The 57,113-nt window shown below is 66.6% G+C and carries 50 protein-coding genes and 5 tRNA genes (2 of these 55 running past the window's edge); 11 read left to right on the top strand and 44 right to left on the bottom strand.

All coding sequences use genetic code 11. The features are described 5' to 3' along the window. Positions 1 to 301: the 3' portion of a DUF1810 domain-containing protein gene (locus RZE79_RS03150; protein ID WP_319358976.1), read on the top strand. The gene continues 125 nt to the left of window position 1, outside the view; only the last 301 of its 426 coding nucleotides appear in the window; its start codon lies off the left edge, out of view; its stop codon occupies positions 299 to 301. Positions 302 to 322: 21 nt separating this feature from the next. On the opposite strand, the gene RZE79_RS03145 is transcribed toward RZE79_RS03150, so the two are convergent. Further along, entirely contained in the window at positions 323 to 649 is a 327-nt protein-coding gene (locus RZE79_RS03145; protein WP_228121885.1) for a hypothetical protein, read from the bottom strand. A gap of 31 nt (positions 650 to 680) precedes the next feature. After that, positions 681 to 1,232: a PA2169 family four-helix-bundle protein gene (locus tag RZE79_RS03140; RefSeq protein ID WP_319358975.1), complete on the bottom strand. Its 552-nt coding sequence runs from the start codon at positions 1,230 to 1,232 to the stop codon at positions 681 to 683. A 201-nt stretch (positions 1,233 to 1,433) separates the two neighbouring features. On the opposite strand from RZE79_RS03140, the gene RZE79_RS03135 reads away from it, so the two are divergent. After that, positions 1,434 to 1,862 (top strand): low affinity iron permease family protein, encoded by a 429-nt coding sequence (locus RZE79_RS03135; protein WP_319358974.1) that lies wholly within the window; start codon positions 1,434 to 1,436, stop codon positions 1,860 to 1,862. Positions 1,863 to 1,949: 87 nt separating this feature from the next. On the opposite strand, the gene RZE79_RS03130 is transcribed toward RZE79_RS03135, so the two are convergent. The 26 genes from RZE79_RS03130 to trpE all read right to left on the bottom strand — a co-directional run bounded on the left by RZE79_RS03130 (position 1,950) and on the right by trpE (position 28,187). Continuing rightward, positions 1,950 to 2,025: transfer RNA gene (locus RZE79_RS03130), tRNA-Phe, on the bottom strand. 18 nt (positions 2,026 to 2,043) lie between these two features. Then, on the bottom strand, positions 2,044 to 2,745 hold the full coding sequence (locus tag RZE79_RS03125) for a response regulator (RefSeq protein WP_153280864.1): 702 nt from the start codon (positions 2,743 to 2,745) through the stop codon (positions 2,044 to 2,046). A gap of 75 nt (positions 2,746 to 2,820) precedes the next feature. Next, entirely contained in the window at positions 2,821 to 5,151 is a 2,331-nt protein-coding gene (locus tag RZE79_RS03120; protein WP_319358973.1) for an ATP-binding protein, read from the bottom strand. Then, entirely contained in the window at positions 5,148 to 5,795 is a 648-nt protein-coding gene (locus tag RZE79_RS03115; RefSeq protein ID WP_373696531.1) for a DUF4390 domain-containing protein, read from the bottom strand. The genes RZE79_RS03120 and RZE79_RS03115 overlap by 4 nt, the downstream gene beginning before the upstream one ends. Further along, entirely contained in the window at positions 5,773 to 7,161 is a 1,389-nt protein-coding gene (rsmB, locus tag RZE79_RS03110; RefSeq protein ID WP_319358972.1) for a 16S rRNA (cytosine(967)-C(5))-methyltransferase RsmB, read from the bottom strand. Before rsmB ends, RZE79_RS03115 begins: the two co-directional genes overlap by 23 nt. 94 nt (positions 7,162 to 7,255) lie before the next feature. Next, positions 7,256 to 7,855, bottom strand: a complete 600-nt coding sequence (locus RZE79_RS03105) for a lema family protein (protein WP_319358971.1) — start codon at positions 7,853 to 7,855, stop codon at positions 7,256 to 7,258. A 115-nt stretch (positions 7,856 to 7,970) separates the two neighbouring features. Then, positions 7,971 to 12,206, bottom strand: coding sequence for a DNA-directed RNA polymerase subunit beta' (gene rpoC, locus RZE79_RS03100; RefSeq protein WP_319358970.1), 4,236 nt, complete (start codon positions 12,204 to 12,206; stop codon positions 7,971 to 7,973). A 21-nt stretch (positions 12,207 to 12,227) separates the two neighbouring features. Continuing rightward, the gene (rpoB, locus tag RZE79_RS03095) at positions 12,228 to 16,352 is read right to left on the bottom strand and encodes a DNA-directed RNA polymerase subunit beta (RefSeq protein ID WP_319358969.1); all 4,125 of its coding nucleotides are present in this window, start codon (positions 16,350 to 16,352) and stop codon (positions 12,228 to 12,230) included. Between the two features lie 301 nt (positions 16,353 to 16,653). Beyond that, positions 16,654 to 17,025 carry a 50S ribosomal protein L7/L12 gene (rplL, locus tag RZE79_RS03090; RefSeq protein ID WP_153280871.1) on the bottom strand — a complete coding sequence of 124 codons (372 nt, stop codon included), beginning with the start codon at positions 17,023 to 17,025 and terminating at the stop codon, positions 16,654 to 16,656. A gap of 45 nt (positions 17,026 to 17,070) precedes the next feature. Beyond that, complete coding sequence (gene rplJ, locus RZE79_RS03085; protein WP_099794853.1) at positions 17,071 to 17,613, bottom strand: 50S ribosomal protein L10; 543 nt, start codon at positions 17,611 to 17,613, stop codon at positions 17,071 to 17,073. A 246-nt stretch (positions 17,614 to 17,859) separates the two neighbouring features. Next, on the bottom strand, positions 17,860 to 18,558 hold the full coding sequence (rplA, locus tag RZE79_RS03080) for a 50S ribosomal protein L1 (protein ID WP_101488432.1): 699 nt from the start codon (positions 18,556 to 18,558) through the stop codon (positions 17,860 to 17,862). After that, positions 18,559 to 18,990: a 50S ribosomal protein L11 gene (gene rplK, locus RZE79_RS03075; protein WP_056584627.1), complete on the bottom strand. Its 432-nt coding sequence runs from the start codon at positions 18,988 to 18,990 to the stop codon at positions 18,559 to 18,561. 141 nt (positions 18,991 to 19,131) lie between these two features. Next, positions 19,132 to 19,743, bottom strand: a complete 612-nt coding sequence (gene nusG, locus RZE79_RS03070) for a transcription termination/antitermination protein NusG (protein ID WP_373696530.1) — start codon at positions 19,741 to 19,743, stop codon at positions 19,132 to 19,134. Beyond that, positions 19,743 to 20,126 carry a preprotein translocase subunit SecE gene (gene secE / locus RZE79_RS03065; RefSeq protein WP_319358968.1) on the bottom strand — a complete coding sequence of 128 codons (384 nt, stop codon included), beginning with the start codon at positions 20,124 to 20,126 and terminating at the stop codon, positions 19,743 to 19,745. The genes nusG and secE overlap by 1 nt, the downstream gene beginning before the upstream one ends. Positions 20,127 to 20,228: 102 nt before the next feature. Beyond that, a tRNA-Trp gene (locus RZE79_RS03060) sits at positions 20,229 to 20,304 on the bottom strand. 21 nt (positions 20,305 to 20,325) lie between these two features. After that, entirely contained in the window at positions 20,326 to 21,519 is a 1,194-nt protein-coding gene (gene tuf, locus RZE79_RS03055; protein WP_099793527.1) for an elongation factor Tu, read from the bottom strand. A 73-nt stretch (positions 21,520 to 21,592) separates the two neighbouring features. Next, positions 21,593 to 21,667: transfer RNA gene (locus RZE79_RS03050), tRNA-Thr, on the bottom strand. Positions 21,668 to 21,709: 42 nt separating this feature from the next. Next, a tRNA-Gly gene (locus RZE79_RS03045) sits at positions 21,710 to 21,783 on the bottom strand. A 65-nt stretch (positions 21,784 to 21,848) separates the two neighbouring features. Beyond that, positions 21,849 to 21,934, bottom strand: a tRNA-Tyr gene (locus tag RZE79_RS03040). Between the two features lie 94 nt (positions 21,935 to 22,028). Beyond that, positions 22,029 to 22,751, bottom strand: coding sequence for a uracil-DNA glycosylase (locus RZE79_RS03035; protein WP_319358967.1), 723 nt, complete (start codon positions 22,749 to 22,751; stop codon positions 22,029 to 22,031). Beyond that, positions 22,748 to 23,548, bottom strand: coding sequence for an indole-3-glycerol phosphate synthase TrpC (gene trpC / locus RZE79_RS03030; protein WP_319358966.1), 801 nt, complete (start codon positions 23,546 to 23,548; stop codon positions 22,748 to 22,750). Before trpC ends, RZE79_RS03035 begins: the two co-directional genes overlap by 4 nt. A gap of 37 nt (positions 23,549 to 23,585) precedes the next feature. Continuing rightward, positions 23,586 to 24,608 (bottom strand): anthranilate phosphoribosyltransferase, encoded by a 1,023-nt coding sequence (trpD, locus tag RZE79_RS03025; protein ID WP_319358965.1) that lies wholly within the window; start codon positions 24,606 to 24,608, stop codon positions 23,586 to 23,588. Positions 24,609 to 24,650: 42 nt separating this feature from the next. After that, positions 24,651 to 25,709 carry a low-specificity L-threonine aldolase gene (ltaE, locus tag RZE79_RS03020; RefSeq protein WP_319358964.1) on the bottom strand — a complete coding sequence of 353 codons (1,059 nt, stop codon included), beginning with the start codon at positions 25,707 to 25,709 and terminating at the stop codon, positions 24,651 to 24,653. Between the two features lie 5 nt (positions 25,710 to 25,714). Further along, positions 25,715 to 26,299, bottom strand: coding sequence for an aminodeoxychorismate/anthranilate synthase component II (locus tag RZE79_RS03015; RefSeq protein ID WP_319358963.1), 585 nt, complete (start codon positions 26,297 to 26,299; stop codon positions 25,715 to 25,717). Then, complete coding sequence (locus tag RZE79_RS03010; RefSeq protein ID WP_319358962.1) at positions 26,296 to 26,688, bottom strand: GxxExxY protein; 393 nt, start codon at positions 26,686 to 26,688, stop codon at positions 26,296 to 26,298. The genes RZE79_RS03015 and RZE79_RS03010 overlap by 4 nt, the downstream gene beginning before the upstream one ends. Further along, positions 26,685 to 28,187, bottom strand: a complete 1,503-nt coding sequence (gene trpE / locus RZE79_RS03005; RefSeq protein ID WP_099794846.1) for an anthranilate synthase component I — start codon at positions 28,185 to 28,187, stop codon at positions 26,685 to 26,687. Before trpE ends, RZE79_RS03010 begins: the two co-directional genes overlap by 4 nt. Positions 28,188 to 28,517: 330 nt before the next feature. On the opposite strand from trpE, the gene RZE79_RS03000 reads away from it, so the two are divergent. Further along, complete coding sequence (locus RZE79_RS03000; RefSeq protein WP_373696529.1) at positions 28,518 to 29,123, top strand: chalcone isomerase family protein; 606 nt, start codon at positions 28,518 to 28,520, stop codon at positions 29,121 to 29,123. A gap of 16 nt (positions 29,124 to 29,139) precedes the next feature. On the opposite strand, the gene RZE79_RS02995 is transcribed toward RZE79_RS03000, so the two are convergent. From RZE79_RS02995 to RZE79_RS02970, 6 genes are all read right to left on the bottom strand, one after another. Further along, positions 29,140 to 29,817, bottom strand: a complete 678-nt coding sequence (locus RZE79_RS02995) for a phosphoglycolate phosphatase (protein ID WP_319358961.1) — start codon at positions 29,815 to 29,817, stop codon at positions 29,140 to 29,142. Between the two features lie 154 nt (positions 29,818 to 29,971). Further along, positions 29,972 to 30,904: a LysR family transcriptional regulator gene (locus RZE79_RS02990; RefSeq protein ID WP_319358960.1), complete on the bottom strand. Its 933-nt coding sequence runs from the start codon at positions 30,902 to 30,904 to the stop codon at positions 29,972 to 29,974. 57 nt (positions 30,905 to 30,961) lie between these two features. Beyond that, complete coding sequence (locus tag RZE79_RS02985) at positions 30,962 to 31,768, bottom strand: oxidoreductase (protein ID WP_319358959.1); 807 nt, start codon at positions 31,766 to 31,768, stop codon at positions 30,962 to 30,964. A 40-nt stretch (positions 31,769 to 31,808) separates the two neighbouring features. Continuing rightward, complete coding sequence (locus tag RZE79_RS02980) at positions 31,809 to 34,886, bottom strand: efflux RND transporter permease subunit (RefSeq protein WP_319358958.1); 3,078 nt, start codon at positions 34,884 to 34,886, stop codon at positions 31,809 to 31,811. Then, positions 34,883 to 35,998: an efflux RND transporter periplasmic adaptor subunit gene (locus tag RZE79_RS02975; protein WP_319358957.1), complete on the bottom strand. Its 1,116-nt coding sequence runs from the start codon at positions 35,996 to 35,998 to the stop codon at positions 34,883 to 34,885. The genes RZE79_RS02980 and RZE79_RS02975 overlap by 4 nt, the downstream gene beginning before the upstream one ends. Positions 35,999 to 36,082: 84 nt before the next feature. Next, positions 36,083 to 36,700 (bottom strand): TetR/AcrR family transcriptional regulator, encoded by a 618-nt coding sequence (locus RZE79_RS02970; protein WP_319358956.1) that lies wholly within the window; start codon positions 36,698 to 36,700, stop codon positions 36,083 to 36,085. 105 nt (positions 36,701 to 36,805) lie between these two features. On the opposite strand from RZE79_RS02970, the gene RZE79_RS02965 reads away from it, so the two are divergent. Beyond that, positions 36,806 to 38,269: an efflux transporter outer membrane subunit gene (locus RZE79_RS02965; RefSeq protein WP_319358955.1), complete on the top strand. Its 1,464-nt coding sequence runs from the start codon at positions 36,806 to 36,808 to the stop codon at positions 38,267 to 38,269. Positions 38,270 to 38,416: 147 nt separating this feature from the next. On the opposite strand, the gene RZE79_RS02960 is transcribed toward RZE79_RS02965, so the two are convergent. Then, positions 38,417 to 38,770 carry a DUF4148 domain-containing protein gene (locus RZE79_RS02960; RefSeq protein WP_319358954.1) on the bottom strand — a complete coding sequence of 118 codons (354 nt, stop codon included), beginning with the start codon at positions 38,768 to 38,770 and terminating at the stop codon, positions 38,417 to 38,419. A 163-nt stretch (positions 38,771 to 38,933) separates the two neighbouring features. On the opposite strand from RZE79_RS02960, the gene RZE79_RS02955 reads away from it, so the two are divergent. Further along, the gene (locus tag RZE79_RS02955; RefSeq protein WP_319358953.1) at positions 38,934 to 40,175 is read left to right on the top strand and encodes an NUDIX domain-containing protein; all 1,242 of its coding nucleotides are present in this window, start codon (positions 38,934 to 38,936) and stop codon (positions 40,173 to 40,175) included. A gap of 6 nt (positions 40,176 to 40,181) precedes the next feature. On the opposite strand, the gene RZE79_RS02950 is transcribed toward RZE79_RS02955, so the two are convergent. Continuing rightward, a complete protein-coding gene (locus tag RZE79_RS02950) occupies positions 40,182 to 40,886 on the bottom strand; it encodes a response regulator transcription factor (RefSeq protein ID WP_153280888.1) in 705 nt (234 codons plus the stop codon). Positions 40,887 to 41,139: 253 nt separating this feature from the next. Between RZE79_RS02950 and RZE79_RS02945 the strand changes: the two genes are divergently transcribed. Continuing rightward, positions 41,140 to 42,483 carry a DotU family type IV/VI secretion system protein gene (locus RZE79_RS02945; RefSeq protein WP_319358952.1) on the top strand — a complete coding sequence of 448 codons (1,344 nt, stop codon included), beginning with the start codon at positions 41,140 to 41,142 and terminating at the stop codon, positions 42,481 to 42,483. Positions 42,484 to 42,510: 27 nt separating this feature from the next. Here the strand turns inward: RZE79_RS02945 and tssJ are convergent, their stop codons facing one another. Beyond that, entirely contained in the window at positions 42,511 to 42,900 is a 390-nt protein-coding gene (tssJ, locus tag RZE79_RS02940; protein ID WP_319358951.1) for a type VI secretion system lipoprotein TssJ, read from the bottom strand. A 197-nt stretch (positions 42,901 to 43,097) separates the two neighbouring features. On the opposite strand from tssJ, the gene tssA reads away from it, so the two are divergent. The 5 genes from tssA to RZE79_RS02915 all read left to right on the top strand — a co-directional run bounded on the left by tssA (position 43,098) and on the right by RZE79_RS02915 (position 47,503). Next, entirely contained in the window at positions 43,098 to 44,129 is a 1,032-nt protein-coding gene (tssA, locus tag RZE79_RS02935; protein ID WP_319358950.1) for a type VI secretion system protein TssA, read from the top strand. A 49-nt stretch (positions 44,130 to 44,178) separates the two neighbouring features. After that, a complete protein-coding gene (gene tssB, locus RZE79_RS02930) occupies positions 44,179 to 44,691 on the top strand; it encodes a type VI secretion system contractile sheath small subunit (RefSeq protein WP_319358949.1) in 513 nt (170 codons plus the stop codon). 52 nt (positions 44,692 to 44,743) lie between these two features. Next, the gene (gene tssC / locus RZE79_RS02925; protein ID WP_192194731.1) at positions 44,744 to 46,237 is read left to right on the top strand and encodes a type VI secretion system contractile sheath large subunit; all 1,494 of its coding nucleotides are present in this window, start codon (positions 44,744 to 44,746) and stop codon (positions 46,235 to 46,237) included. A 153-nt stretch (positions 46,238 to 46,390) separates the two neighbouring features. Then, positions 46,391 to 46,870, top strand: coding sequence for a type VI secretion system tube protein Hcp (locus RZE79_RS02920; protein ID WP_153280893.1), 480 nt, complete (start codon positions 46,391 to 46,393; stop codon positions 46,868 to 46,870). Between the two features lie 96 nt (positions 46,871 to 46,966). Further along, positions 46,967 to 47,503 (top strand): peptidoglycan-binding domain-containing protein, encoded by a 537-nt coding sequence (locus tag RZE79_RS02915; RefSeq protein WP_153280894.1) that lies wholly within the window; start codon positions 46,967 to 46,969, stop codon positions 47,501 to 47,503. A gap of 94 nt (positions 47,504 to 47,597) precedes the next feature. Here RZE79_RS02915 and RZE79_RS02910 read toward each other — a convergent pair whose 3' ends face one another. The 7 genes from RZE79_RS02910 to RZE79_RS02880 all read right to left on the bottom strand — a co-directional run. Then, on the bottom strand, positions 47,598 to 48,392 hold the full coding sequence (locus RZE79_RS02910; RefSeq protein WP_319358948.1) for a PP2C family serine/threonine-protein phosphatase: 795 nt from the start codon (positions 48,390 to 48,392) through the stop codon (positions 47,598 to 47,600). Positions 48,393 to 48,432: 40 nt separating this feature from the next. Continuing rightward, entirely contained in the window at positions 48,433 to 50,106 is a 1,674-nt protein-coding gene (gene tagH / locus RZE79_RS02905) for a type VI secretion system-associated FHA domain protein TagH (protein WP_319358947.1), read from the bottom strand. 114 nt (positions 50,107 to 50,220) lie between these two features. Continuing rightward, positions 50,221 to 50,616, bottom strand: coding sequence for a DUF4150 domain-containing protein (locus RZE79_RS02900; RefSeq protein ID WP_153280896.1), 396 nt, complete (start codon positions 50,614 to 50,616; stop codon positions 50,221 to 50,223). Between the two features lie 21 nt (positions 50,617 to 50,637). Further along, positions 50,638 to 51,333 (bottom strand): DUF3540 domain-containing protein, encoded by a 696-nt coding sequence (locus tag RZE79_RS02895; RefSeq protein WP_319358946.1) that lies wholly within the window; start codon positions 51,331 to 51,333, stop codon positions 50,638 to 50,640. A gap of 47 nt (positions 51,334 to 51,380) precedes the next feature. Beyond that, positions 51,381 to 52,433, bottom strand: a complete 1,053-nt coding sequence (locus RZE79_RS02890; protein ID WP_153280898.1) for a pentapeptide repeat-containing protein — start codon at positions 52,431 to 52,433, stop codon at positions 51,381 to 51,383. After that, complete coding sequence (locus tag RZE79_RS02885; protein WP_319358945.1) at positions 52,430 to 55,024, bottom strand: DUF2169 domain-containing protein; 2,595 nt, start codon at positions 55,022 to 55,024, stop codon at positions 52,430 to 52,432. The genes RZE79_RS02890 and RZE79_RS02885 overlap by 4 nt, the downstream gene beginning before the upstream one ends. Before the next feature lie 22 nt (positions 55,025 to 55,046). Then, positions 55,047 to 57,113: the 3' portion of a type VI secretion system tip protein TssI/VgrG gene (locus RZE79_RS02880; protein ID WP_319358944.1), read on the bottom strand. The gene runs 1,011 nt beyond the window's last position; 2,067 of the gene's 3,078 nt are visible here — the last part of the coding sequence; the start codon falls outside the window, past its right edge; the stop codon is at positions 55,047 to 55,049.

Raw genomic sequence — 57,113 nt, 5'->3', positions numbered from 1 at the left:
GAAGGCGCTGGGCCGCAGTGCGACCGCGCAGTTCTTCGGCCTTGACGGGGCCGACGAGGCGGCGGCGTATTGGCAGCACCCGTTGCTCGGCGCGCGGCTGCGTCAGTGCGCGGAACTGGTGCTCCGGGTTCCCGGCACGGACGCGCATGCCATCTTCGGCTCGCCGGACACCCTCAAGCTGCGCTCCTGCATGACGCTGTTCGAGATCGTGGCACCCGAAGCGCCGGTCTTCGGCGACGTGCTGGTGCGGTACTTCGGAGGGATGCGGGACGACGCGACAATCGCGTTCATCCGAGCCTGACAGCGCACCCCGACCGGGGAATCAGAACTGCCCCTGCCCGTCGCCCGATCGGTCGTGCGCCCAGCGAATGGCCTGCTGCTCCGCGTGCCGCAGCGCCTCGGCTTCGCTGCCGTACGCGACGTTGTCGGTGTCGGGCGGCAACCGATGCTCGGGGCCTTCGACGTCGCCGCCGCCATAGGCGCGGCAGAAGACCACCGGTCGGAAGGTATGGTCGTCGACTTGCTGCGCAGCGCACGAAAACCACCAGCCGAGGTAGCTGAAGGTGAGAAGGCGATCGCCGACGCCGTCCGCAGTCTCGGTCGCGGACGGCGCACTGGGCATGGCGGGCACGTGGCTGTCACCGGTCATGGTGAAAGACAAGCTCGCGGGTGCAAACCGGTCAGCCCTTGGCGGCGCGGAACTGGTCGCGCAGACCCTTGATCTGGTCGTGGTTGGCCTGGGCGCCGTCGGCCTGGCGTTGCACCACCATGCGCACCTCAGGCGGCAGGTTTTCCTTCAGTGCCTTGCGGTAGCGTGCCACCGCTGCGTCTTCGCCGCGCTCGCATTCCTCGAGCATCGACAGTGGGCTGTTGGCGCCGACCGTGCCCTTTACGTGCACCCAGCCGCGGTGCATTGCACCGCTGACCGTGCCGCCCTCGTCGGCCTTGCCGCCGAGCTGGCGGATGAGCGAGACGAGTTCAGATGCCGCGCTCGCGCACTGCGACGCGCGGCTTTCGAATACCGGCTTCAACTGTGCCGAATCCACTTCCTTCGCGCAGGCGCGGAAACCGTATTCGCCGTCACGTGTGTTCTCCAGAAGATCGTTCAGGACGTCGATCACCTGATCGTTCGAAACCGCGTCCGCGGTGGTTGCCTGGATATCATTGGCCATGTGTGGTTGCTCCTTGAAGGGCCGATCGCCGGGGCGAGGACCGGGTTGAGAAAACTGCAATGAGCCTTCATGGTCGGCACGGTGCGGCGCGCGTCCTGTCGTCTCTGCCCGACGACCCGTGTAAGCCTTGTCCGAGGCCGACGACGTCGCTGATTTCCACCGACAGCGTCAGGGGAATTGCGATGCCACGCGCGGCGGGCCTTCGCTGACGCGCTCGCGCGCGCCGCCGCGCCAGCATCGCCTCCGACTGGGGGACACGCCATGGAACGACTCTTTGACTCCTTTGCCAACACCGTCGCCCGCTGGACAGGCAGCCCGCCGGCCTTCCTGATTTGCGTGGTCGTGGTCGTAAGCTGGGCCGCTGCGGGTCCGTTCTTCGGTTTTTCCGAAACGTGGCAGCTGGTGATCAACACGGGCACCACCATCGTCACCTTCCTCATGGTGTTCCTGATCCAGAACACGCAGAACCGCGACAGCACCGCCCTGCAGACCAAGATCGACGAACTCATCCGCACCTCCGACGCAGAGGACGAATTCATCGGCATCGAGAAACTCACCGACAAGGAGCTGATCGCGCTGCATGCACGCTGCGAGGCCGCGGCGAAACAAAGCCAGGCGACGCTGAAGAGGATGCAGACCGAGCGCAAGCGCCGGGGGCATGAGGACATCGACGGGGAGCGGGCCGAATAACAGGGAACGGAATTCCCTCGGCATGGCGCCTGTGCGGCGCCAGAAAGCAAAAAGCCCAACCTCGGAAGGTTGGGCTTTTGCTGAATTTGGTGGCCTGGGGCGGAATCGAACCACCGACACGCGGATTTTCAATCCGCTGCTCTACCAACTGAGCTACCGGGCCTTGGTGTGCAGCCTCAAATTATACAGCGCTTCTGCGGCCCCGCGAAAGGTCCACGCCAAGTTGTTTGAGTTTTCTATAAAGATGGGTGCGCTCGAGGCCGGTTTTCTCGGCCACGCGGGTCATCGAGCCGTTCTCCATCGCGAGGTGGAATTCGAAGTAGGCCTTCTCGAAACCGTCGCGCGCATCGCGCAGCGGGCGGTCGAGGTCGAAGCTCTGGGTCGACTGAGGGCCTGCGTCGGGCACCGGCACGGCCGCGAGCGACGCCATCAACAGGCTGTCGCCCGTGGTCGTGATGGCGGCGGCCTGGTGGGCGCCCGTGGGCGGCGGCACCACGCCGGCGGCGGTGCGGCGGGCGTTCTCGCGCGCCAGCCCCTGCTCCACCGCCTTGAGCAGCTTCTGCAGCGTGATGGGTTTTTCGAGGAACGCGAAGGCGCCGATGCGCGTGGCATCGACCGCGGTGTCGATGGTGGCGTGCCCGCTCATCATGATGACGGGCATGCTCAGCAGACCCGCGGTGGACCACTCCTTGAGCAGCGTGACGCCGTCAGTGTCCGGCATCCAGATGTCGAGCAGCACGAGATCGGGCCGGGCGCGTTGTCGGGCCGCGCGGGCTTCGGCGGCGTTTTCCGCGAGCTCCACGTTGTGGCCTTCGTCATTGAGAATTTCGAAGAGCAGGTCCCTGATGCCCAGCTCGTCATCGACCACGAGAATGTTTGCCATGAGTGCTGCTTGTTGTATGCGCTGTGTGTATTGATCCGCTCCCGATCCAGCCGCGTGCGCTGGATTCACCGGTACTCAGGCGGACGAAGACTTCGAATCTTCGGTGTGAGCGACCGCTGCCCGCGGTTCGCCTGCCAGCGCGAATGATAGCGAGACTTGCGCCCCTGCCACAGCCCCGTCCACGACACGGTTGGAAAGCTCGATGCGCGCGCCGTGTTCGTCGGCGATCTTCTTGACGACGGCCAGGCCCAAACCGGTACCTTTTGTTTTCGTCGTGACGTAGGGCTCGAAGGCGCGCTTGAGAATATTTTCGGCAAAGCCGGGCCCGCTGTCCTGCACCGTGAGACGCACGCGCTGGCCCGAATCGCCCAGCCGGGTGCGAATGACGACCTCGCCCACCCGGCCCGTGCCGCTGGCGGCGGCCTCGGCGGCGTCCTGTGCGTTCTGCAGCAGGTTGTGCACGACCTGTCGGATCTGCTGTTCGTCGCCGCGCACGGGCGGGCAGCGCTCGTCGAGCTCCGAACGCAGCGTGATGGGCAGGTTCTCGGTGTGGTACAGCTGCAGCACGTCGGCCAGCAGCGCATTGAGGTCGACCGGCTTGAGATCGGCCGCGGGCAGGCGCGCGTAGTCGCGGAATTCGTTCACCAGCCGCTTCATCGCATCGACCTGGTCGACGATGGTCTTGACCGACTTCACCAGGATGGCCTGCTCGGGCGGCTGGACCTTGCCCGAAAGCTTCATCTCGAGCCGCTCGGCCGACAGCTGGATCGGCGTGAGCGGGTTCTTGATTTCATGCGCGAGCCGACGCGCCACTTCGCCCCAGGCCTGCGCGCGCTGGGCCGAGACGATTTCCGAGATGTCGTCGAACACCAGCAGCCGCGCCTCGCCCGGGAGTTCGGCGCCGCGCGCGACGATGTTGATGGCGTCGTCCTGCTGCGGCAGGTCGTTGCCGGTGGCGTGCAGCTCGAAGGCGTGCTGCCAGTGATCGAGCCCGTGCTGCATGCGCTCGACCAGGAACTCGTCGAACTGCTGCTGCACCTTGGCACCGAAGTCGGCCAGCCCCGGCACATCGACCAGCGCCTTGCCTTCGTAGGCGGCAAGCGGCGCGCGCAGCACGCGGGTGGCGCCCGGGTTGGTGGACAGCACGGTGCCCTTGGCGTCGAGGACGATCACGCCCGAGGTCAGGTTGTCGAGGATGGTCTGCAGGTTGCCGCGGGCGGCGTCGAGCTGGTCCATGGTTTTTTCGACCGCACCGCGCGCATCGGCCAGCTGCTGGGTCATGACGGCGAACGAACGCGTGAGGCCGCCCAGCTCGTCCTTGCCCTGCAGCACGGCGGTGGGCCGCAGGTCGCCGGCGGCCACCTGGCGCACGCCGTCGGCCAGCACGAGCAGCGGGCGCGCCAGCTGGTTGCCGAAGAGCACGGCCAGCAGCACCGCGCCGAACACGGCGAGGAACAGGCTCAGCGTGAGCGTGCCGATGTACATGCGGCGCAGCCCCTCGCGCGCGAGCGCGCGCTCCTGGTATTCGCGGTTGGCCTCCTGCACGGCCAATGCATTGGCGACCACGGCGGGCGGCAACGGCCGCGTGACCTGCAGGTAACGTGGTGCCGTATCGAAATCGAAACCCGGCCGCTGCACCATGGCGAGCGCGCGCACGCTGGCGGTCGGCGGCGTGGCGCTGGGCAGCGCGGTTTCTTCCAGGCCCTCGATGTGCGCGACGGCGCGGTCGGGGCGCACCTGGCGGAACTGCTGCACGGTCGGCCGCTCGGGGTTCAGTTGGAAACGCGACGCGCCGGCGCTGGCCACCAGCTGGCCCGAGCCGGTCCAGAGGATCACGTCGCTGGCTTCGAGCTGGTCCCGGATGCGCTCCAGCAGCAGCCCCGCGCTCGCATCGGGCACCTGCGCCAGCTGGGCGCTGGCGGTGCGGGTTTTCGCGGCGAGGTCGTCGGAGAGCGAATCGAGCGTGGCGCGGCCCAGGTTCAGGCCGGCATCGAGCGCGCCTTCGACCTTGACGTCGAACCAGCTCTCGATCGAGCGCGCGACGAACTGGTAGGACACCACGTAGACCAGCGCCCCAGGCACCACGCCCACAAGCGCGAAGATCGCCGCGAGCTTGATCAGCAGCCGGCTGCCGAACTTGCCCTGCCGCAGCCGGCGCAGGAGGCGAAACGCGACCCAGCCGATCACCAGCACCAGCAGCACGGCCACCACCACGTTGATGCCGAACAGGCGCACGTAGTAGCGCTCGTACAGCGCGCGGTTGTTGGTGGCCTGCGCGAGCAGGAACATCAGCACCAGGCCGATGGCCGTGACCATCGCGGCGCCGACGCCCACCGCCCAGCGCAGCGCGCGCGAGCGGCGGGCGGCCGGCGTGGCCGCGGCGCCGCTGCGCGGCTTGCTGCTCACCGCTGTTTCTCCAGCGGCAGCCGGGCGGTGCGCTCGGCCGCGATGTTCCATTCGGCCTGCCCGACCATGCCGATCTGGAAGGGGCGCGGCAGCTGCGAAGTGTCGAGCCGGAAGCGGAAGGTGACCTGGTGCAGCGGCTCGTCGCCGATCTCGGCGGCATCGCCCAGGCGCAACCGGCCGATGCGCTTGATGGCCTCGAGCGCGTCGCCGAGGCTGTCGAAGTTCTGGTTCAGCGAGATGCCGAAGCCGGCGGCGCCGGTGATCGGCACCGGCGACACATTGAGCCGCCAGCGGCGCGTGAGGGGCTGGTAGGCCAGCCGCATGTGGCGCGCCACCTGGGCGACCTTGCGGTCGGTCCAGTACCAGCGCTCCTGGAAGACCTCGGCCTCGGCCACGAAGTAGATGGCGATGCCCTTGTCGAGCACGTCTTCCACCAGTGTGGGCAGCTCGAACTGCACGGCCGCGCTGAGGTACACGCCGTCGTCGGCCTGTTCCAGGCGCATCTGGGTGATGGTGGCGCCACCGGCGGCCCGGGCCTGGGCGGTGGCGGCGGCAGGGAACAGGGCCATCCACAGGGCCCAGACCAGCAGCAGGCCGGCCAGCAGGAACGACCGGCGGCCGTCAGTGCGGCGCGGGTTTTTCAAGCAGGGCGTAGAAGAAGCCGTCGTGGTCACCAGAGGGATTGTCCGGGACGCCACGGGCATTCGCCCCACTTTGAGGCAGCAAGTGTCCCGGGGACGGCAGCAATCGGGCGTCGGTGTTGCGTACAAGAAACGCATCAATTTGTTGCGAGCCTTCTTCGCGGAACACGGAACAGGTGCAGTAAAGCAGCCGGCCGCCGGGCCGCACCAGCGGCCAGAGCGCGGCCAGCAGCGTCGCCTGCTGGGTCGCCAACTGGGCGGTGTCGCTCTCGCGGCGCAGCCAGCGCACGTCGGGATGGCGCCGCACGATGCCCGAGGCAGTGCACGGCGCGTCCAGCAGGATGGCGTCGAACAGCACGCCGTCCCACCAGTCGGCGGGGCGGCCGGCATCGGCCACCACAACCTTGGCCTTCAGGCCGAGGCGGGCGAGCGTTTCGTCGATGCGGCGGCTGCGCACGCCATCGACCTCCAGCGCCGTCACTTCGATGGCGTGGGTGCCGGCCCGTTCAATCAGGTGCGCGGTCTTGCCACCGGGGGCGGCGCAGGCATCCAGCACACGCAGCGGCGCGGCGCCGGGCGTGGCCGGCAGCAGGCCGTCGAGCAGCAAGGGCGCGGCGAGTTGCGCGGCGGCGTCCTGTACGGAGCAGGCGCCGTCGGCGAAACCGGGCAGCTGCAGCACCGGCCGGGCCCGCGTGAGCTGCAAGCCATCGGCGCCGACGCGCGTGGCGCCGAGGCCTACAGCCTCGAGTTCCAGCAGGTAGGCCGCCGGCGTCGATTGCAGCGCGTTGACGCGCAGGGTCATCGGCGCCTGGGCGTTGTCTGCCGACAGCACACGCTGCCAGTCGCGCGGATGGTCGCGCTTCAAGCGTTCGATCCACCAGCGCGGGTGGTTCCACTGCGCGACCGGTTCGCTGTCGGTGGCCGCCACGAGTTCGTCGCGCTCGCGCAGGAAGCGGCGCAGGCAGGCGTTGATGAAGCTGGCCTGCGCCCGCGTCGCCGGGTTGCGCTTGGCAGCCTCAACAGCCTGGTCGACCAGCGTGAAGGGCTCGTAGGGCGCGTGGTCGCTGTGCCAGGCCAGCGCGAGCGCGGTGCACAGCAAGGCGTCGGGCAACGGCGGCGGCGTGCGCTTGGCCAGGTGGCGGCGCAGCGCCTCGGCGCGGCCAAGCCAGCGCAGCACCTGGAAGCCCAGGGCCTGCACGCCGGGGCGCAGCGCAGGCTCGACGGCCTCGAACGCGACGGTGCCCGAGGTGCCGGCGCGAATCGACGCCAGCGCCCCCGCGGTCAGTTGCAGTTGGCGCCAGAGCGGCGGTTGTTGCGGCGCCGAGGAGGCGCTGCCCGAAGAGGGGTCGGAGGAAAGATCTGCTGGCAAGTTGGAGCCGATGGTAACGGGCGAGAAAGACAGCACGCCGCGCGGTGGGAATGGAAACGAAGGCGTTACCCGCCTGTCGTCGGATCGGGTCAGGTCAAAGCAGCGGGGCCGCGGGCCGCAGTCGCACGATCCAGGCCACCAGCAACGCCGGGAACTGGGCAATGCCTGCGTTGTACTGCGCCACGGCCTGGTTGAACTGGCCCCGCGCAATTTCCGCTGCCGCCGACGGCTCGGGCCAGGCGATGGGCGCGGCCGGATCGGACGCGCCCCCCATGCCAGGCATCAACGGCGCCGGCCGCGACAGCGTGCCGTCTGCGTCGAACACGGTGACGGCGCCCGGGTACTGGCGCCGCCATGCAGCAATGAGCACCTGCAGCGCGGTGGCCAGCGCCGCCATGCTGCCCGGGTCGAGCGGGCGCACGCGCGTCGCGCCGAGCAGGGTCGCGAGCTGCGTGGTGGCGGCCTGCAGCGGTGCGACGGTGGGCGCGCCTTCGGGCGGCGTCTCGGGCCGGGGCGCGGCGGTGATGCTGGCCTGGACGAAATCGAGCTGCTTGCGCAGTGCCACGTCGAGCACGGCATAAGCCTGGAGCACGGCGGCGCGCAGGCGCACGAGCCGGTTGTACGCACCCACGAACCAGAACAGCAGCAGCGCGACAACGAGCCATCCGGCCAGCGAATCGGGCAGGACGCTCATCGGAAACAGAACCTCTTGGTCATCGGTCGGAACCCAGGAAACACAAAGAAAAACGCCCCCCGACCGGAGCGGTCGGAGGGCGTGGGCAACCGGTCATGCCGGTGATGCTAACCAGTTATTCGGTCGCGGCGCCTTCGTTGGCGTCCACCGTGCTGGTCGTCGCTTCGCTGTCGCTGGAGCCGGCCAGATCGGCGGCTTCCGACTCGGCGATGGCGCGGCGCTCGGCCTCGTCCATGGCGTCCTTGACCTTGCGGGCCTGGTGGTACGCCATGCCGGTGCCTGCGGGAATCAGGCGACCGACGATGACGTTTTCCTTCAGACCGCGCAGCTCGTCGCGCTTGCCCATGATCGCGGCTTCGGTCAGCACGCGCGTCGTTTCCTGGAACGAAGCCGCCGAGATGAACGAGTCGGTCGACAGCGACGCCTTCGTGATACCCAGCAGCAGGTTGGTGAACGTCGCGGGGATCTTGCCGTCGGCGCGCAGGGCGTCGTTGGTGTTGAGCATTTCGCTGCGTTCGACCTGTTCGCCGGAGATGTAGCTCGTGTCGCCGATGTTGTCGACCACGACGCGACGCAGCATCTGGCGAACGATCACCTCGATGTGCTTGTCGTTGATCTTCACACCCTGCAAACGGTACACGTCCTGCACTTCGTCCACGATGTAGCGCGCGAGTTCTTCCGAACCCAGCAAGCGCAGGATGTCCTGCGGGTCCGCCGGGCCGTCGACCACGCTTTCGCCCTTGTTCACCACCTGGCCTTCGTGCACCAGGATGTTCTTTTCCTTCGGCACGAGGTCTTCGTAGACGCCGCCTTCGGGATCGGTGATCTGCAGGCGGATCTTGCCCTTGGTCTCTTTACCGAACGACACGGTACCGGTCATTTCGGCCAGCATGCCCTTGTCCTTCGGCGAACGGGCTTCGAACAGCTCGGCCACGCGCGGCAGACCGCCGGTGATGTCTCGGGTCTTCTGACCTTCGACCGGGATGCGTGCCAGCACTTCGCCTGGGCCCACGTCCTGACCGTCGCGGATCTGCACCAGCGAGCCGATCGGGAAGCCGATCGTCACCGAGTGGTCGGTGCCGGGGATCTTCACCTCGAGGCCTTGGGCGTCGATCAGCTTGACCTGCGGACGCACGACCTTGGCAGCGCCGCGGCGCTTCGGGTCGATCACGACCAGGGTCGACAGACCGGTCACTTCGTCCACCTGCTTGGCGACCGTCAGGCCTTCCTCGACGTTCTCGAACTGCGCCTTGCCGGCGAACTCGGTAATGATCGGGCGGGTCAGCGGGTCCCAGTTGGCGAGCACGTGGCCGGCCTTGATCTGCTGGTCGGCCTTGACGGCCAGGATCGCGCCGTACGGCACCTTGTGACGCTCGCGCTCACGGCCGTGCTCGTCATGGATGACGATCTCGCCCGAACGCGAAATCACGACCAGCTCGCTCTTGCTGTTGGTCACGTAGCGCATCGTGGCGTTGAAGCCGATCGAGCCGTTCGACTTGGCTTCCACGCTCGAAGCGATGGCAGCGCGCGACGCGGCACCACCGATGTGGAAGGTACGCATCGTCAGCTGCGTGCCGGGCTCACCGATGGACTGGGCAGCGATCACACCGACGGCTTCGCCGATGTTGATCAGGCCGCCGCGGCCCAGGTCGCGGCCGTAGCAGGTCGCGCAGATGCCGAAACGCGTTTCGCAGGTCAGCGCGGTGCGGACCTTGACTTCGTCGACGCCCTGGGCTTCCAGTGCTTCGATGTTGTCTTCGTCGAACATCTCGCCGGCCTTCAGCAGCACCGAACGGTTTTCCGGGTGCAGCACGTCGTCCGCAGCCGAGCGGCCGAGGATTCGGTCGCGCAGCGATTCGATGACTTCACCGCCTTCGACGATGGCGCGCATCAGGTAGCCGCCGTGCGTGCCGCAGTCCTGCTCGGTCACGACCAGGTCTTGCGTCACGTCGACCAGACGACGGGTCAGGTAACCCGAGTTCGCCGTCTTCAGCGCCGTGTCGGCCAGACCCTTACGGGCACCGTGGGTGGAGATGAAGTACTCCAGCACGTTCAGGCCTTCGCGGAAGTTCGCGGTAATGGGCGTCTCGATGATCGAGCCGTCCGGCTTGGCCATCAGGCCCCGCATACCGGCCACCTGGCGAATCTGCGCTGCGGAACCGCGGGCGCCGGAGTCGGCCATCATGTAGATGGAATTGAACGACTCCTGCTCGACTTCCTTGCCGTGGCGGTCGATGACGCGCTGCTTGGACAGCTTGGCCATCATGACCTTCGACACTTCGTCGCCGGCCTTGCCCCAGATGTCCACCACCTTGTTGTAGCGCTCGCCGGAGGTCACGAGACCGGAGACGTACTGCTGTTCGATCTCCTTCACTTCCTTGGCCGAGCGCTCGATGATGCCGTGCTTTTCAGCCGGCACCAGCATGTCGTCGATCGCGATCGAGATGCCGGCCTTGGTCGCCAGACGGAAGCCGTTTTGCAGCAGCTTGTCGGCGAACACGACGGTCTCTTTCAGGCCGCACTTGCGGAACGAGACGTTGATGAGCTTGGAGATTTCCTTCTTCTTCAGCGCCTTGTTGATGTTCGAGAACGGCAGGCCCTTGGGCAGGATCTCGGACAGCAGGGCACGGCCCACGGTGGTGTCCACGAGCGAGGTCGACGGCGTGAAGACGCCGGTGTCCTTGTCCTTGGTGTACTCCGTGATACGCACCGCGACCTTGGCGGTGAGTTCGACTTCGTTGGCGTCCAGAGCGCGCTGCACTTCACCGATGTCGGAGAAGATCAGGCCCTCGCCCTTGCCGTTGATGCGGTCGCGGGTCGTGTAGTACAGACCCAGCACCACGTCCTGCGAAGGAACGATCGACGGTTCGCCCGAGGCCGGGAACAGCACGTTGTTGGAGGCCAACATCAGCGTGCGGGCTTCCATCTGTGCTTCCACCGACAACGGCACGTGAACGGCCATCTGGTCGCCGTCGAAGTCGGCGTTGAAGGCCGCGCAAACCAGCGGGTGCAGCTGGATGGCCTTGCCTTCGATCAGGATCGGCTCGAACGCCTGGATGCCCAAACGGTGCAGCGTAGGCGCACGGTTCAGCATGACCGGGTGTTCCTTGATCACTTCTTCCAGGATGTCCCAGACCACCGGCGTGCCCGATTCGACTTCCTTCTTGGCAGCCTTGATCGTCGTCGCGATGCCCATGGCTTCGAGGCGCGAGAAGATGAAGGGCTTGAACAGCTCGAGCGCCATCAGCTTGGGCAGGCCGCACTGGTGCAGCTTGAGCGTCGGGCCCACCACGATGACCGAACGGCCCGAGTAGTCCACGCGCTTGCCCAGCAAGTTCTGGCGGAAACGACCGCTCTTGCCCTTGATCATGTCGGCCAGCGACTTCAGTGCGCGCTTGTTGGCGCCCGTCATGGCCTTGCCGCGACGGCCGTTGTCCAGCAGCGAGTCGACCGCCTCTTGCAGCATCCGCTTTTCATTGCGAGCAATGATTTCCGGAGCCTTCAGCTCCAGCAGGCGGCGCAGACGCGAGTTGCGGTTGATGACGCGGCGATACAGGTCGTTCAGGTCGGAGGTCGCAAAGCGGCCGCCGTCCAGCGGCACCAGCGGACGCAGGTCCGGCGGCAGCACGGGCAGCACTTCGAGCACCATCCAGTTGGGCTTGATGCCCGACTTGCGGAAGGCCTCGAGCACCTTCAGGCGCTTGGAGTTCTTCTTGACCTTGACTTCGGAGCCGGTCAGGTCGCCGCGCAGGCGTTCGATCTCGCTGTCGAGTTCGATGCCTTCGAGCAGGTCCTTGATGCCTTCGGCGCCCATCTTGGCGATGAACTCGTCACCGTATTCCTTGCGCTTGGCGTCGTAGTCGTCCTCGGACATGATGCCGAACTTCTTCAGCGGGGTCATGCCGGGGTCGGTGATCACGTACGCTTCGAAGTACAGCACGCGTTCGATGTCGCGCAGCGTCATGTCGAGCACGAGGCCCAGACGCGACGGCAGCGACTTCAGGAACCAGATGTGGGCGCAGGGCGCGGCCAGGTCGATGTGACCCATGCGCTCGCGACGCACCTTGGTCTGCGTGACTTCAACGCCGCACTTCTCGCAGATCACACCGCGGTGCTTCAGGCGCTTGTACTTGCCGCACAGGCACTCGTAGTCCTTGATGGGGCCGAAGATCTTGGCGCAGAACAGACCGTCGCGCTCGGGCTTGAACGTGCGGTAGTTGATCGTCTCAGGCTTCTTCACCTCGCCGAAAGACCACGAACGGATCTTCTCGGGCGAAGCCATGCCGATCTTGATGGCATCGAAATGCTCATCGGGCGTGAATTGCTTGAACAGGTCGAGTAGCGATTTCATAAGACTCTTTCCCTTTTCAACTTAGGAACGCTCGAGCTCGATGTCGAGACCCAGCGAACGAATTTCCTTGACCAGCACGTTGAACGATTCCGGCATGCCGGCTTCGATCGAGTGCTCGCCCTTGACGATGCTTTCGTACACCTTGGTACGGCCTTGCACGTCGTCGGACTTCACGGTCAGCATTTCCTGCAGGACGTAGGCGGCGCCGTAGGCTTCCAGCGCCCACACTTCCATTTCACCGAAACGCTGGCCGCCGAACTGCGCCTTGCCGCCCAGCGGTTGCTGCGTGACGAGCGAGTACGGGCCGGTCGAACGCGCGTGCATCTTGTCGTCCACCAGGTGATGCAGCTTCAAGAAGTGCATGTAGCCGACGGTGACGGGACGCTCGAACTGGTCGCCGGTGCGGCCGTCGTACAGGTACGCCTGCGTGCGCGTATCGGTCAGGCCCTTGAGCTTGGCGATGTCGTCCGGGTAGGCGAGCTTCAGCATGCCGCGGATTTCTTCTTCCGAGGCGCCGTCGAACACCGGCGTCGCGAAGGTCGCGCCGCTTTGCAGGTTGGCGGCCATGGCGAGCAGTTCGGTGTCGCTCAGCTGGTCGAGCTCTTCCTTGCGGCCCGAGCCGTTGTACAGCTGCTCCATGAACTTGCGCAGCTCGGCCACCTTGGCCTCTTGCTGCAGCATGTCGCCGATGCGCTGGCCGATGCCCTTGCCGGCCCAGCCCAAGTGCACTTCGAGCACCTGGCCCACGTTCATCCGCGAAGGCACGCCCAGCGGGTTCAGGCAGATGTCGCACGGCGTGCCGTCGGCCATGTGGGGCATGTCTTCGACCGGAACGATCTTGGACACCACACCCTTGTTGCCGTGACGGCCGGCCATCTTGTCGCCGGGTTGCAGGCGGCGCTTGACGGCCAGGTAGACCTTGACCATCTTGAGCACGCCCGCGGGCAGCTCGTCGCCCTGCGTGAGCTTCTTGCGCTTTTCTTCGAACGCGAGGTCGAAGCTGTGGCGCGTCTGCTCGAGCGAGTTCTTGATCGACTCGAGCTGCGAAGCCACCTCGTCTTCCGCCGGGCGGATGTCGAACCAGTGGAACTTCTCGACCGACGACAGGTAGGCCTTGTCGAGCTTGGTGCCCTTGGCCAGCTTGTTCGGGCCGCCGTTGGCGACCTTGCCGGTCAAGAGCTTCTCGATACGGTCGAACGCGTCGGCTTCGACGATGCGCAGCTGGTCGTTCAGGTCGAGGCGGAAGCGCTTCAGTTCGTCGTCGATGATCTGCTGGGCGCGCTTGTCGCGCTGGATGCCTTCGCGGGTGAACACCTGCACGTCGATCACTGTGCCTTGCGAGCCCTGGTCCACACGCAGCGAGGTGTCCTTCACGTCGGAAGCCTTCTCGCCGAAGATGGCGCGAAGCAGCTTCTCTTCCGGCGTCAGCGTGGTCTCGCCCTTCGGCGTGACCTTGCCCACCAGCGTGTCGCCCGGCTGCACTTCGGCGCCGACATAAATGATGCCGGATTCGTCGAGGCGGTTGAGCTGCTGCTCGGCCAGGTTCGGGATGTCGCGCGTGATTTCTTCGGCGCCCAGCTTCGTGTCGCGCGCCATCACCACCAGTTCCTCGATGTGGATCGAGGTGTAGCGGTCTTCGGCGACGACGCGTTCCGAGATCAGGATCGAGTCTTCGAAGTTGTAGCCGTTCCAGGGCATGAACGCGATCAGCATGTTCTGGCCGAGGGCCAGTTCGCCGAGGTCGGTCGATGCACCGTCGGCCACCACGTCGCCCTTGGCGATCTTGTCGCCGCGCTTGACGATGGGGCGCTGGTGGATGTTGGTGTTCTGATTCGAACGCTGATACTTGATCAGGTTGTAGATGTCCACACCGACTTCACCGGCGGCCGCTTCGGCGTCGTTCACGCGCACCACGACACGGGTCGCATCGACGTAGTCGACGATACCGCCGCGGGTGGCCGTGACCACGGTGCCCGAGTCGACCGCGGAAACGCGCTCGATACCGGTACCGACCATCGGCTTTTCGGGGCGCAGCACAGGCACGGCCTGACGCTGCATGTTGGCGCCCATCAACGCGCGGTTCGCATCGTCGTGCTCGAGGAACGGCACGAGCGAGGCAGCCACCGACACGATCTGAGCGGGCGACACGTCCATGTACTGGATGCGTTCGGCACCGACCAGGATCGATTCGCCGGCTTCACGCGCCGAGACCAGGTCGCCGGTCAGCTTGCCGTCCTTGTCCAGGACCGCGTTGGCCTGGGCGATGACGTACTTGCCTTCTTCGATGGCCGACAGGTAGTCGATGTCCATCGTGACCTTGCTGTCGACCACGCGGCGGTACGGCGTCTCGATGAAGCCGTATTCGTTCAGGCGGGCGTACAGGGCCAGCGAGTTGATCAGACCGATGTTCGGGCCTTCAGGCGTTTCGATCGGGCACACGCGGCCGTAATGGGTCACGTGCACGTCGCGCACTTCGAAGCCTGCACGTTCACGCGTCAGACCACCCGGGCCAAGGGCCGACACGCGGCGCTTGTGGGTGATTTCGGACAGCGGGTTCGTCTGGTCCATGAACTGCGACAGCTGCGACGCACCGAAGAATTCCTTCAGCGCGGCCGAGATCGGCTTGCTGTTGATCAGGTCGTGCGGCATCAGCGGCTCTTGCTCGGCCTGACCCAGACGTTCCTTCACGGCCTTCTCGATACGTGCCAGGCCGGTGCGGTACTGGTTTTCGGCCAGTTCGCCGACGCAACGCACGCGGCGGTTGCCCAGGTGGTCGATGTCGTCGACTTCGCCGTTGCCGTTGCGCAGGTCCACGAGGATCTTGACGACAGCCAGGATGTCTTCGTTGGTCAGCACCATCGGGCCGGTCGATTCGTCGCGGCCGACCTTGGCGTTGAACTTCATGCGGCCCACGCGCGACAGGTCGTACGTGTCCGGGTTGTAGAACAGGCGCTGGAACAGGGCCTGCACGGCGTCTTCCGTCGGCGGCTCGCCGGGGCGCATCATGCGGTAGATGGCCACGCGCGCGGCGAACTCGTCGACGGTTTCATCGATGCGCAGCGTTTGCGAGATGTACGCGCCCTGGTCCAGTTCGTTCGTGTAGATGACCTGGATGTCCTGCACGCCCGAGGTACGCAGCTTCTTCAGCAGCGCTTCGGTCAGTTCGTCGTTGGCCTTGGCCAGGATTTCGCCGGAGTCGGCGTCGACGATGTTGCGGGCGATCACGCGGCCGATCAGGAAGTCTTCCGGCACGCTGATGTGCGTGGTGCCGCCCTGCTCGAGCTCACGCGTGTGGCGCGCGGTGACGCGCTTGTCCTTGGCGACCACGACCTTACCCGACTTGTCGGTGATGTCGAAGCGCGCGACTTCGCCGCGCAGGCGCTCGGAGACGAACTCCATCTGCGCGCCGCTGTCCATCAGGCGGAAGTTGTCGTTCACGAAGAAGTTCGCGAGGATCGATTCCGGGTTCAGGCCGATGGCCTTCAGCAGGATCGTGACCGGCATCTTGCGGCGACGGTCCACGCGGAAGTACAGCATGTCCTTCGGGTCGAACTCGAAGTCGAGCCACGAACCGCGGTAAGGAATCACGCGGGCCGAGAACAGCAGCTTGCCCGAGCTGTGCGTCTTGCCCTTGTCGTGTTCGAAGAACACGCCGGGCGAACGGTGCAGCTGCGAGACGATCACGCGCTCGGTGCCGTTGATGATGAACGAACCCTTGTCGGTCATGAGCGGCACTTCACCCATGTAGACCTCTTGTTCCTTCACTTCCTTGACCACCTTCGACTGCGAGGTCGACGACTCGCGGTCATAGATGATGAGCTGCACCTTGGCGCGCACGGCCGAGGCGAAGGTCAGACCACGGGTCTGGCACTCACGCACATCGAACGCCGGCTTCGCCAGGTTGTACTCGAGGAACTTCATCTCGACGAAACCGTTGTGCGAGACGATCGGGAAGGCGGCGTCGAATGCGGCCTGCAGGCCTTCGACGGTGCGTTGTTTGGGGGCGATGCCGGCTTGCAGGAACGCGGTGTACGCGTCTTTCTGCATCTGCAGCAGGTAAGGGATTTCGACGACGCTGTCGCGGTTACCGAAACTTTTTCGGATGCGCTTGCGTTCGGTGTAACTGTACGCGGACGATTGGGCCATGAGAGCTCCGGTGCTTGAGATCTTCAGCGACTTGTCAGCGGTGCCGGGCGAACGGCATCACTGCTTGGCGGCTGGCCACTACCAGCCGTTGGCGGACGGCGATGCATTGCACATCGCCCGAACCAAGGGGTCTTCTGCAGTCGGGTTCAGAAGACACTCAAAAATCGTCTTGGCTTTTGCTTTTCCGTCGACCTTTCGGTCTTCGGGAAAGCCGGAACCAAGCCGGCTTTTGGGTGCGCTCTGAAAGCGGCAAAGGCTGGAGGGCCTTTTCAGGCACCTCCAGCCCTCTAGGGGGTCTGAATTACTTCAGTTCCACCTTGGCGCCGGCATCTTCCAGCTTCTTCTTGGCGGCTTCAGCGTCAGCCTTCGACAGGCCTTCCTTGACAGCCTTGGGAGCGGCTTCCACCAGGTCCTTGGCTTCCTTGAGGCCCAGGCCGGTGATTTCGCGCACGGCCTTGATCGCCGACACCTTGTTCGCGCCAGCATCCATCAGCATGACGTTGAATTCGGTTTGTTCTTCAGCGACTGCAGCGGCGGGGCCGGCAGCTGCGGGGCCTGCCATGGCGGCAGCGCTCACGCCAAACTTCTCTTCGATGGCTTTCACCAGGTCGTTGAGTTCCAGGACCGTCATGCCGTCAAGCGCGGTCAGAAATGCGTCTTTATCGAATGCCATTTTTGTTTCCTAACAATTGGGTTGAATATTTCGAACGCGGGCCGCTTACGCGGGCTGCGCTTCGGCTTCCGCCGGTGCATCGGTTGCGGGTGCTGCTTCGCCTTCGCCACGCTTCGCGGCCAGCGCCGCGAGAACGCGTGCCGTACGGGAAATCGGGGATTGCATCAAGCCCAGCAACTGCGCCAACAGCACTTCCTTCGAAGGGATGCTTGCGAGCTGCTTCACGCCGTTCACGTCCAGGGCCTTGCCGCCAAACGCACCACCGCGAATCACCAACTTGTCGTTGGTCTTCGCGAAGTCGGCCACCACCTTGGCGGCGGCCACTGCGTCTTCGGAAAAGCCGTAGATCAGCGGACCGGTCATCTGGTCGCCAATGACTTCAAATGCGCTACCAGCCACAGCACGGCGTGCCAGGGTGTTCTTCAGAACACTCAGGGTCACACCCTTGCTGCGAGCTTCGGCACGCAGTTTGGTCATGTCGGCAACCGAAATACCACGGTATTCCGCCATCACGAGCGTTTGAGCTTTTGCGGCGAGGCTGGTCACATCACTGATGACCGCTTCTTTCTCACTGCGATTCAGACTCAAGGTCTACTCCTTTTAATGCGACCTTCGGCCGGGGCCTCGGATCGCGCTTCATGCAGCGACCAACTGTTTCGGAACAAAATCAAATTCCTTGCAGTGGGGTCGCCATCTGCGCTGGATACCGGAAGGATCGATCCGGCCATTAAGTGCAGCGCCCTGCACACCAGCGGTCTTGGATGGCTCGCGGCAACCGAAGCTGCCGCGACCCACCACATTCGCCCTGCTCCTTTCGGAGCCGGGCCAATCTCTTCAGCTCGCCGAGATGGTTTGCGTGTCCACGCGGACACCCAGACCCATGGTCGACGACACAGCCACCTTGCGCAGGTACACACCCTTGCTGGTCGCGGGCTTGGCCTTGACCAGAGCGTCGATCAGCGCAGCGAGGTTGCCTTGCAGCTTGTCGTTGTCGAACGAGCGACGGCCGATCGTGCCGTGGATGATGCCGGCCTTGTCGACGCGGAACTGGACCTGGCCAGCCTTGGCGTTCTTGACAGCGGTTGCGACGTCAGGCGTCACGGTGCCAACCTTGGGGTTGGGCATCAGGCCCCGCGGGCCGAGGATCTGACCGAGCGTACCGACGACGCGCATGGCATCGGGGGCAGCGATCACGACGTCGAAAGGCATGTCGCCAGCCTTGACCATCGCAGCCAGGTCGTCCATGCCGACGATGTCGGCGCCGGCGGCCTTGGCTTCTTCAGCCTTGGCGCCTTGGGCGAACACGGCGACGCGCTTGGTCTTGCCGGTGCCGTTCGGCAGCACGACAGCACCGCGGACCACCTGGTCCGACTTCTTCGCGTCGATGCCGAGCTGCACAGCCACGTCGATCGATTCGTCGAACTTGGCGGTGGCGGCGTCCTTGACGATGACGATGGCGTCAGCCAGGGCGTACAGCTTGTTGCTGTCGACCTTGCCTTCGAGCGACTTTTGCTTCTTGGTGATCTTGGACATTTACACGCCCTCCACATTCACGCCCATCGAGCGGGCCGAGCCGGCGATGGTGCGAACTGCTGCGTCGAGGTCGGCGGCAGTCAGGTCCTTCATCTTGGCCTTGGCAATTTCTTCGAGCTGAGCGCGCGTGATCTTGCCGACCTTGTCGGTGTGCGGACGGGCCGAGCCCTTGTCCAGCTTGATGGCCTTCTTGATCAAGGTGATCGCCGGGGGCGTCTTGATGATGAAGGTGAAGCTCTTGTCAGCGAACGCGGTGATGACCACCGGCAGCGGCAGACCCGGCTCGACGCCTTGGGTTTGCGCGTTGAACGCCTTGCAGAACTCCATGATGTTCAAACCACGCTGGCCCAGTGCGGGACCGATGGGTGGTGACGGGTTGGCCTTACCAGCTGGTACTTGCAGCTTGATGAAGCCGACGATTTTTTTCGCCATGCTTTGCTCCTTGCGGGTGATATCGCCTGGGCTTTCGCCGCGGCTCCCCGGGGTTAAACGACTCTTCGATCAAGGCCGCGCGCCGAGTCGGACAACGCGCAGCCGGAAACTGGCAGGCCCACCCGAAGGCAGGCCAGGGGATCAGGTCTTCTCGACCTGACCGAATTCGAGCTCCACAGGGGTGGCGCGGCCAAAAATCATGACCGACACGCTGACCTTGCTCTTCTCGTAGTTGACGTCTTCCACCGTGCCATTGAAGTCGGTGAACGGGCCTTCCTTGACGCGCACGAACTCACCCACCGTGAACTCGACCTTGTGGCGCGGCTTCTCGGTGCCCTGCTGCATCTGGTTGACGATGTCCTCGACTTCCTTCTGCGAGATCGGGGCCGGACGGTTCTTGGCGCCGCCCACGAAACCCGTCACCTTGTTGGTGTGCTTCACCAGGTGCCAGCTCTCGTCGTCCATGATCATTTCGACCAGCACGTAGCCCGGGAAGAAACGGCGCTCGGTGGTGCGCTTCTGGCCGTTCTTGATCTCGACCACTTCTTCGGTCGGAACCAGGATGCGGCCGAACTTGTCCTGCATGCCGGCGCGGGTGATGCGCTCGATGATGTTGCGCTCGACAGCCTTCTCCATGCCCGAATAGGCATGCACCACGTACCACCGCAGATCAGGGTTGGCAGCAGGCATCAGAAGGGGGTTTTTCTCCTCTTCCGGCGTGCTCGGCGTGGTTTCAACTGCGTCGTCGGTCATTATTTTCTCCAGCCCAGAATGAGGTCAAAGAACACCCATTCGAGCGTCTTGTCGGTGAGCCAGAGGAAGACGGACATGATCGCCACGAAGGCGAACACATAGGCCGTCATCTGCTTCGATTCCTTGCGGGTCGGCCAGACGACCTTCTTGACCTCGCGCCACGAGTCACGGCCGAAAGCCCACAGCTGACGGCCGTTCTCGGAGCTGCCGAAGGCGCCCACGGCCGCAGCCAGGCCGACCAGCAGTGCAGCCCACTGCACCAGCGAGCCTTGGCGCGACAGCAGGTAGAACGCCACGATGGCGCCCACTGCCAGCACCACCGCCGCAGCCAGCTTGGCCTTGTCAGCACCCGTGCTCACGGTTTCGATTTGAGAAGTGGCCATGTCGGCTGATTTCCTGTGACCTTGCGGCCTTCAATTCAATGCGTCCCTTGAGACGCCGAAGCCCACCGGATCGCGATGGGCTTGTCGGGGGTGCCACCTAGGTGGCAGGGGCAGTAGGAATCGAACCTACAACCTTCGGTTTTGGAGACCGACGCTCTGCCAATTGAGCTATACCCCTCCGGTACTCTTTACGCTTGGCTTAGATGTCGAGGATCTTGGCCACGACGCCCGAACCCACGGTACGGCCGCCTTCACGGATGGCGAAGCGCAGGCCTTCTTCCATCGCGATCGGGTTGATCAGCTTGACGGTGATGCTGACGTTGTCGCCGGGCATGACCATTTCCTTGTCCGCGGGCAGCTCGATCGCGCCGGTCACGTCCGTCGTGCGGAAGTAGAACTGCGGACGGTAGTTGTTGAAGAACGGCGTGTGACGGCCGCCTTCGTCCTTGGACAGGACATACACCTCGGCGGTGAAGTGCACGTGCGGCTTGATCGAGCCGGGCTTGCACAGCACTTGGCCGCGCTCGACTTCTTCGCGCTTCGTGCCGCGCAGCAGCACGCCGACGTTGTCGCCGGCTTGACCCTGGTCCAGCAGCTTGCGGAACATTTCCACGCCGGTGCAGGTGGTCTTGACGGTCGGGCGGATGCCGACGATTTCGATTTCTTCGCCGACCTTGATCACGCCGCGCTCGACAGCGCCGGTCACCACGGTGCCGCGACCCGAGATCGAGAACACATCTTCGACGGGCATCAGGAACGTGCCGTCCACAGCGCGCTCAGGCGTGGGGATGTACGTGTCCAGCGCTTCGGCCAGCTTCAGGATGGCTTCTTCACCCAGCTTGCCCTTGTCGCCTTCGAGGGCGAGCTTGGCCGAACCGTGGATGATGGGGGTGTCGTCGCCAGGGAACTCGTACTTGTCGAGCAGCTCGCGCACTTCCATTTCGACCAGCTCGAGCAGCTCGGCGTCGTCGACCATGTCGCACTTGTTCAGGAAAACGATGATGTAGCCCACACCCACCTGGCGAGCCAGCAGGATGTGTTCACGGGTCTGGGGCATCGGGCCGTCAGCGGCCGAGCACACCAGGATGGCGCCGTCCATCTGAGCGGCGCCCGTGATCATGTTCTTCACGTAGTCGGCGTGACCAGGGCAGTCGACGTGTGCGTAGTGGCGGTTGGCCGTTTCGTACTCGACGTGCGCGGTGTTGATCGTGATGCCGCGGGCCTTTTCTTCGGGCGCTGCGTCGATCTGGTCGTAAGCCTTGGCTTCGCCGCCGAACTTGGACGACAGAACGGTTGCGATCGCAGCCGTCAGCGTGGTCTTGCCGTGGTCAACGTGACCGATCGTGCCCACGTTCACGTGCGGCTTGGTGCGGGTGAATTTACCTTTTGCCATTTTTCGACTCCGAAAAAAACGATTTCAACGCATGCAGATGGGTCGCAAGCCTGTCGTTGCAACCCCAGAAAACTGGTGCCCTTTGCGGGAATCGGACCCGCGACCTCTCCCTTACCAAGGGAGTGCTCTACCACTGAGCCAAAAGGGCTTTTGTTCTAACCAAATCGCTTCCGGCGCCGAACCGGGTCTCTGGAGCGGGAGACGGGAATCGAACCCGCGTCATCAGCTTGGAAGGCTGGGGTTCTACCATTGAACTACTCCCGCATCGGGGGCACTTCAAGGCACCCAAAGCGCTAGATCCAATCGCTCTTAGAAACCAAATTCATCGCTGGTGGAGAGGGCTGGATTCGAACCAGCGTACTCGTAAGAGGGCAGATTTACAGTCTGCTGCCATTAACCACTCGGCCACCTCTCCGGCGAACCTCGAAATATAGCACGATTTTGTGACTACACAGGATTCCCAGCAAAAGATGAAGCCTGGAAACCTGCTCGAGGTGTGTAGCCTCCGATTATGAGCGAAGTTCGGAGCCTCCCGGCTGCTGCGCCTCGCGCCATGCACGGGCTTGGCCAAAATGACCGCAGCCGATGAATGGAACCGGCGGCCGAAGCGCAGAAAGCGGCGAGGGATGATTCGACATCAGCACCTTATGGCGCCCAACGTCAATCAACGCGCGCTTACTTTGCGCGTGCGAGCCCCATAGCATAAAAACAACAGGTCGATCGCCCTGCGCCACATGGCGAATCACGGCGTCGGTGAGCACCTCCCAGCCGCGGCCTGCATGGCTGGCCGGCTGGGCTTCTTCGACGGTGAGACAGGTGTTGAGCAGCAGCACGCCGTGCGTCGCCCACTTCACGAGACTGCCGCCCGGGTCCGGAAACGCCGGCGGCGGCGTGCCCAGGTCGCGCTGGAGCTCCTTGAAGATGTTGCGCAGCGACGGTGGCAGGGCCACGCCCGATGCCACCGAGAAGGCCAGCCCCTCGGCTTGTCCGCGCCCGTGGTACGGGTCCTGGCCCAGGATCACGACCCGCACGTCTTCCGGCGGCGTGAGTTCCAGCGCCCGCAACGGCTGCGGCGGAAAGATCACCGCCCCGGCGTCGAGCCGCTCGCGCAGAAAACCCTGCAGCTTCTGGCCGACTGCGCCCGCAAAGAAATCGTCGACCAGCGGCTGCCAGCCCGTCGCCACCGGCCAGTCGGCAGGATCGCTGCTCGACAGCTGATCCGGCCGGGTCATTTGAACAACGCAGCGAGGGCCTCGCCGGGTTCCTTGGCGCGCATGAACGCTTCGCCGACCAGGAAGGCGTTGACGCCCGCGGCGCGCAGCGTGGCGACGTCCTCGCGCGTGGCAATGCCCGACTCGGTCACCGGCAGGCGGTCCGCCGGCAGCCTGGGCAACAAATCGATCGTCGCCTGGATCGACACCTCGAAGTTGCGCAGGTTGCGGTTGTTCACGCCGATGAGCGCCGTCTTGAGCTTCAGCGCGCGCTCCAACTCGGCCGCGTCGTGCACCTCGACCAGCACCGCCATGCCCAATCCACGCGCGATGGCTTCGTAGTCCTTCATCTGCGCGTCGTCGAGGCAGGCGGCGATCAGCAGGATCGCGTCGGCGCCCATCGCGCGCGACTCGTACACCTGGTAGGCGTCGATGATGAAGTCCTTGCGCAGTACGGGCAGGTCGCACGAGGCGCGCGCCTGTTTGAGGTAGTCGACGCCGCCCTGGAAGAACTGCTTGTCGGTCAGCACCGAGAGGCAGGCCGCGCTGACCACGCCGTCGCCCTCGGCATAGCTTTGCGCGATGTCGGCCGGAATGAAGTCTTCGCGCAGCACGCCCTTGCTCGGGCTGGCCTTCTTGACCTCGGCGATCACCGCCGCCTGGCCGGCTGCGATCTTGGCGCGCAGCGCGGCTTCGAAGTCGCGCGTGAGCACGCGGCTTTCGGCATCGAAGCGCACGGCCTCGCGCGGGGCGCGCTTCAATGCAGCGGCGACTTCCTGGCGTTTGACGGCGACGATCTTGTCGAGAATGTCTGACATGGCTTGCTCTGCTTTCGATGGCACGGAGGCCTGATTCTCAGAAGGAGGTGGAGGCCTTGACCAGCTCGTCGAGCTTGGCCTTCGCCGCACCGGATGCGATGGCCTGGCGCGCACGCTCCACGCCGGCCGGCACCGAGTCGACCACGTTGGCCGCGTACAGCGCTGCGCCCGCATTGAGCAGCACTATGTCCAGCGCCGGGCCGGCCTGGTTGTCCAGCACGCCGATCAACATGGCCTTCGACTGCTCGGGCGTCTCGACGCGCAGCGAACGGTTGCTCGCCATCTGGAAGCCGAAGTCTTCCGGGTGCAGTTCGTACTCGCGAATTTCGCCATCCTTGAGCTCGCCGATCATGGTGGCGGCGCCCAGCGAGATCTCGTCCATGCCGTCGCGGCCGTAGACCACCAGCGCATGCTCGGCGCCCAGGCGCTGCAGGGCGCGCACCTGGATGCCGACGAGGTCGGGGTGGAACACGCCCATCAGGATGTTCGGTGCGCCGGCCGGGTTGGTCAGCGGGCCGAGGATGTTGAAGATCGTCTTGATGCCAAGCTCCTTGCGCACCGGCGCGACGTTCTTCATCGCGGGGTGGTGGTTCGGCGCAAACATGAAGCCGATGCCGACCTGCGCGATGCACTGCGCGATCTGCTCCGGCTTGAGGTTGATGTTGACGCCCAGCGACTCCAGCACGTCGGCACTGCCCGACTTGCTCGACACGCTGCGTCCGCCGTGCTTGCTGACCTTGGCGCCGGCCGCGGCCGCCACGAACATCGAGCAGGTCGAGATGTTGAAGGTGTGCGAGCCGTCGCCGCCGGTGCCGACGATGTCCACGAGGTTCGTGGTGTCGGCCACGGGCACCTTGGTCGACACCTCGCGCATCACCTCTGCCGCGGCGGTGATCTCGCCGATGGTTTCCTTCTTGACGCGCAGGCCGGTGATCAGTGCGGCCATCATCACGGGCGAACACTCGCCGCTCATGATGAGCCGCACGATGTGCAGCATCTCGTCGTGGAAGACTTCGCGGTGTTCGATGGTGCGCTGCAGCGCTTCCTGGGGGGTGATCATGAAGAGTCTCCTCGGTGTGTGCGTGTAGCCAGGCCTGAGGCCTCAGGACTTGAAGAAGCCGCGGATCGCCGCGACAGCGCGGTCGACGCCCGCGGCATCGACATCCAGGTGCGTCACGAAGCGCAGGCGGTACAGCCCGGTCGCGAGGATGCCCTGCTGGTTGAGACTGGCGAGCAGCTCCGAAGAACGCGCCTGCGCCGCGCCCGCGAGGTCGACGAACACGATGTTCGTGTGCGGCGCCTCGACGGTCAGGCCTTCGATGCCTTCGAGCCCTTGGGCGAGCCGTTGCGCCAGCGCATGGTCGTCGGCCAGGCGGTCGATGTGGTGATCGAGGGCATGCGAAGCCGCGGCGGCCAGCAGGCCGGCTTGTCGCATGCCGCCGCCCGCCATCTTGCGGATGCGGTGCGCGCGCGCAATGAACTCACGCGAGCCGACCAGCGCCGAGCCGATGGGTGCGCCCAGGCCCTTGCTGAAGCACACCGACACGCTGTCGAAGCACTGCGCGATGCGGCGGGCCTCGGCGCGGATGTCGGTTCGCTGGTTCAGCGCGGCCTGCGCGGTGGCGGCATTGAAGAGACGCGCGCCATCTAGGTGCCGCTGCAGTCCCTTGCGCTTCGCCAGATCGGTCGCGGCCTGCACGTAGTCGAACGGCAGCAGCTTGCCGCCCAGCGTGTTCTCCAGCGCCAGCAGCTTGGTGCGCGCAAAGTGCGCATCGTCGGGCTTGATGGCCGCCTCGATCTGCGCGAGCGGCAGCGTGCCGTCGGGCGCATGGTCGAGCGGCTGCGGCTGCACGCTGCCGAACACCGCGGCACCGCCGCCTTCCCAGCGGTAGGCGTGCGCCTGCTGGCCGACGATGTACTCGTCGCCGCGGCCGCAATGCGACAGGATCGCGCACAGGTTGCTCTGCGTGCCGGTCGGCACGAACAGCGCCGCCTCGAAGCCCAGCAGCGCGGCGATCTTCTCCTGCAGCGCGTTCACGCTGGGGTCGGCGCTGAAGACATCGTCGCCCAGCGGTGCGGCCGCCATGGCCTCGCGCATCGCGGGCGTGGGCTGCGTGACGGTGTCGCTGCGCAGGTCGACGAGGGAGGAGCGGTCGGTCATGGTGATCAGTCCAGGAAGTTCTTGAGCATGGCGTGGCCGTGTTCTGTGAGGATCGATTCGGGATGGAACTGCACGCCTTCGATGCGCACGTTGTGCGTAAAGCCGGTGTGCCGCACGCCCATGATCTCGCCGTCGTCGGTCCAGGCGGTGACAGCCAGTGCCGTTGGGCAGCTCTCGCGCTCGATCGAAAGCGAGTGGTACCGGTTGACGATGAACTTCTCTGGCAGCCCCGCGAACACGCCCTCTTGCGTGGTCGTGATCTCGCTGGTCTTGCCGTGCATGAGCTGCTGCGCGCGCACGATCTTGCCGCCGAAGGCCGCGCCGATGGCCTGGTGACCGAGGCACACGCCAAGAATCGGCAGCTTGCCCGCGAAGGCTTCGATGGCCGCCACCGACACGCCCGCCTCGGCCGGCGAACACGGTCCGGGCGACACCACGAGCCGCGTCACGCCCGAAGCGATCAGCTCACCGATCTGCGCGACGGTGATCTCGTCGTTGCGATGCACCTGCACGTCCGCACCCAGCTCGCCGAAGTACTGGACGATGTTGTAGGTGAACGAATCGTAGTTGTCGATCATCAGCAGTTTCATGGCTTGCTCACAATCCGGTGCACGCCCTTCACGACAGGGAACACGTTGAAGTTGATGAGAAGGCCCAGCTTCAGGCCCGACAGGCGCAATGCGGCCAGCACCTGCGCGCGATGCAGGTCGGTCAGCACATCGACCGCCTTGAGCTCGACGATGACCGACTGCTCGATCACGAAGCCCGCGCGGTACACCTCGCCGAGCGACCGGCCCTTGTAGGTGGCCGACAGCGCCACGTCGCGCGTGAAGCCGATCTCGCGTTCGGCGAGTTCGATGGCCAGCGCCGCGGCGTAGGCGCTTTCATCGAGCCCCGTGCCGAGCACGCGTTGCACCTCGACGGCGGCGCCGATGATCTCGTGCGAGAAGTCGTTCTGAATGTCGGGTGCGTTGCTCATTCCAGGCCTTCCTCGACCAGTTCGGCGGCACGCAACAGTGCGCGCGCCTTGGCTTCCGTTTCTTTCCACTCCAGCTCGGGCACCGAGTCGGCCACCACGCCGGCCGCGGCCTGCACGTGCAGCATCTGGTCTTTCACGATACCGGTGCGGATCGCGATGGCGACGTCCATGTCGCCCGCATAGCTGATGTAGCCGCAGGCGCCGCCGTAGAGGCCGCGCTTGGTCGGTTCGAGCTGGTCGATGAGTTCCATCGCGTGCACCTTGGGCGCGCCGGTCAGCGTGCCGGCGGGGAACGTGGCCTTGAGCACGTCGATGGCGGTCATGCCGTCCTTCAGCGTGCCTTCGACGTTGCTCACGATGTGCATCACGTGGCTGTAGCGCTCCACCGCGAAGGCCTCGGTCACCTTCACGGTGCCGGTCTTGGCGATGCGGCCGATGTCGTTGCGCGCCAGGTCGATCAGCATCACGTGCTCGGCGCGCTCCTTCGGGTCGTTGATGAGTTCCACCTCGGCCGCCTTGTCGAGCTCGATCGACGCGCCACGCGGACGCGTGCCGGCCAGCGGGCGGATGGTGATCTTCTGCTCGCCGTCGCCCGTGTTCTCCTGGCGCACCAGGATCTCGGGCGAAGCGCCCACCACGTGGAAGTCGCCCAGGTTGTAGTAGTACATGTAGGGCGACGGGTTCAGCGAACGCAGCGCGCGGTACAGCGACAGCGGCGACTCGGTGTAGCGCTTGCTGATGCGCTGGCCCACCTGCACCTGCATGAAGTCGCCGGCCGCGATCATCTCTTTCGCGCGCTCGACCGCGGCGATGTAGTCGGCCTTGGCAAAGCTGCGCTCGGGCGGGTGCGCCTGCGTGGGCTTCACGACGGGCGCGCTCACCGAGTACTTGAGCTTGTCCTTCAGCTCGCGCAGGCGGCGCTTGCCCACGGCATAGGCCTCGGGCTGCTTCGGGTCGGCGTAGACGATCAGGTAGAGCTTGCCCGACAGGTTGTCGATGACGGCCAGTTCTTCGCACTGCAGCAGCAGGATGTCGGGGCAGCCCAGCGTGTCGGGCGGGCAGCTTTTTTCGAGCTTGCGCTCGATGTGGCGCACGGTGTCGTAGCCGAAGTAACCGGCCAGGCCGCCGCAGAAGCGCGGCAGGCCGGGCCGCAGCGCGACCTTGAAGCGCTTCTGGTAGTCGGCCACGAAGTCCAGCGGATTGCCCTTTGCAGTCTCGACGACCTGGCCATCGGTCACCACTTCGGTGACGGCCTCGTCGCCGAAGCCGCTGGCACGCAACAAGGTACGCGCCGGCAAGCCGATGAAGCTGTAGCGCCCGAAGCGCTCGCCACCGACGACCGATTCGAGCAGGAAGCTGTGCTTGCCGCCGCCCTGCGAATGGGCGAGCTTGAGGTACAGGGAAAGCGGCGTTTCGAGGTCGGCAAAGGCCTCGGCCATCAGCGGGATGCGGTTGTAGCCCTGGGCGCTGAGGCTCTTGAATTCGAGTTCGGTGATCACGGATCGTTCTCCAGTTGCCTGCCGGCGCTCCTTTGGCCGGTGGCAAGGTCATTCACTGGTGGCCCGGAATCGAGGGGATCGATCCGGCGCCGCGGGCGCACGGCGTGCGCCGTGCAATTCAAACAGTCAGCGAAGTATGGCTACGCCAGGGCCAGGCTCCCCGGCTGCCTTCACCTGTTTGAATGATGTGATGAACGAACATGGAAGCGCGAGTTTAGCCCACGAAAACGACGCCTTGTGCAATCGCCGGCTTCAGGGTTCCCCCGGAGCCTGCGGGATAAAACGAAAAGATACATTCGCACGACCGTTCGCAAATTCAAGGAGACCCACTTGCTCGCACCCTCGCTTCCGGCCGTGTTCTCCCGCTTCGCGGTGCTCGCTGTGCTTTCTGCCGCGCTCTGCACCGGCGCCTCGGCCGCGCAGGTCGACGTGGCCGGCGTCAAGCTCGAAGACCAGATGGATCTGCGCGGCGCCCCGCTGGTGCTGAACGGCGCGGGCATCCGCTACAAGACCATCATCAAGGTCTACACGGCCGGCCTGTACCTGGGCAAGAAGGCCTCGACCACCGAAGAGGCGCTGGCCGTGCCCGGACCCAAGCGCGTGGCGATCACGATGCTGCGCGACATCGATGCCAACGAGCTCGGCAAGCTCTTCGTGAAGGGCGTGGAAGACAACTCGCCCAAGAGCGAGATGGTCAATCTGATCCCCGGCCTGCTGCGCATGGGCCAGATGTTCGCGGACCAGAAGCAGCTCAAGGCCGGCGACACCTTCACCATCGACTGGGTGCCCGGCACGGGCACGCTGATCACGGTGCGCGGCGTGCCGCAGCCCGATCCGGTGAAGGAGGTGGCGTTCTTCAATGCGTTGATGCGCATCTGGCTCGGCCCGAACCCGGCCGACTGGAAGCTGAAGGACGCGCTGCTCGGAAAGCAGTAAGCAGGCGGACAGCCCGTCAGGCCGCGGCGAGATCGGCCAGCGAATCCACGAACCCGTCCGCATCCACGCCGCGCACCGGCTCGCCGTGGTTGTAGCCGTAGGTCACGAGCACCACGGGGCAGCCGGCGGCGCGCGCGGCACGCGCGTCGTTGCTCGAATCGCCCACCATCAGCGTGCGCGCCGGCACCGTGCCCAACGCCTCGCAGGTCTTCAGCAGCGGCAGCGGATCGGGCTTCTTGCGCTCGAAGGCATCGCCGCCGAACACCAGTTCGAAGAACCCGTCGAGCCCCTTCGCAGCCAGCAGCGGCTTGGCGAAATCCGTCGGCTTGTTCGTGAGGCAGGCCAGCCGCAGCCCGCGCGCACGCAGCGCCTTCAGGCCCTCGAGCACGCCGGGGTACGCGGCCGAATGGCGGCCGTTGATCTCCAGATAGTGGTGCTGGTAGCGCTCCCACGCGCGATCGAACAACGCCGCCGGGGCCGGCGCGCCCACGTGCGCCAGCGCCGACAGGATCAGGTGCTCCGACCCCTTGCCCACCATGCGCTCGATGGCGACCGGCGGCACGGGCGGCAGGTCGAGGTCGCTCAGCATGCGGTTCAGGGCTTCGGCAAAGTCGCCGAGCGTGTCGACCATGGTGCCGTCGAGATCGACGATGGCTGCGTCGAAGCGGGAGTGGTCGAGGCTAATGGAGTTCAAAGCAGGCAAATAGAGTTCGAAAAACTGCTTGGTACTTTACCGGGCATGAAGAAAGCGAGTTCCAGACATTTCAAAAATCCTGGACAAGAGGCGAAGTCGCAAGCCGTGTTCACAGGAGAGTTCGGAACGGTCGATGCCAACGAGCGCCGATCTTTCATCTCGATGCGAGGCCTCCGGCCGAGTCGATGTTGATCTTCGACCCTGAAGGCTTCAACCGGCTCGCCAGAAAATCCAGCAGTGCGCGGTGCACCGCCGTACTGTGCCGGCGCTCCAGGTACACGGCGGACAGCCACATGTCGCTGCGAACGAACTGCGACAGCACGGGCACCAGTCGCCCGCTCTCGACGTAGGGCTCGAGCATCACCGAGGGCAGGTAGACGACGCCTGCGCCAAGCAGGGCCGCCTGGATCAGCGGGCTGGCTTCCGTTGCATCCAACGGTCCACGGACCGCGACTTCGAGTGGCTGACCATCGACTTCGAAGCGCCACTTGGGCAGCGGATTCAAATGGCTGCTGAACAGCGCGATGTGATGCGCAAGCTCGCCCGGATGGGCAGGCACACCATGCTTGCGCCAGTAGGCAGGCGCCGCACAGACAGTGAGCTGCATCGACACCAGCTTTCGAACGATCAGATTTTCGTTGGCCAACACGCCGAAGCGAAGCGCGATGTCGATGCCCTCCTCCGCAAGATCGACCATGCGGTTCGTGAGCACCAGACTGATGCTGACGTCCGGATAGTGGCCCAGAAAGGCGTTGATCAGTGCCGGCAACTCCGTCAGCTCCATGCCGTAAGGCGCCGAGATGCGCACGCGCCCGCTGGGAATCCGCGCGCGGTCCTGGAGCTCGGCTTGCGTGACGTCGGCCAGTTCGAGCATGGGCCTGCTTCTTTCGAGCAGCAAGGCGCCGGCGTCGGTCAGGCTGACGGCATGGCTGGTCCGGTTCAGCAATCTGACACCAAAGCGGCTCTCGAGTGCCGCGATGTACTTGCTGACGGTGCCCTTGGACAGCGAAAGATGCTTGGCCGTGCGGGAGAAGCTCCCCGAAGTGGCGACCTCGCTGAATGTACGCAGGAGATCCAGGCTGTCCACGATGTTCTCCTTCTTGTTGGTCAGGGCGATGCTGGTGCGAGCATCTCGGACAGGTGCTCAGGCGAGTCCCAGCTTTTTTCTCAGGCTCGCATCCACCGGTCCTGCCGGCATGAAGCGGCGCAATTTCGTCAGCAACGACGCCTCCCCCGGCGGCGTGCAACGCATGCGCCAGGGGCCGAGCGCCGCCTCGACGATGGTGCTTGCCACGCCGTGCGGCTCGGGCGCACCGCTCACGCTGTCGGCCACGGAAAGGGTCACCAGGTCGCGTTCGCGGTCGTAGCCCGCGATCCGCGCCTTGACTCGCGGCGCATTGGCATCGAGGTGGGTGCGGGTGAAGGCCGGCTGCACCAGCGTGGCGCGAATGCCGAACTGGCGCACCTCGTGGTCCAGCGACTCCGACAGCCCCTCCACCGCATGCTTGCTGGCCGCATACAGGCCCATGTACGGCGCCGGAAGCACACCGAGCACGGAACTCACGTTGACGATGCGCCCGCGGCGCTTCTCACGCATGCAGGGAAGCACCGCGCGCGTCACGCGCAGCATGCCGAAGACGTTGGTGTCGAACAATTCCGCGGCCTCCGCTGTCGCGGTTTCCTCGACCGCGCCGATCATCATCATCCCCGCGTTGTTGACCAGCACGTCGATGCGCGTGGCCCGGTCGATGACGGATTCGATGCCCCGCTGAACCGAGCCTTCGTCCCGGACGTCCATCTCGACGAATTCGACACCGGGCAGCGAAGGTGCCTTGCGCAGGTCGCGCACGGTGCCGAACACCCGGCAGCCTCGCGCCACGAACAATTCCGCGGCAGCGCGGCCGATGCCCGAGGACGCGCCCGTCACGACAACGACTGATGAACTCGACATGACTGGCTCCTTCGATCTTGATGAATGGTGATGAAGCGCATCAGTGCGCGGGCTGGGTCGCGTTGCCCGGCTTGATCCGGAACCAGATCGCATACATCGCCGGCAGGAACACCAGCGTCAGGATCGTTCCCGCGAAGGTGCCGCCGATCAGCGTGTACGCCAATGCGCCCCAGAACACCGAATGCGTCAACGGAATGAACGCGAGGATCGCCGCCAGCGCCGTCAGGATCACAGGCCGGGCGCGCTGCACGGTCGCCTCGACAACCGCATGGAACGGATCGAGCCCCTCCTGCTGGTTGTGGTGGATCTGACCGAGCAGGATCAGTGTGTTGCGCATCAGGATGCCCGACAGCGCGACAAGCCCCACGAGCGCATTGATCCCGAAGGGCTGCTGGAACAGCAGCAAGGTCGGCACGACGCCGATCAGCCCGAGCGGGCTCGTGAGGAACACCATGACCATCGCGGAGATCGAGCGCACCTGGAAGATGATGATCAGCAGCGTGATCGCCAGCATGATCGGGAACAACGGCAGCATCGCCTTGGTCGCCTTCTCCGATTCCTCGATGGAGCCGGCCTCGACGATGCGGTAGCCAGCCGGCAGCTTCTGCATCAGGGGCTGCAATTGCGCGGTGATCGCTGTCGATACGTCGGGTGGCTGCAGCCCGTCGGCGATGTCGCCCTGCACCGTGATCGTGGGCATGCGGTCGCGTCGCCGCATGACGGGTTCTTCCATGCGCACTTCGACCTCGCCGACCTGTGACAGCGGAATGCGCTGGCCGCCCGCGCCGGCGAGCGTGAAGTCCACGAGCTTCGCGGGATCGAGCCGGGTGCTGCCGGCCGAACGGGCCACCACCTGCACGGTGCGGATGTCCTCGCGCACGGTCGTCACAGGCACGCCGCTCAAGAGAAATTGCAGCTGCTGCGCCACGGCGCTGGAGCTCAGCCCCACGGCCTGCAGGCGGTCCTGTTTCAGGGTGAAGTGCAGCGTGGGCGTGCGGGTGCCCCAGTCGGTGCTGACGGTGCGCATCATCGGGCTGGCGTCCATCACCTGCCGCACCTCTGCCGAGATCTTGCGCAGTTCGTTCGCATCAGTCCCGCTGACGCGGTAGGCCACGGGGAACGGCGAGTACGGCCCGAACACGAGCTGGGTCACGCGCACCCGCGCCTCGGACGCAAGGCCATCGGCAATGGCCTGACGCAACCGGTGCTTCAAGGCTTCGCGCTCCTCCTGGCTGGCCGTGCGCACCACGATCTTGGCGAACGACGGATCGGGCAGTTCGGGCCCCATCGCGAAGTAGAAGCGGGGCGCGCCCTGTCCGATGTAGGACGTGACGATCTGGGCCTCCGGCTGCGTGGAGAGCCAGGCCTCGACCTTGGCCGTGGCGCCGCTGGTCTGCGTGATCGACGTGCCGTAGGGCATCTGCACTTCGACCAGGACCTCAGGGCGGTCGGAGATCGGGAAAAACTGCTTCTTGACCACACCCATGCCGAGGATCGACACCACAAAGAGTGCGACGACGGCGCCCGCCACCCACCACTTGCGCGCGATGACACGCCCCAGCACATGACGCAGCCGGTTGTAGCGCGGCGTGCCGTAGATCGCCGCATGGCCGCCTTCGATCTTCTTGAAGTTCGGCAGCAGCTTCACGCCCAGGTAAGGCGTGAACACCACGGCGACCACCCAGGATGCGATCAGCGCGATGCCGACGATCCAGAACATGTTGCTGGTGTACTCGCCCGCTGTCGATGGCGCGAAGCCGTTGGGCATGAAACCGACGGCGGTGACCAGCGTGCCCGAGAGCATCGGCGCCGCGGTGTGGCTCCATGCGTAGGCCGACGCGGCCACATGGCTGTAGCCCTCCTCGATCTTCACGACCATCATTTCGATGGCGATGATGGCGTCGTCCACCAGCAAGCCCAGCGCGAGGATCAATGAGCCGAGCGTGATGCGGTCGAAGTTCTTGCCGGTCGCGGCCATCACCACGAAGACCACGGCCAGCGTCAGCGGCACTGCGGCGGCCACCACGAGGCCCGCACGCCAGCCCATGCTCAGGAAGCTCACCAGCATGACGACCAGCAAGGCCGCGAAGAACTTGACCATGAACTCGTCGACCGAAGCGGCAATGTTCACCGACTGGTCCGTGACCTTGGTCAGGCTCAGGCCCAGGGGCAGTTCGGCGTTGATGGCACGGGCTTCCACGTCCAGGGCCTTGCCCAGGTCGAGCCCGTTCCATCCCTCCCGCATGACCACGCCGATCAGCAGTGCCGGCTCGCCACCGTTGCGGATCATGAAGGTGGCCGGGTCCTCATAGCCGCGCTTGATGGTAGCCACATCCGACAGCTTCAAGGTGCGGCCCTGCGCGACCACGGGGGTGTCGCGGATCTTCTGCAGCGTGTCGAACGCGCCGTCCAGCCGGATGAAGACCTGCGGGCCCTTGGTTTCCACGGACCCGGCCGGGCTCAGCGCGTTCTGGCTGTTCAGTGCGGCGAACACGTCTTCCGGCCCGATGCCCAAGGTGGCCAGCCGGTCGTGCGCGAACTCGACGTAGATGCGCTCGGACTGCTCTCCGGCGATGTTGACCTTCTTCACGCCCGGCACATGCAGCAGCCGCTGGCGCAGCGTCTCCGCATCACGCACCAGCACGCGCTGCGGTTCTCCCTTGGCCTTGAGCGCGAACAGGGCGAAGGTGACGTCCGCGTACTCGTCGTTGATCATCGGCCCGATCACGCCAGCCGGCAGACTGCCCGTCTCATCGCCGAGCTTCTTGCGCGCCTGATAGAACTGTTCCTGCACCAATGCCGGCGGCGTGCTGTCGAGCAGCGTCAGGGTCGTGAATGCCAGGCCGGGTCGCGTGTAGGTCTCTGCGCGATCGTAATAGCGCAGCTCCTGCAGACGCTTCTCGAGCTTTTCGGCGACCTGGTCCTGCATCTCCTGCGCCGTGGCGCCGGGCCAAGCCGTGATGATGGTCATCACCTTGACGGTGAAGGCGGGATCTTCCGCGCGGCCCAGCTTGAAGAACGCGACCAGCCCCGCCAGCGAGATCAGGCAGATCAGGAACAAGGTGATGGATCGCTCGCGTACGGCCAGTGCCGACAGGTTGAAGCGGCCTTCGCTCATGGGTGGGCTCCGCCCACCGCTGGCGTTGCGGCCGATGTGGCGACACGCACCTTCTCGCCTTCGCGCAGCAGGTGCGCGCCGAGCGCGACCACCTGGTCTCCCTGCTTGAGCGGGCCGGTGATCCGGGCGCGGTCGTCGTCCAGGTGCTCGACGACCACCGGCTGCCAGCGCACCGTCGACGGATCGCCACCGATGACCCAGACGCCCGTCGCCTTGCCTGTATCGAACAGGGCAGCGATGGGCACCTGGACGCCCCCTGCCTTGACGGACTTGCCGTCCGCGATGTCAACCGTGACCGTGGCGCCCAGAGGCGCGTTGGCGAGCTCGCCATCGAGCACGTAGCGCGCCTCGAAGGTGCGCGTGAGCTTGTCGGCCGCATTGGAGAGTTGCCTGAGCTTGACGGGCACGGCAGCACCTTCTTTGCCGAACAGCGTGGCCTGTCCGCCGGAGCCGACGACCGGACGCAGCGTCTCGGGCAGCTGGACCACGGCCTCCCTGCGCCCGGCCTGCGCCACGCGGACCACCGGTTGCCCGGCGTTGACGACCTGGCCAGGCTCGGCCAGCGTTTCGAGGACCGTGCCGTCCGCATCGGCCGTGAGTTCCGAATAACGATTCGAATTGCGCGCCACCTCGGATTGCGCTTCGGCCGCACCGAGCTGGGCCTGCGCGGCGTCCGCCGCCGCCTTGACCTGGTCGTACGCGGAGGCGGAAATGGCGCCGGTGCCGCGCAGGTCGCGGTAGCGCGCTTCTTCGTCGCTGGCCTGCTTCGCACGTGCCCGCGCGGCACTGACCGCCTCCTGCTGCGCACGCGCCGCCAACCTCAGGTCGACCGGGTCGATGCGCATGAGCAACTGCCCGCGCTTGACCGTCTGACCCGCGTCCACGAAGCGCTCCAGCACCTTTCCGGCGACGCGGAAGCCCAGGTCGCTTTGAACCCGCGCGGCCACGGTGCCGGTGAACGAGCGCGTTGCCGACGCGGCCGCCTGGACGGTGGCGGCGCGCACCAGCGGTGTCTGGGTGCGCGGATCGGGCGGAGCCTTGTCGTCGCAGGCGACCAGCGCGAGCGGCAAGGCGCAGACGAAAGCGGATGTGAGGAAGCGGCGCGAGTGCATGAGGGGCCCATAGACGAATCGATCAGGGCCCCGATTCTGATAACAGTGACCATTTTAGTCAATGGTCACGATCAACTTAGATTCTCAAGGCGACAAACTGCGCAGCACCAGACCCGACAGCTGGGCCGGCGCCTGGTCCGTGTAATGAGCGCTGAGCTGCAGGATCACGGGGTTGATGTAGGGGTGCATGACCAGGTAAATGGCCGCCGCCGTCTCGTCGATCGGCGTCTTGCGCTCGAAGTCGCCCGTCTCGCGGCCCTGCTTGAGCAGCTCAATGAGCATCTGCCGGATGCACTCCTCATGGGCAATGGCCGACGGCCAGCGCTCGGCGGCCGCCGAGATGGCGATCTCGTAGAGCTTGCGGTCCTGAAAAAACAGCCGAAGGCCCGAATCCACAATGGCCTTGAACATGCGGCGCAGCTTCTCGGGGGGGCTTTCAACCCCGTCGACCGCCGCGCGGATGCCGTCCTGGATCTCGCGCAGGCAGTTCGCGCAGATCATTTCGCCGATCGCCTGCTTGGACTCGAAGAACTTGTAGATGTACGCCTTGGAGAAGCCGATGGCCTTGGCCAGGTCGGAAACCGTGGTCTTCTCGTACCCGTACTGGCTGAAGTGCTCGGTGGCCGCAACGACGATCTGCGCGCGCACGTCGTGATCGGCCGGCCCCCGCGCGGCAGGCGGAGAAGAAGTTGCATTGCTCATGACCAGAGCTTACCGCCGGGACAAACAAACGACAACAAGTGACCGAATTGAATTATAGTCACGCGCCTGATCCTGCTTTTCCCGTCCGCCGTCCCGGAGCAACCCATGTCCCAACGTACGCTTGCCCTGCCCCTGCTGTTCAGCCTCCTCGCAGGCTGCGCTGTCGGGCCTGACTATGTCCGACCTGCCCCGACCTTGCCGGACCGATTCATCGGCGGGACCGCCCTCGGCCAGCGATCCGCCACCGCCAACGCCGAGCTGGTGGCGTGGTGGACCGGCTTCGGCGATGCACAGCTGGCCCGCTATGTCGAACTCGCGCTGACACAGAATCTCGACCTTGCGCAGGCATCCGCCCGCGTGGCGCAGGCCCGGGCCGGGCTCGGTGCGGCGAATGCGGCGCTGCTGCCTTCGGGCACTCTCGGCGGACAAGCCGCCCGGGCCTACCAATCGGTGGAGACGCCGCTGGGCCAGGTCCTGAACGCGCAGCCAGGTTTCGATCGCTACGGCAACGCCTACGAAGCGAACCTCGGCGCCAGCTGGGAGCTGGACCTCTTCGGCGGCCTGCGCCGGGGACGCGAGGCTGCCCTGGCCGATTACCAGGCATCGGAGGGCGGCGCGGCCGCCACGCGCCTGACGGTGGCCGCGCAGACCGCCGACATCTACATCACGCTGCGCGGTCTGCAGGCCCGCCTCGACGTGGCACGGCGGCAAGTCGCCACGCAGCAGGACCTGCTGTCGAAGATCCACCTGCTCTACGGCAAGGGACTGGCCACCGAGCTCCAGATGCACCAGGCCGAAGGTGCCCTGGCGCAGGTCCGTGCATCCGTGCCCGTGCTGGAGGCGGGTGAGGCCGCGGCCATGAACGCGCTCGACGTGATGCTGGGCGCGGCGCCGGGCGCGCACCGCTCCGAATTGACGGCGGCGGGTGTCATTCCTATCGCACCGCGCATCGGCGCCACCGGGTCACCCGGCGATTTGCTGCGGCGGCGGCCCGACCTGATCGCTGCCGAGCGGCGCCTTGCGGCATCGAACGCACGCATTGGCGTGGCCATGGCCGAGTACTACCCGAAACTCTCGCTGGGGGGAACGATCGGCAGCGCCACGTCCGTGGCCAGCGGCCATCTGTTCACCGGCGGCGCCAGCCAGGCTGCAGCCCTGCTCGGCCTGCGCTGGCGGCTGTTCGACTTCGGGCGCATCGACGCGCAGATTGCACTCGCCAAGGGGCAGGATGCGGAGCTGCTCGCGGCCTACCGGCTCGCGGCGCTGCGTGCGACCGAAGACGTGGAGAACGCCTTCTCCGCCTTGGTCAAGCGTGAAGAACAAGCCGCCTTGCTCGCACAGGGCGAGGCATCGCTCGGTCGTGCGCGAGGGGCATCGTTCGCGGCATATCAGCGAGGTGTCGTCAGCCTGATCGAAGTGTTGCAGGCCGACGAAAGCCTGCTGCGCGTGGCCGATGCGAGAGTGCAGGCGCAAACGGAGTCGGCGCGCGCGGCGGTCAGTGCATTCAAGGCGCTGGGCGGCGGCTGGCAGGCCGGGCCCGTCGAAGCGGTGGCCATCCGCTCGCAGTGAGACGCTGAATACGCCCCGGCAACCCGGGTGGTTGCTCGGGCGAAGCCCCACAACGTCAGTGGGGCACCGAGGATGGCGCCGCCGACAACTCCGGCGCTCCTGCCGGCCGTTTTTCTTACCTCACGCGGAGCGTGAAGCAGTCGTTGCTCAATTGGCTTTGGCGCGCAGATCGGCGGGGTGCGGCATCGTCGAAATGACTTTGCTGTTCACACGAGAGCCGGAGCCGACATTCTGGTCGGGCCGCAAGTTGTAGTGAATGGCTTCGGCTTCAACGAGAGAACGCTCCGTCGAAACCGCCATGGTCTCGGGACCGCGAGAACCGCGAACCACGTTCTGGTCCGGCGCCGCGGCGGTGCGCACGGCTTCGGCATTCACCTCATCGCGCGTCTTGCTGGAGAAGGCCTTGTGCACGCCGTCGTACGCCTCTGCGTGGGCGCCGGCCGCGACCAGGAGGGTCAGAACAGGGACCGATACGAGCTTCATGGCTGTCGCGAGTTTCATGGAGGTTCCAAAAAAAAGGTGGGGCAAAACGCTTGCGGGTCTCGTCTCGAGAACCTGCAGATCAAGTCTTGCGCCAAATTCGGAGTCGGCAGTCATGCGATCAGGACACGCCACGTTTCCGTCGCCGAAACCTTCTGCGGTGCAGCCTTCAAAATAGGCGCCCATGACCCCCACGACGCCACCGCCCTCCGCCCCTCGCCCCATCCGCACCGCCGCCACGCTGGTCGTGTTGCGCGACGGCCCCGACGGCCCCGACGGCCTCGAAGTGCTGATGCTGCGGCGGGCCGAAAAAGCCAACGACCAGAACAGCGGCGCCAGCGTCTTCCCGGGCGGCATGGTCGATGCGCACGACCGCCTGCTGCATCCGCTGTGCGCCGGCCTGGACGACGCCGCCGCGAGCGCGCGCCTCGGCCTGCCCGAAGGCGGGCTCGACTTCCACGCCGCGGCGATCCGCGAATGCTTCGAAGAGGCCGGCCTGCTGCTGGCGAACGATGCGCAGGGCCGGCCGGTCGAGCTGCTCACGCTCACCTCCGGCGAACTCGACACCATGCGCGCCGCCGCCGAGCGCAGCACCGACGCCCTGCTCGCGCTGTGCGCGCAACGCGGCTGGTGCCTCGCCGTCGATCGCGTCGCGTACTTCAGCCACTGGCTGACCCCGCCCGGCATGCCGCGCCGCTTCGACACGCGCTTCTTCGCCGCGGCGATGCCCGCCGGCCAGGACGTGCGCCCCGACGGCCGCGAGACCGTCGAACATCTGTGGCTGAAGCCCGCCGATGCGGTCAGCCCCGCGCGCGGCCTCAAGCTGATGAACGTGACGCGGCGCGTGCTCGAGCACCTGGGCACCTTCGCCAACGTCGGCGACTTCATGGCGCATGCGCACGCGCTGCGCCGCATTCCGCTGACCATGCCGCGGCTGGCCGATGGCCCCGCGGGCCGCCGGCCGGTGAACATGGAAGAGCCTGCCTACGACGAGATCGGTCACCTCGACCCCGACGGCCAGGGCGGCGGTCGCTATGCGCTCGAAGCGGGCCTCGTCACGCCGCTGTCCGCGCGCGTGGTGCGCGTCGTGCACGACAGCGGCCTCAACAGCTTTCTCATCGGCGGCACCGAAGGCTGGGCACTCATCAATCGTGTGCCCGGCGATGCGGCGCACGAGGCCGCGCTGCGGGCGGCGGCGCCCGGGCCGGTGCGATGGGCGTTGTCGGCCGACGCTGCGCCGCAGTCGCTGGACCTGGGCGGCGCCACGCTCCATGCGCTGGGCGCACAGCACTACCTGCTGGCAGAGGAGCGCATGCTGTTCACGGACGACGCAGCAAGCAACGCCGTGCAGACGGATCACCTCGTCGAATGGATCGTGCCCTCGCGCGGCTTCATGCGCCGCCCGGTGTCGGCCGCCGCCGACTGAGCGGCCTCAGGCCTGCTGCGCTTCCGTCAGCGCCTGCGCCGCCACCACCGCCTCGGTGCGGTTGCGCACGTTGAGCGCACGGAAGATCGCGGCGAGGTGGATCTTCACCGTGCCTTCGCTGATGCCCAGGCTGCGCCCGATCAGCTTGTTCGGCTTGCCTTGCGACAGCAGCTGCAGCACCTCGACCTGCCGCTCGGTGAGCACGTTGCGCAGGTGTTCGAGGGTCTGGCCGCCGGCGCCATTGCCGCCACCGCCGCGCGCAAAGGGCTCGCCCGCCGCGGCAGACGAGGCCGACACGCCGGCCACGATGCCCGGCGGCAGTGCCGTGAGCATCATCGGCGGCACATACACGCCGCCCGCCAGCACCAGGCGCACGGCCGACAGCATGACTTCGGGGGAGTAGGCCTTGGGAATGAAGCCGAGCACGCCGCGTTCGAGCGCGCTGCGCATGATGGCCGGGTCTTCGTAGCCCGACAGCACGATCACGGGCACGGCCGGATGTCGTCGCCGGATCTCGTCGATGTGGGCCTGCCCGTCCGCGCCGGGCATGTTGAGGTCGATCAGGGCCAGGTCGAGATCGTCGGTGGCGCCGGCAAGCAGTTCGTCGACGCTCAGCGCCAGGACGAACTCGATGCCCGCGCCCAGCTCCGACAACTTGGCTTTGACCGCCTCGATGACGAGCCGGTGGTCGTCGGCGATCAGAATTTTCATGGCATACCCCGGTGTCCCAACGTCAATGTGCATTGGATTCTTCTGCGACTGCGAAGATAACGGCGATTGCCCCGCCCCACAAGGCCGCCGCGCCCTACCAACGGCATAGACCCCAAGCGGTATGGCGGCCCCACGGGGCCGTTGAAAAAATGAACGTCCACTCGAACCACCGGGGACATGGGCATGTGCGATCGCTGCAGACGCCGGTGCAAGGCACGCTTCGCGATGCACGCCTGAGAAGCGGGCATCCCTCATGGCCCGCCTGCTCGACTGCTTCTCGCCCTTCATTGCCTTCGGTCTCGGCCTGGACGCATCGATCGCCGCCGGCCGCCCCACCCTCCCCCACGACGACGCCCAGCGCGAAGCCTTGCGCCTGCTCGACATCGCGCGCGCCGACGCCCACGACGGAGGCGCCAATGCCACGCAGATCGAGTCGGCCGCCTTCGCCATGGTCGCGTGGCTCGACGAAATCCTCGCGCGCCACCCCGACGCGGTGGACGGCGCCGCGCCGCTGCAGGTGCAGTTGTTCAACTCCAACAACGCGCACAGCGAGTTCTTCCACCACCTCGCGGCCCTCGGCGCCCACGATCACGAAGTGCGCGAGGTCTACTGGCACGCGCTGGCGCACGGTTTCAAGGGCCAGTACTACTTCGAGTCGGGCGACGAAGGCGAACTCGGCAAGCTGAAGGACCTGCACGGCCGGCAGCTGCAACCGCCGCCGCTCGAACTCGGCAGCCTCGCGCAGGACCGCATCGCGACCCAGACCCACGGCGTGCCCGACCCACGCGACCCACGCGACCCACGCGGCCCGGCCGGCATGCGGCGGCCGGGCCGCACGCTGCTGCGCACCGGCATCGCGCTCGCCGTGCTGGTGCCCGCGCTCGTCCTGCTGTGGCTCTGGCAGGCCGGCCCGCCGGCGGCCGACACCGCGCTCACGCAGCGCATCGACCAGCAGCTCGCGAGCTATGCCTGCGCCGACCTCGAGGCGTCGATCGATCCCGACGGCCGGCCGCGCGTGACCGGCTTCGTCTCGCAGCGCGACGACCTGCTGAAAGTGGCGGACGACGTGGCGGCCATTCCCGGCGTGCGCGCGCCCCACTTCAACATCGGGCTGCGCGTGTGGCCGCACTGCGAGGTGTTCGCCATCCTCAAGCCCTCGCAGGCGCGCAATCGCCAGAAGAACCACGGGCTGAGCGTGACCGCGCCGTCGGCCATCGACGGCCGGCTGCGCGAGGGCGACCCGGTGCGCGTGCAGGTGGTGGCGCCGCGCCACGAGAGCTACATCTGGGTCGACTACTACACCGCCGACGGCTCCGTGATGCACCTGAACACCGGCGCGGCCCCGACGCGGTTGCGCGCGGGCGAGTCGCTGGAGCTGGGCCGCGACATTCCGTCGAGCTGGCTCGTGAGCCCGCCCTTCGGCAACGTGCTGATCACCGTGCTGTCGGCGCCGATGCCGTTCAGCGAAACCTCCGATCGCCCGCCGTACGAGATGGCCTCGGCCTACCTGCTGCGCCTGCGCGAGGCGCTGGCGGCCAGCAGGAACAGCGAGCGGCTCATCGCCGATTTCATCTCGCTGGACACCGTGGCGCGCTGAACGTTGTCAGCGCGCGCAGCCGCTGAACTACTTGGCCGCGTCCACGCGGATCTGCCGCGCGCCGAAGGTCACGTTGAGCACCTGCGCCTGGCCCGGCGTGACCGCGCGCACCTCGCGCCAGCGCGCGCGGTCGAGGTCGCGAAACGCGGCCATCACGCCGATCGCCTTGGCATCGGCGGGCAAGGTGAGGTCGAGCTTCTTGCTTTCGCCGGGGCGCAGCAGCATCTCTTCGCGCTGCACGAGTTCGGCGCCGAGCGTGGCCTGGTCTTTCTCGAACAGCGAGAAGAAGTCGGCGCCTTCGAAGGGCCCCGGCGTCTTGAGCGCATAGACGCGCACCGTGAGCGGCGACGCGCGGCCGCGTGCATCGGGGTTGGCATCGGCGGCGGCCGTGAGCGTGATCGACACCGGCGTGACCACCGGTTTGCTCGCGCAGCCTGTCAGCCAAAGACCCGCTGCAGCAAGGCCAAGGGCTGCGATTCGGCGCCGCGATGCAGCAGCAAGAAGGCCCTCATAGGACGAATGGTGTGTACCCAACGTGCGCATGCTATTCCCTTCGTTGCATTGACCGGTCCTGACGCATCTTTGATTATCACCAGCGAACTCGAACAGGCAACATGCTGACTCCACAACTCGTCGACGCACTGCTCACGCCCATCGGCGAGGCCTCGCCTTGCGGGGACGACCTGGAGTACGACGCGGACTTCATGGCCCTCACCGCTGCGGCGCAGGGCAAGGCCGAACAGCAGTTCGGCGACACCGTGATCCCCGCTGTCGAACCCGACTGGCGCGACGTGGCCGAACGCGCCGACGCGCAACTGCGCCGCAGCAAGGACGTGCGCGCCGCCGTGCTGCTGCTGCGCGGCGCCACGCGCCTGCAAGGCACGGTCGGCTTCGCCACCGGCCTGCAACTGCTCACCTCGCTGCTCGACACCTTCTGGGACGGCATACATCCAAAGCTGGATGCCGACGACGACAACGACCCCACCATGCGCCTGAATGCGCTCGCGCCGCTGGGCGACGAGAGCATGGTGCCGCGCGACCTGTACGACGCAGTCGTGGGCACCGCGCCCGGCGTGGGCCCGATCCGCGTGCGCGACATCGCCATCGCGCACGGCGTGCTCAACGCCGTCGGCGGCGACGCCTCCTATTCGCCGGCGCAGGTGCATGGCGGACTCGAGGCGCTGCACGCGGCGAACCCCGAACAGTTGCAGGCCGCCATCGGCCTTCCCGCGCTGCTCGACCGCCTGCAGAAGCTGCTGGGTGAGCGCACCGGCCGCACCGATGCAGTAGACCTCGGCACGCTGCGCACCGTGTCGCGCGCGGTTGCCAAGGCCTGCACGGCGGCAGCCGGCGCACCGGAGCCTGCTTCCGATGAAGGCGCGACGACAGACGGCGAAACCCCGTCGGGCAACGCGGCCCGCCCCGCCGCACCGCGCGGCGAGATCCAGAACCGCCAGGACGCGGTGCAGATGCTCGACCGCGTCATCCGCTACCTCGAACAGGCCGAGCCGGGCAACCCCGCGCCGCTGCTGATCGAGCGCGCCAAGAAGCTCATCGGCGTGAGCTTCCTCGACATCATGGCCAACCTCGCGCCCAACGCGATGGACACCATCGAGACCGTGACGGGCAAACGCCAGTCCGAATGACCGACCCCGTTTCCACCCGTTCCCCTTCATTCCCGCAAGGAGCATCGCCATGGCCAAGAGCAGTCAGAAATTCATCGCACGCAACCGCGCGCCCCGGGTCCAGATCGAATACGACGTCGAGCTGTACGGCGCCGAAAAGAAGATCCAGCTGCCCTTCGTGATGGGCGTGCTGGCCGACCTGTCGGGCAAGCCCGCCGACCCGCTCGCGCCCGTGGTCGACCGCAAGTTCCTGGAGTTCGACGTCGACAACTTCGACGCCCGCATGAAGGCCATGAAGCCGCGCGCCGCCTTTGCGGTGGAGAACTCGCTCACCGGCGAGGGCGACCTCAAGGTCGAGCTCACCTTCGACAGCATGGACGACTTCTCGCCCGCCGCCGTGGCCCGCAAGGTGGGCGCGCTCAACAAGCTGCTCGAAGCGCGCACGCAGCTGTCGAACCTCGTGACCTACATGGACGGCAAGGGCGGCGCCGAAGACCTGCTGGCCAAGGTGCTCGAAGACCCGGCCCTGCTGCAGACGCTGGCCGCCAGCAAGAAGCCCGAAGACGGCGAAGCCGCCGCCTGAGCCCGTTCAGATTCCCTGACAGACACACACCGGTACACGAGGAGAAACCATCATGGCCGACGCACTCGAGCAGAGCGCACTGAAAGACGTTGCGTATGCGGGAAGCGACTTTTCGTCGCTGCTGCAAAAAGAATTCAAGCCGCGCAGCGACGAAGCCAAGAGCGCCGTCGAAGCGGCCGTGCTCACGCTCGCGCAGCAGGCGCTGAGTAACAGCACCGTCATCGGCAAGGACGTGACCAAGTCGATCCAGGCCATGATCGCCGCGATCGACGCCAAGCTCACCGACCAGGTGAACAAGATCATCCACCACCCCGACTACCAGAAGCTCGAGAGTGCGTGGCGCGGCCTGCACTACATGGTGAACAACACCGAGACCGACGAGAACCTGAAGATCCGCGTGATGGACATCTCCAAGGTCGAGCTGGCCAAGAACCTCAAGAAGTTCAAGGGCGCGGCCTGGGACCAGAGCCCGATGTTCAAGAAGATCTACGAGGAAGAGTACGGCCAGTTCGGCGGCGAGCCCTTCGGCGCGCTGGTGGGCGACTACCACTTCGACCAGAGCCCGCCCGACGTCGAGATGCTCGGCGAGATGGCCAAGATCGCCGCCTCGGCGCACGCGCCCTTCATCACCGGCGCGAGTCCCAACCTCATGCAGATGGAGTCGTGGCAGGAGCTGGCCAACCCGCGCGACCTGACCAAGATCTTCTCCACGCCCGAGTACGCCGGCTGGCGCAGCCTGCGCGAATCGGACGACTCCAAGTACCTGGGCATGTGCATGCCGCGCTTTCTGGCGCGCACGCCCTACGGAGCCAACACCAACCCGGTGGAAGAGTTCGACTTCGAGGAAGACACCGCCGGCGCCGACCACAGCAAGTACGCCTGGGCCAATGCCGCCTATGCGATGGCGACCAACATCAACCGCTCGTACAAGCTGTACGGCTGGGGTTCGCGCATCCGCGGCATCGAGTCGGGCGGCGCAGTCGAAAACCTGCCGCTGCACACCTTCCCCAGCGACGACGGCGGTGTGGACCAGAAGTGCCCCACCGAGATCGCCATCAGCGACCGGCGCGAAGCCGAGCTGTCGAAAGCCGGCCTGCTGTCAATGATCCACCGCAAGAACTCCGACTTCGCCGCCTTCATCGGCGCCCAGTCGCTGAACAAGCCGGCCGAGTACGACGACCCCGACGCCACGGCCAACGCCAACCTGGCGGCGCGCCTGCCGTACCTGTTTGCCTGCAACCGCTTTGCGCACTACCTGAAGTGCATCGTGCGCGACAAGGTCGGCAGCTTCAAGGAGCGCGAGGACATGCAGCGCTGGCTCAACAAATGGATCATGAATTACGTGGACGGCGACCCCGCCAACTCGTCGGAAACCACCAAGGCCCAGAAGCCGCTGGCCGCCGCCGAGGTGATCGTGGAAGAAGTCGAAGGCAATCCGGGCTACTACACGTCCAAGTTCTTCCTGCGCCCGCACTACCAGCTCGAAGGCCTCACGGTCTCGCTGCGGCTGGTGTCGAAGCTGCCGACGGCCAAGGGCGCCGGTTGAAAAAAATCTGCGGATTCTTCTTGAATTCCGGGTTCCGTTTCGTTCTATGAGTAGCTGCCGGGCATCGGAACTTTTCTCTCTCCGCCGGCAGCCATTTTTTTCGTTTCGATCATCAACCGCCCGAATGCAAATCGGGTTCCAAGGAGTAGGAACATGTCATCTGACTTTCACATCAAGCTCGACGGCGTCAAGGGCGAGTCTTCTCACAAGGACCACAAGGACGAGATCGAGATTTCGTCGTGGTCGTGGCACGTGAGCAATGCATCGGGCGCGGGTTCGGGCGGTGGTTCGGGCAAGGGCAAAGCCACGCCGGGTGAGTTCAACTTCGTGCACACCTACGACAAGGCCTCGCCGGTACTCGCCAAGAACTGCGTCAGCGGCAAGCACTTCAAGGACCTGGTCATGACCTGCCGCAAGTCGGGCGAAGGCCAGCAGGAGTACCTGAAGGTCACGCTCAAGGAAGTCTTCATCTCCAACGTGGGCCCCGGCGGCGCACAAGGCGGTGATGTGCAGGAGCAGGTGTCGTGCAGCTTCAAGGACATCGAGTTCGCCTACAAGGGCCAGGACGACAAGGGCGCCGGCGGCGGCGAGGTGAAGTTCGGCTGGAACGTGGCCACCACCGAAACCCGCTGACGGGCGACGGACTCGTCAGCCCCGTGCGCTCCCGGCGCGACACCGTGCCGGGGCCGGTCCCTGCCCGTCCTCATACGCCCTCACCGGAGCAATGCCATGGCATTCAGTACCCCCTTCATCGGCAAGACCGGTAACTCGCTCATTGCCTACAACATCGATTGGTCTGTCGGCCAGATCGGCGCCAACACACGCGAAGACGTGATGCTGGTGCAAGCGCTGCTGAAGATCTTCTACTACGAGCTGCTGGGCTTCAACCACGACCACGATCCGCCCCCGGGCGAGACCGCCGTGATCGAGGTGGACGGCCTCAAGGGGCCGATCACGCAGCGGCACATCACGCACTTCCAGGAACAGCTGATTGCGCGTGGCAGCCACCTGGTGCCGGACGGCATCTTCGATCCGTTCCGCAAGCCCGGCGCCGTGACGACGCAGACCAAGTCGCGCTACGCGCTCGACCTGCTCAACAACGGATGCGCCAACGCCTGCGCCGAGCAGAACGTCGACTACTACACCAACCTGCCAAACCGGACCGACATGCCGCCGCTGCTGCGCAGCGCCCTGAAGCGCGTGAAGAAGTCGGCCAACAAGTACACCTACGTTGCCGTGACGGTGCCGGCCACGGGCGGCGCCTGAAACGCCTGACCCGCGTCGCACAGCCCTCCCCTCCCGATGCCCGTCCAGTGGACGGGCATTTTTCATGGGGGATCGCACTCGGGAGCCCGCAGGCTCAAGGGTCCGTCGACGCCACGCTCTCGGGCAGCAGCCGCGTCATGTCGTCGTCCGCGTCCTCGATCACCCACAGCGTGAGCGCCGTGTAGTTGTCGTGGCCCGGCTTGGCATTGGCCTTGATCTGCGCGTCGAGCAGCTCGGTCCACTGGCTGGGCGTGCGCGAGGCGTGCAGCGTGTCGACCAGGCACTCGTCGCCCAGCGGCTCCCACACGCCGTCGCTGCACAGCAGCAGCACGTCGCCGGGCACGAGGCGCATGCGGTCGGACACCGCGATGTCGGGCGCCTCCTCGATCGAGCCCAGTGCCGACAGCAGCATGTTGCGTTGCGGATGCAGGCGCGCACCCTCTTCGTCGAGCATGCCGCCCGCGACCATCTGCTGCACCAGGCTGTGGTCGGTGGTGCGCGCCACGATGGCGCCGCCGCGGAACAGGTAGGCGCGGCTGTCGCCGCTGTGCACCCAGGCCAACGCTTCGCGCTCCAGGTCGATCACCGCGAACACCACCGTGGAGCGCATGCCGGCGAGCTTGCCCCCCTCGGCCTGGCGCGCCACCACGTCCAGGTTGGCGCGTTCCACCAGCGCGCGCAGCACGGCCTCATCGAGCGAGGGCGCGGCGGAGAAACCGCCGAGCATGCTGGCGCGCACCGTGGCGGCCGCCACGTCGCCGCCGCCGTGGCCGCCCGCGCCGTCGGCCACCAGGCAGGCGACGTAGCGTTCGTCGTGCCAGTGGCCGTGCACGTCCTCGTTGTAGGTGCGGCCGCCCTGCCGGGAGAGCGTGACGATTTCGATTTCCAAGCGGGGTGCCTCGCGTGTGCTGGGGTGGTTCTGGGGGTCTTCAGGTGTCGGACTTGAGGCGCGCCATCTGCTCTTCGTAGGCCGCGAGGAAGGCCTTGCCGAAGAGGCTGTGGAAGTCGTCCTCGGCCTCGCTCGCGATGCCGCCGTACAGCGCCACGAACTGGTCCCAGAGCTTGGCCTTGCGGTTGGCGGCAAAGAGCGCGTCGAGCGCGGTCTTGGCGCTGATCTTCTTCTCGAGCTCGGCCGGCTCGAAGCGACCGATGACGTGGGCCAGCGCCGCGCGCATGCCCACCATCACGCCGAACTGGTGCGCACGCAGGTCGTCGAAGGCGTCGCGCATCGCGGCCTCGGGCGGCATGAAGCCGCGCACGCCGGGGCCCAGCAGGTGCGCCAGCGCGACCTCGACCGTGGGCGAGAACTTGAGCGGGTTGTTGGCCTGCGACGCGATCATCGTGACCTCGGCGCGCACCTCGCGCTTGAACTCCTGGCGCGTGAGCAGCAGCTGCAGCGTGCCTTCGGTGGACGTGCGCAACATCGCGCCGATGCGCTCCATGAGGCCCGGCGTGAGCATCTCGGGCGGCTGGTGCGTGCTGGCCAGGCCGCGCAGGAAGGCGGCGAGCAGTTCGTCGTCGGAGGCGGTGCGCGGGGACGGGGCGGCTGCGGGTGTTGCCGGCGGCGCGACGTACACGGGCGGTGGGGGTGGCGGGGGCGGTGGCGGCTCGGCCACGCGGCCCGCGTTCTCGGGCCCGCTGATGCGGATCGGTTGGCCGGTCACGTCGTCGAACTTCGCGAGCGAGGCCACGGGCGCTGGCGCGGGCGCAGGGGGCGGCGGCGGCGTGATGGCCTTCGGCGGCTCGAAGCCGAACTGGTCGATCGGCAAATGATCGGAGCGCGGCACCGGCGTGGCGGGCGCGGTGCGTTGGAACGCGGCCATCGGGTCGGCGTCCGACGCGGTGTTGGGCTGCAGCAGCGGATCGGCCAGCGGCGACAGCGCGAGCGGATCGCCGCCGATGCCGCCGGCGCCCGGCGAACCGCCGAAGAGGTCGTCGATGCTCGCGGCCTTGCCATGCGCAGGCGGCGCGCCGAGATCGGAAAAGTCGTCGAGCGCGCCGAGCCCTGCGGAGGGTGCGGCCGACGGCGTGGGGCCGAGCAGGTTTGCGAACGGGTCGACAGCGTCGGCCTGCGCGTTGCGCGAGCCGCCGGCCATGGGGTCGGGGAAGAGCAGCGACTCGGCGGGTGCGGGGGCGGCACGGGCCGCAGCCGGCGCCGGGGCGGGCGCGGCCGGTGACCCCAGCCCCGCAAGCAGGTCGGCGAACGGATCGTCGCTGCTGCTGGCAGGCGCGGCTGCCGACGCCGACATCACGGTGTTGGGAATGGCCGGCGCGGGCGATGGCGCCGCAGCCGCCGTCACGCGCACCGAGAGCTCGAAGCTGCCGATGACGAGGCGTGCGCCGTCGGTCAGCGCCGCTTCCTTGCCGGCGCCCAGCGGCACGCCGTTGCATTGCATCGCGTTGCTGCCGCGGTCGATGACGAAGTACTGGCCCTCGCGGCACAGCACCTGCGCATGCACGCGCGAAACGGTGCGGTCGGGGTCGTCGAGCACGAGCGCGTTGGTGTCGGCGCGGCCGATGGTGCCCCCGCCGGGCCCGAAGTCCGCGGCGATGGACGGTCCGGCCGGCATGCCTTGCCGGGTGATGACAGCGATATGGATCATGAATCGGCCCCCGATGGCGGCTGCGCCCGTGCAATCTCGCAAGGAGTATTCATTCCGTGGGGCCGGTTGGCAATCTCGCCTTAAGAGGTATGCCGCATGCGCGCCGTCGCGGCCTCACGGCGCCAGCAGCACCACGAGCGGCTGGCTCGGCACGGTGCGCACGCCGGGGCAGTTGGTGCTGTTCTGCAGCGAGGTGCTGGTGAGCCGCGTGGCCGGCATGCCCATCCACAGCACGGTGAAGGCGCCCGTGAGGTGGCGGCTCGGCCCCATCACCGTGCCCGAGGCCACGCCCAGCAGCACGCCGGGGTTGTCGCCGTTGGTCATCGGGATGGTGGTGCCCAGGTTGTGCGCCGGCGCGCCCATCACGAGGATCGTCGGGCAGTTGGGAATGGCCATCGGCCCCATCGCGATGTTGGGGTACGGCACCGGAATCGGCGACGGCGCGGCGGGCGTGATGCAGACATCGGGAAAGCCCATGTCGGTGCCCATCAACTGGCAGTTGGCGAACATGACGGCGCCTTTCTTTTTTCTTCAACCGAAATGGATCTGCGCGCCGCGCGCCTTGATGAGCTCGCGGCCGTTCACGAGCGTGTGCTCTCCTTCGAGGCGCAGCAGCTGCCTGGCTTCGCACTCGAGGTGCGTGGCGGCCACCCGGTCGATGCCATCGGTGGTACGCAGGTAGTGCTTGCTGAAATGCTGCACGCGGTCCATCACCGAGGACAACACCGATCCCACCAGCTTGAAGCTGGTGGCCACCACGCTGAGCTGACGGCCGACGACGTCCGCGGTGTCGGTGGCCACGCGTGTCTTGTGCGTGGCAATGTCCAACTCGTCCGAGCGCAGGCCGACGCGCGCGGCCGCCAGTTCGAGCGCCCCGCCCTCCACGGCAATGCGCATCTGGCCCGGGCAGCTCACGATGTTGGGCGTGCCCTCCTCGCGCTGCAGCACCGCCATGACCCAGACTTCGTCGGGTGCGATGCGCAGGCACGCCACGCTGTCGCCGGCGGCCGGCTCGAGCAGGCAACTGGCGGCGCGCGTGGCACGAAGGCGCAGGTCGCCGCTGGTGACGACGAGCGCGCGCTTCGCGCCCGCACCGGCGCCACCCGCGCTACTGGCGCTGCCGACGATGCCTACGCACCATTCGCCGGGAATGGCCTTGGCCCTGGGCTTGACCGCGCGGTGCTTGCGGGCCGGCGCACCGGCGGGTTTCTTCAGCGTTGCGTTCATCGTGCATTCCCCTGTGCTCTGTTCATTCGTTCATTCATGCGGTGGGCTCAGGCAGCCAGCGGCTGCCAGCGTTCGGACGCCTGCAGGTCCGGATCGGATTCGATGGCGCGCGCGCGGTCGCTCATCTGCGCGTTCTCGGTGATCGCGCCGTGCAGCACGGTGCGCAGCATGGTGGCGCGGCGCAGGTCAGCCGCGGCCAGGTCCGCGTGCCGGAAGTCGGCATACGTGAGCTCCGCGCCGCTGAAGTTGGCGGCCTGCAGCTTTGCGCCCGCAAAGTGCGTCTGGTAGAGGTCGCAGCCTCCGAAGTTGGCCTGCGGCAACGCGGCGCCGGTGAACAGTGCCTGCCGAAGCCGCGCGCCCGAGAAATCGACGCCCTGGCCCGCAGCCTCGCAAAAGATCGCCAGCGGCGCAACCGCCTGCGCGAACCTTGCGCCGTCCAGCTTCGCACTCTGGAAGTTGCACTGCTGCAGCGCGATGCCGCTGAAGTCGGCGCCGCTCAGGTCGGCCGACGAGAACTGGCAGCCGTCCAGCGCCAGTCCCTCGAACGACATGCCCTTGAGCGAGGTCTTGAAGAACACGTTGCGCAGCATCCGCGCGCCGGCCCAGCTCAGGTGCGAGAGGTCGCATTCGTTGACCGTCGTGTACTGCCAGCTGGTGTCGTCGGCGCACACGTCCAGCAGCACCGACTGGGTGATGACGGCCGAGTCGAGCTTCACGCCGCGCAGCCCGGCATGGGCGAGCCGGCAGCGGGCCACCGTGGCCATCGTCAACGAGGCCTCGGCCAGCTGCGCATGCGACATCTCGCATTCGGTGAAGACCGCGCCGTGCAGGTCGCACTGGCGCAGGTCCGCATGGTCCAGGATGCAGCGGTTGAACACGGCCTTGCGCAGGTTCGCGCCCGAGGCGATGGCGCCGCGCAGGTCGCACTGGTCGAACACGGTCTCTCGCAGGTCGGCGCCGCGAAAGTCGGCCTCGGCGAAGTTGACGTTGGAGAACACGCCGCCGCCCAGCGCCAGCCCTGCGTAGGCGCCCTTGCGCAGGTCGAGGCCTTGCAGCGTCTCGCCGACGCCCACGGCAATGGCCAGCAGGTTCGGCGTCATGCCGCCACCTGCTCTTCGGGCGTCAGCCGCGGCCAGGTGCGCGCGCGCTTGAGCAGCGCACCGTCGAAGCTGGTCGAGCCGTCCAGGCGCACGCGGCTCAGGTCGGCGCCAAAGAGGTTGCTGCGGCGCAGATCGGCGCCGCGCAGGTTGGCCGACTGGAGCACGGCACCGCTGAAGTCCACGCCCGACAGCAGCGCGTTGGCGCAGCCGGCCTTGCGCAGCAGCGCGCCCTTGGCGCTGGCCAGCCGCAGGTCCGCGCCTTCCATCTGCGCCTCGCACAGGTTGGCGCCATCGAGCACCGCGCGCACGAGCTTCGCGCCGCGCAGGTCGCAGGCGCCGAAGTTGAAGTTGCGCAGGTTGGCCTGGCCCAGGTCCGCACCGGCCAGGCTGGTGCCCTTCACGGTCACGGCGCCCACGCACTGCGCGCCCATGAGCCTGGCGTCGTCGAGCCTGCAGGTCACGAAGGTGGCCGCGGCCAGGTTCGCGCCGTGCATGTCGACGCCCGAGAGGTTGGACTCGAGGAAATTGCAGACCGACAGGTCCGCCTCGGGCCAGCGCATGCCGCGCAGATCGAGCTTGTGAAACAGCTGGCCAGACAGTAGCGCACCGGTCCAGTCCGCATCGCCCCAGGTCGTCTCCAGCAGATTGGCCCTGCTGAAGTTCGCGCGCCGCATCTGCGTGCCGGCGAAGTCGCAATGCATGAGCGTTGCCTCGGTGAAGTCCGCATCGTCGAAGACGCCTTGCCCGAGCAGGGCCCGGCCCAGGTTGGCCTTGCCGAACGTCGCGCCGATGGCGATCACGCCTTCCAGGTTCGCATGCGCGAGCACCGCGCCCGCGAGGTTGGCGCCCGAGAGGTTGCTGTTCGCGAAGTTCACGCTCTCCAGCCACGCGCCTTCGAAGTTCATCTCCCGCAGGTCCAGGCCCGACAGGTCCGCGCCGGTGAAGTCGATGCCCGCGAAGAACCTGACGCCCGCCGCACTCGCGCGCGCAACTTCGCTGCGCAGCCTGGCGGCCTCGTCGGCCGGCATCGCGAAGGCCGGCGGCTGCATGTGGGCGGACTGGAGATAGCCCGCGCGTTCGGCATCCTCGATGCGGCACAGCTGGGGGTACATCGGCTGGAGGTCCAGCGCCTGGGTGGTGCCGGCCACCATCGCCTGCATCCGGGCCAGGTGCTGGTCGGGATCGTAGGTGGGCGGGCCGCGGTGCTGCAGCGCGGCGATATCGACCTTCTTCTCCTCGGCGAACGCGAGCGCTTTCTCGATGGCGGTCACCGCGTCTTCTATCGATGCCCACTTCTGCGCCTCGGCCTCCTTCATCTGCGCAAGGAGGTACGCGGGCAGCTCGTCGCCGGTGGGCACCTTCTCGCGCGGCGGCATGCGGATGCCCAGCGCGTCCGGGTCCTGGCCCATGGCAATGGCCTTCTCGCGCGCGATCTCCACGTCCGCCTCCGCGCGGCGACGCTGGGCCTCGCCTTGCAGGCCTTCGCTCGCGAAGGGGGCCTTCGCGGCCTCGACGTCAGGATCGGCGGTACTCACGCCTTCGGGCAGCAGGTCGCTGTCGACGATGGCGTAGACCGGTCCCATCACCGGATCGGCCCGCTTCGCCGCGGCGTCCAGGTAGTGGGCATCGGCCTTGGGCTCGCCCACGCGCTCGACGGCGCCCATGAGGCTGACCACGTCGGAGCCGTCGTCGGTGCCGACCTCGGCCAGGCCCTGGAAGATGGCGATGCAGCGCTCGGCGTGCGGAAAGAACCACACGGTCGTCAGGCGCAGTGGCACTTCGCGGACCTTGGGCTCCGCGTTGTCCATGCGATAGCCGACGAAGACGCGCGCGCGCATCCCGGGCAGCCGGCCTTCGACCAGCGGCTTGTGCGGATGCATGTTCTCGAACGAGAAGGGCTCGTCGCCCACGAGCGCCGCATCCATCCACTGGTCGGCCGGCGCGAGGTTGAAGTAGCGCCAGTCGGTGTCGGGTGCGAAGCCCGGCGCGTGCTGCTTCAGGTAGCCGGCGTCGTAGGTGCCGCGGTACTGCACGCGCTGCGGATGCATCACGTCGAGTGCGCCGAAGCCGGCCGGGGCAATGGCCTGGTCGGGGCGCAGCAGGCGGTCGTGCGGCAACTCGGTGTTGGGCAGCCAGGCCGTGCCGTCGGTCTTCTGGCGGCCGCGCCCTGCGGTGTTGAGTGCGAAGTCCGGGCCGCCGTAGGCCTTCGACCAGTCCAGGGGCATCTGCGCGAAGGGCATCGGCGCGGTGGCGCGCGCGCCGTCCCAGTGCCGCTCGCCGAACACCAGCAGGGTTTTCTCGCGCGTGCCGAAGCGGGCCCGCACGGCGCAGGCGTTGGGCCGGTCGTCCGGCGCGAAGGCCCTGCCGTGCACCAGGAACTCCGGCGTGAGCTTGGCCACGCCCTCGTCGATCAAGGGCGTTGCCATCTCCTTCGCAAGGAAGGACCACATCGACTGCTCGGCCCACAGCGAGCCGCGCTCGCCCTGTGCAAAGGGCAGGTGCAGGCAGGCGCTGACGCTCAGGCCGAAGCGCTTGCGGAACTCGATGGGGCGTGTCGACAGGCCGAGCGCCTGGGGTTTGATGACTTGCATGGTCGCGTCTGGCGTTCTCTCTCTATGGCACTCCGCCGTCCATCGGATCGGATGGTGGCGGTGGCGGTGGCGGCGGCGGCGGCGGCGGTGGCGGTGGCGGCGGCGGTGGCGGCGGCGGCGGTGGCGGTGGCGGTGGCGGTGGCGGTGGCGGTGGCGGTGGCGGTGGTGGCGGCGGTGGCGGTGGCGGTGGCGGTGGCGGTGGCGGTGGCGGTGGCGGTGGCGGTGGCGGCGGCGGCGGTGGTGGCGTGGGTGACCACTCCTGCGCCGGTTCCGGCGTGGCGGCTTCGCCTTCCGGCGGCGGTGGCGGTGGCGGCGGCGCGGGCGTGTTGTTGGCCAGCGTGGACGTATCCTCCGCGCGCCGTTCGGCGCCGGTCTTGATCTCGGCCACGGTCATGATGCCCTCGGCCAGGATGACGGGGACGGTTCCGACCACCGGGATCATGGCAATGATGCCTTCGATGCGCCGCCGTTCGGTGATGCGCGACAGCGCCCTCAGCCGGTCCCCAAGGCCCGTGAGCCCCACGAGGTCGGCCTCGGCGGCGGCATCCCTGAGCTGCTGGGCCGCATCCTCGTACTGCTTGAGCGTTGCGGCGATGTCCTTCTTGGCGCTCGCCAGGCCCGCGACAAAACCCAAGGCACCGGCGACCGCGGCACCGCCCGCACCGCCCGCACCGGCACCGGGCGTGAACGTGTGCATGGTCGCCTGCTTCACCTCGATGGGATAGGCGTGGATCTCCGGCGCGACGCCCGACGACAACTTCACGCCCAGCGCGGTCTCGATCGCCACGCCCACGAAATTGTTGACGGCGAGCGCCAGCGCGTTGTCGATGCTCATGCCCATGAAGGTCGAGCGCGCCATGCCCAGGTTGGCCTCGCTGTTGCTGCCGATGTAGCCGCTCGTGTTGGGCCCCAGGATCGTCGTATTGGAGCCGCACGAGGTCGCATCGATGTTGCCCACCGCCATCATCTCGATGCCGGTGTTGCTCAGGAGCTTGATCTTGTTGGCCATCAGGTGCAGCGGCCCGGTGGGCACCGTGATGTATTTGGAGCTCGCGCCGGTCACCAGCCAGTCAATGTGGCCGGCCTCGAAGCTCATCTTGGCGGCCTTGTAGGTCAGGTTGCCGCTGACGGTGACGGTCTGGTCGCCGGTCACGCTGCGGGTCTCCCCCGCACGCGAGATGTCGCTGCGCGCGCCGATCACCTCATGGGTGCCGGTGCCCGTCACCTTCAGCATGTCGTTGCTGTCGACGAAGGTGTCGCGGTTGCCCACCACCTGGTTGTTCTGCTTGCCCTTGACTGTGTTCTTCTGGTCCACCACCACCATGTTGGTGTCGTTGCGCGTCACGGTGCTCTTGCGGTCGCGGTCCACCAGGCTGGTCTGGTCGCGCTTGACGGTGATGGTCTGGTCGCGGTCCACCGTGGTGGAGTCATCCAGCTCCACGCTGCGGCTCATGTTCTTCTCGGCGTGGATGTTGATGTTCTCCTCGCCCTTCTTGTCCTCGAACATGATCTCGTTGTAGTTCGCAGGACCGCCGCCGGGCGTGGAGCGGGTCTTGAAGCCGCTCTGCGTGGGCGACTTGTACGGAATGGGCTGGTCGTCGTTGTAGACGCGGCCCACGATCACCGGGCGGTCGGGGTCGCCGTTGAGGAAGTCGACGATCACCTCCTGGCCGATGCGCGGCGCGAAGTAGCCGCCCCAGCCCTTGCCGCCCCAGGGTTGCGACACGCGCACCCAGCAGGTCGACTTCTCGTTGCTCTCGTCGTAGCGGTCCCAGTGAAAGTGCACCTTCACGCGGCCGTGGTCGTCCACGTGCAGCTCGTCGCCCTTGGGTCCGACCACGATCGCCGTCTGCGGGCCGGGCATGGTCACGCGCGGCGTGAGACGCGGCGCACGGAACGGGCGGTCGACTGGCATAACCGTGAGCAGGAACAGGCTGCTGCCGGTCTGCGCGGCCGCCAGCGCGGGCGTGGCGGCGATCAGCTCTTCCAGCACCGGCAGGGTGTCGGCGTTCACGGCGTCGTCGCGCAGCACCTCGGCCAGCGCGCGCTGCACGGGCTGCGCCGCCGCGCTGGCGCTCACGCCCTCGTA

The sequence above is a fragment of the Variovorax sp. EBFNA2 genome (assembly GCF_033802765.1).
GTDB classification, from domain to species: Bacteria; Pseudomonadota; Gammaproteobacteria; order Burkholderiales; family Burkholderiaceae_C; genus Variovorax; species Variovorax paradoxus_H.
Note: the sequence above shows the minus strand (reverse complement) of the source record. Positions and strands in the feature narration are given on the sequence as shown.

Coding starts and splice junctions, on each gene's coding strand:
- rplA (WP_101488432.1), bottom strand. CDS start 18,558: ATGTCCAAGATCACCAAGAAGCAAAAGTCGCTCGAAGGCAAGGTCGAC.
- RZE79_RS03135 (WP_319358974.1), top strand. CDS start 1,434: ATGGAACGACTCTTTGACTCCTTTGCCAACACCGTCGCCCGCTGGACA.
- tuf (WP_099793527.1), bottom strand. CDS start 21,519: ATGGCAAAAGGTAAATTCACCCGCACCAAGCCGCACGTGAACGTGGGC.
- RZE79_RS02945 (WP_319358952.1), top strand. CDS start 41,140: ATGGCCCGCCTGCTCGACTGCTTCTCGCCCTTCATTGCCTTCGGTCTC.
- RZE79_RS02900 (WP_153280896.1), bottom strand. CDS start 50,616: ATGTTCGCCAACTGCCAGTTGATGGGCACCGACATGGGCTTTCCCGAT.
- RZE79_RS02915 (WP_153280894.1), top strand. CDS start 46,967: ATGGCATTCAGTACCCCCTTCATCGGCAAGACCGGTAACTCGCTCATT.
- RZE79_RS02895 (WP_319358946.1), bottom strand. CDS start 51,333: ATGAACGCAACGCTGAAGAAACCCGCCGGTGCGCCGGCCCGCAAGCAC.
- RZE79_RS02955 (WP_319358953.1), top strand. CDS start 38,934: ATGACCCCCACGACGCCACCGCCCTCCGCCCCTCGCCCCATCCGCACC.
- trpD (WP_319358965.1), bottom strand. CDS start 24,608: ATGATCACCCCCCAGGAAGCGCTGCAGCGCACCATCGAACACCGCGAA.
- RZE79_RS03105 (WP_319358971.1), bottom strand. CDS start 7,855: ATGAGCGTCCTGCCCGATTCGCTGGCCGGATGGCTCGTTGTCGCGCTG.
- trpC (WP_319358966.1), bottom strand. CDS start 23,548: ATGTCAGACATTCTCGACAAGATCGTCGCCGTCAAACGCCAGGAAGTC.
- tagH (WP_319358947.1), bottom strand. CDS start 50,106: ATGATCCATATCGCTGTCATCACCCGGCAAGGCATGCCGGCCGGACCG.
- RZE79_RS02890 (WP_153280898.1), bottom strand. CDS start 52,433: ATGACGCCGAACCTGCTGGCCATTGCCGTGGGCGTCGGCGAGACGCTG.
- RZE79_RS02985 (WP_319358959.1), bottom strand. CDS start 31,768: ATGTCGAGTTCATCAGTCGTTGTCGTGACGGGCGCGTCCTCGGGCATC.
- RZE79_RS03035 (WP_319358967.1), bottom strand. CDS start 22,751: ATGACCCGGCCGGATCAGCTGTCGAGCAGCGATCCTGCCGACTGGCCG.
- RZE79_RS03145 (WP_228121885.1), bottom strand. CDS start 649: ATGACCGGTGACAGCCACGTGCCCGCCATGCCCAGTGCGCCGTCCGCG.
- nusG (WP_373696530.1), bottom strand. CDS start 19,743: ATGACCGACGACGCAGTTGAAACCACGCCGAGCACGCCGGAAGAGGAG.
- RZE79_RS02975 (WP_319358957.1), bottom strand. CDS start 35,998: ATGCACTCGCGCCGCTTCCTCACATCCGCTTTCGTCTGCGCCTTGCCG.
- rplK (WP_056584627.1), bottom strand. CDS start 18,990: ATGGCGAAAAAAATCGTCGGCTTCATCAAGCTGCAAGTACCAGCTGGT.
- ltaE (WP_319358964.1), bottom strand. CDS start 25,709: ATGACCGACCGCTCCTCCCTCGTCGACCTGCGCAGCGACACCGTCACG.
- RZE79_RS02885 (WP_319358945.1), bottom strand. CDS start 55,024: ATGCAAGTCATCAAACCCCAGGCGCTCGGCCTGTCGACACGCCCCATC.
- secE (WP_319358968.1), bottom strand. CDS start 20,126: ATGGCCACTTCTCAAATCGAAACCGTGAGCACGGGTGCTGACAAGGCC.
- RZE79_RS02965 (WP_319358955.1), top strand. CDS start 36,806: ATGTCCCAACGTACGCTTGCCCTGCCCCTGCTGTTCAGCCTCCTCGCA.
- RZE79_RS03125 (WP_153280864.1), bottom strand. CDS start 2,745: ATGGCAAACATTCTCGTGGTCGATGACGAGCTGGGCATCAGGGACCTG.
- RZE79_RS02950 (WP_153280888.1), bottom strand. CDS start 40,886: ATGAAAATTCTGATCGCCGACGACCACCGGCTCGTCATCGAGGCGGTC.
- RZE79_RS02980 (WP_319358958.1), bottom strand. CDS start 34,886: ATGAGCGAAGGCCGCTTCAACCTGTCGGCACTGGCCGTACGCGAGCGA.
- tssC (WP_192194731.1), top strand. CDS start 44,744: ATGGCCGACGCACTCGAGCAGAGCGCACTGAAAGACGTTGCGTATGCG.
- rplL (WP_153280871.1), bottom strand. CDS start 17,025: ATGGCATTCGATAAAGACGCATTTCTGACCGCGCTTGACGGCATGACG.
- RZE79_RS02970 (WP_319358956.1), bottom strand. CDS start 36,700: ATGAGCAATGCAACTTCTTCTCCGCCTGCCGCGCGGGGGCCGGCCGAT.
- RZE79_RS02960 (WP_319358954.1), bottom strand. CDS start 38,770: ATGAAACTCGCGACAGCCATGAAGCTCGTATCGGTCCCTGTTCTGACC.
- tssB (WP_319358949.1), top strand. CDS start 44,179: ATGGCCAAGAGCAGTCAGAAATTCATCGCACGCAACCGCGCGCCCCGG.
- rpoB (WP_319358969.1), bottom strand. CDS start 16,352: ATGGCCCAATCGTCCGCGTACAGTTACACCGAACGCAAGCGCATCCGA.
- RZE79_RS02920 (WP_153280893.1), top strand. CDS start 46,391: ATGTCATCTGACTTTCACATCAAGCTCGACGGCGTCAAGGGCGAGTCT.
- tssA (WP_319358950.1), top strand. CDS start 43,098: ATGCTGACTCCACAACTCGTCGACGCACTGCTCACGCCCATCGGCGAG.
- RZE79_RS03015 (WP_319358963.1), bottom strand. CDS start 26,299: ATGAAACTGCTGATGATCGACAACTACGATTCGTTCACCTACAACATC.
- RZE79_RS03010 (WP_319358962.1), bottom strand. CDS start 26,688: ATGAGCAACGCACCCGACATTCAGAACGACTTCTCGCACGAGATCATC.
- rpoC (WP_319358970.1), bottom strand. CDS start 12,206: ATGAAATCGCTACTCGACCTGTTCAAGCAATTCACGCCCGATGAGCAT.